This window comes from Ornithinimicrobium cavernae, assembly GCF_003121625.1.
In the GTDB taxonomy this organism is placed as follows: Bacteria; Actinomycetota; Actinomycetes; order Actinomycetales; family Dermatophilaceae; genus Ornithinicoccus; species Ornithinicoccus cavernae.
Window position 1 is genome coordinate 1 of sequence record NZ_QDDJ01000007.1, and the last position, 55,968, is coordinate 55,968.

Sequence of the window (55,968 nt, forward strand, 5' to 3'; positions counted from 1 at the left end):
GCTCCTCTGGGGAGACTGCTTCCTTGTCCAGCAGCAACAACTGCCCATTCGTCGCGGTCAGTTGCGTGGTCGCCGACAGGAGCACCGCGTCGAGCCGACCCGCGGCCGTGGTCAGGGACTCGATCGACCCCAGCAGCGCCTGACCACGGGCCACGACCGAGGGCTGCTCATCGGTCGTCGCCACCGTCGCGCACGCCAGAGCGACATCAGTGAGCGACTCCACCGCCACCTCCTCCAGGCCCAGATCAGCCAGGGCGGCCCGCAGGCGCTCCTGCGGGTCAGTGACCGCTTCGCTTCCGCGGTCCGTGGCCGCGTCGGAGGGGTCGTCCACCGGCAACGCACCCCTGCTGTCAGGAGCCCCAGGGTCCTCCTCCACCGGGATCCTCAGGTCCTGCCAGGACGTGACCCACAACTGGTCGGAGAACCCCTCCGAGCAGGCCAGGCTACGGCCAGCGGCGGGCCGGGCCGAACGGGAGCGCACCACCGGGGGACGGCGCAGGCCTGCCCGCAGCCGCTGCTGCACGATCTTGGTGTCCATCACGTCCCCCTTCCCGCCCCATCGCGGCCCCTATGTCCAACACCCACAGATTAGCACAGGTGTGCGACGCTCGCTAGATGGACACTCCACACCCTGTGGACACCCGCGTGGTCCGAGAAGCCAGGAAGCGAGTGTCCAGGGCGCAGGTCATCAGTCGCACCGTCAGGCTCGCGTCGGGCCGGGCCGGCACGCACGCGTCGCTGCGGCGATCTCCCTCAGCCATGGCATGCCAGAGTGGGCTCATGGAACCCACTGTTCGCCGGCAGTCAGACCCCGAGCGCTTCGAGATCTCCGTCGACGGGACCGTCGCCGGGTTCACCGAGTTCGTCGACCATGACGGCAGCCGGATCTTCTTCCACACCGAGGTGTCCCCAGAGTTCGGCGGCCAGGGCCTCGCGGGGCAGGTGGTGCGGCAGGCTCTGGAGAGCACTCGGGACGAGGGTCTGCGGATCGTCGCGGTGTGCCCCTACGTGAAGAAGTATGTCGAGACGCACCAGGAGTGGGCCGAGCACGTGGACCGCGTCACCCGGGACATGCTCAGGGCGATCCCGCGCCGCTGATCGAGGCGATCCCGCATAGTTGATCCACCGGCTCCGGCGAGTGGCCGGCGCTCACCTGGCGGGTGCGGCACCCGTCAGGGCACCCGTAGCTCCCGCGGCAGCGCCTCGAGCAACCGCAGCCACAGCTCACTGGCTGCCGGAAAGCTCGGCACGGCGTGCCGCAGCACGTGGACGGGCACCCGGCCGACGATCGCGACAGTCCCTGCGTGCACCAGGTCGGCCACCCCGGGTCCGACGAAGGTTGCGCCCAGCAGCAGCCCGGTGGAACGGTCGACCACCAGCCGCGCCCCACCGGACACCTGCTCGCGGAGCAGTGCCGTGCCGGTGACGGCGTCGGCCCCCACATCAGCGACCACGACATCGTGCCCCGCCTCGCGCGCCTCCCGTTCGGTGCGGCCGACCATCGCGACCTGAGGGTCGGTGAAGATCACCTGCGGAACCGGGATGCCCTCGGGCTCGTTCGGCGGGGGCGTGCCCGTCACCGCGGCGGCGATCCGGGCACCGATGACGCGCGCGCGGTACTTGCCCCAGTGGGTCAGCGGAGCCTCTCCGCTGGCGTCGCCGACGACGTGCAGCCACGCAGGCAGCCCCGCACCGTCACCGACGTCCTCCGGCGTCAGGCCGATGGCATCGAGCCCGAGGTCGTCCAGCCGTGGGCGTCGACCCGTGGCCACCAGGACCTCGTCGGCAACGACCGGCCCCTCCGCGGTGGTGAGGGTCACCGGCCCACCGTGCACACGGCCCAGGCCCGTGTCGGCGGCACCGGGTCTCTCCACGGCCACGACCTCGGTGCCCAGCCGCACGTCACAACCCCTGTCGCGCAACGCCTGCAGCACCGTCGTCGAGGCGACCTCCTCCTGCCGGGACAGCAGACGGTCGTCGCGGACCAGGACGGTGACCGCTGAACCGAGCCCCACCATCCAGGTCGCTGCCTCGCACGCCACCACCCCGCCACCGATGACGGCCAGCCGTTCGGGGACCTCGACCACACCGGTCACGTCACGCGACCCCCACGGGCGAGCCTCGGCATACAGGTCGGGGACGGTGGGCGTGCTCCCGGTCGCGATCACGACGGCGTGCCGCGCCCGCAGCCGCTGCACGACCCCGTCGGCAGCGACCTCGACCGTCCGCTCGGCAACCAGCCGACCGTGGCCGCGGATCACGTCGATGCCCTCCGAGTGTGCCCAGTCGACCTGTCCCGCATCGTCATAGCCGGACACCCACTCGTCGCGCCGCTCCAGGGTCCGCGCGACATCGACCGCCGTGGGGGTGACGCCGACTCCCGAGGTGGTCGTGGCTGCGACCTCGACGGGGTGCAGCAGGACCTTGCTCGGGACGCAGGCGTAGTAGGAACACTCGCCGCCGACCAGCTCGGCCTCGACGATCGCGGCGGTGAGCTCGGTGCCCTCGATCGCGTACTGGGCCACGTTCTCCCCGACCGGCCCGCCACCGATGACCACCACGTCGTAGGTCTGCTCCTGGAGTGCCATCTGCCCAGTATGGGGAAGGGGCGCCGGTCATGCTGCTCGATGCCGGTATGCCGCGCGGCCGGCCGAGCGCTGCGGGCGGCGGTCCTCGACTGGCCGGTGAAACAATGCGGCATGGAGAGCCGGTCGGTGCCGCGCCCCGTCCTCCGGGGGCTGACCAGGGCTGCGCTCGTCGTCGGGTTGGTCCTCGTGGTGGTGGTCGCAGTGTTCTGGTCGTTCCAACGTTCCCTGATCTTCCTGCCGGACCGGGCCGCCCCGCCACCGGTTGCCGAGGTGCTGCCCGGGGCACGCGAGGTGACTCTGACGACGGAGGACGGCCTGGACCTGGCGTCCTGGTTCCTGCCTGCCGATCCCCTGGCCGACCGGGACCTGGCGGTCCTCTACGCACCGGGCAACGGCGGCAACCGAGCAGGCAGGGTCGGGATCGCCGAGGAGCTGGCAGCACGGGGGTTCGCGGTGCTGCTCCTGGACTACCGGGGCTACGGAGGGAACCCGGGCAGCCCCTCGGAGGAGGGTCTGGCGGCTGACGCGGAGGCGGCGGTCCAGACCCTGGCGGAGCAGGGTTTCCTCGCGGACCGGACGATCTACCTGGGCGAGTCCCTGGGCAGCGGAGTGGTGGCACGGCTCCAGGCGAGCCACCCACCGGCCGGGATCGTGCTGCGCTCCCCGTACCCCGAGCTGGCCGCCGTCGGGTCGCACCATTATCCGTTCCTACCGGTGCAGCTGTTGCTGCGCGACCGGTTCCCGGTCACGGAACACATGTCCGTGAGCCCCGTCCCGGTGACCGTGATCCGGGGCACGGCCGACTCTGTCGTGCCGACCGGGCTCAGCGCGGAGGTGGCGGACTCCGCGGGGAACCTGGTCGAGGAGGTGGTGCTGGAGGGCGTCGATCACAACGACCCTGAGATGTTCGGCCCGCTGGTCGCTGATGCCGTGGCCCGGCTTGCGGACTCTCTGGCTCCGAGGTAAGTGCGCTCTGCCAGCCGTCACGGGACCTTCCCGGACAGAGGCTGCTGGTGGTCCCGGGCGAAGGCCTCCAGAACCTCCTGCGTGCTCCCGTCGACGTGCAGGAAGTCACGGTCCACCGTCGCGGCGAGCTCGTCGATGGCGACGTGCAGGGTGCTGGCCGACCGCCGGACCTCGGGGGACGTCGAGCGGGCCGCCTCCTGCTCCAGCCGCACCGCCACAGCGATCTGCGCCGGCAGCGCCCGGCTCTGGTCCCGCTCGCGGAAGAAGTAGCTCTCGCCGTAGACCGACATGTCCGTCGCGCAGTCGGCGATGCCCTGGGCGACGGTGTCCAGGGTGCGCGAGGCGATCTCGGGGAGCCCGGTGCGCAGCATCTGGTAGGTCTCCGGGGTGTCGAGCAGGCTCAGCTGGAGCGCCAGACCCCGGCGCGTGCTCAGGGTGGGGTAGACCTGCAGCATCCACGAGATGGCTGAGGTCAGCAGGACGAACCCGGCCAGCGCCTGCAGCGGCACGATCAGCCGCAGGAGGTCGTAGGCCGGCGCGATGTCACCCAGGCCGAGCGTCGAGACATACATCAGCGACACATAGAGCGCGGCGTCGAACCCGGAGGACGCCTCGGCATCCAGGGGCGAGGAGGAGAAGAAGCCCTCGGGCAGGTGGGGCAGGTAGATCAGGGCGAAGCCGACCACGATGAGCAGCGTCCACGTCGAGACCGTGACGAGCAGACCCAGCGGCCCGCCGAGCTCCGTCGTCCGGTCCGGCCGGTGACGGTTCCACACCCGGGTCAGCCGCCACACCCACCGGCACAGGACGTGCGCCAGGAACCCGTACCCGCGGGGGTACCAGACCGTGTGGAAGATGTCACGCAACGCGACGATGGCGAGCACCGCACCGAGGACGTTCAGCAACCACGCCATCCTGACAGCGTGACGCCCGGACCACCTCGCTGCACGTCGAGCCGGGCGGGACCGGACGCGGACCGGGCGCGGTCCGGGCCGGCAACCGTGCGGCATACGCTCGCGGGGTGCTGCGCATCGCCACCGTCAACGTCAACGGCATCCGGGCCGCCCACCGTCGTGGTCTGGGCGACTGGCTGGCCACCCGCAACTGTGACGTCGTCGCCCTGCAGGAGGTCCGCGCGCCGCTCGCCAAGCTGCCGCTGGACGCGTTCGGCGACTACCACGTCGCCTATGAGCCCGGGCAGCTCGCCGGCCGCAACGGGGTGGCGGTCCTCACCCGGCAGCGGCCGCTCGCGGTGCGCACCTGGGACGCCGAGGTGCTGGTGCGCGCGCCCGGCGAGGAGCACCTGCACACGGAGCCCGCGCCGGACCGGGTGCCGCTCGCCCGCGGGCTCGGGCGGCACGCCCACGAGGGCCGGTATCTCGAGGTCGACCTGGCCGAGGCGCCCGTCACGGTCGCCAGCCTCTACCTGCCCAAGGGTGGCCTGCCCGCCCGGCTGCAGGTCCCGAACCGGATGCGGGAGGCGCCCGACGGCGGCGCGCGCTACGAGCGGAAGATGCGCTTCATGGCGGCGTTCGCGCGGCAGCTGTCGAGGACCCGCCGTGCCGCGCTGGCGAACGGTCGTGAGTTCCTGCTGATGGGCGACCTCAACGTGGCGCACACCAGGCTGGACGTGGCCGCCTGGCGGCGCAGCCAGACGTCGGAGGGCTTCCTGCCCGAGGAGCGCGAGTGGATCGACGCCCAGCTCTCACCGCGCACCCTCGTCGACGTGGTCCGCGCGGTGCACCCGGACGCAGAGGGTCCCTACTCCTGGTGGTCCTGGCTGGGACAGGCGTATGCACGTGACGCCGGCTGGCGCATCGACTATCACCTGGCCACCCCTCGGCTGGCACGCACCGTGGTGGCCGCGGAGGTCGACCGGGCGCACCACGGGGTGCGGCTCTCGGACCACGCCCCCGTGGTGGTCGACTATGCCTTCCCAGCCGGTCTGGCCACCAGCAGGTAGTCGCCGGCCAGGTCGTGCCAGGACCGGTCCCAGCAGACGAACACGTCCTGCGTCAGCCGCCCGACCTCGGCCAGGAGCCGCCCGACGTCCCACGCCAGGGGGGTGAAACGGGTGCCGGTGTCGATGTTGGCGACGTTGACGACGAGGTGGCCCTCCGGACCGAGCAGGCCGAGCGACTGCGCGAGGATGCCGCGCAGCTCCTCCAGGTAGCGCGGGTAGGAGGTCTCGGTGCCGGTGTAGCCGGCCAGCGGGTCCTCCGGGTGGTCGTCCGCGGCCATGTAGGGCGGCGAGGTGAGGACGAGGTCGAACGGACCCTCGACGAGAGCTCTGAGCCGCCGGGCATCGCCGCAGACCACCTGCGACCGTGGAGCGACCTCGCCACTCACCGCGCACCGTTCGGCCAGGAGCTCCACGCCGACAGCCGCCCGCCCCATCTCCTCCGCCACCCGCAGCGTCGTCCCGAAGCCGGCGAACGGGTCGAGCACCCGGTCTCCCGGTCGGGTCAGGTCCTCGAGCACGGCGCGCACGAGACCGCGCCCGAAATGCACGTCCTCATCCGCCCGGGGGTCGCGCTCAGCCACCACCTCGTCGTGGCTGACGAACACGTAGGGGCGCAACCGCATCCACGCAGCGTACGGGGCGGCGTCGGACACCGTCGACGCGCCGGAGACTCCTGGCCGGCAGCGGGATCAGCCCGGGCCAGGCTCTCGCTGCCCGGTCTCCCGCTGCCCGGTCTCCCGCTGCCCGGTCTCCCGCTGCCCGGTCTCCCGCTGCCCGGTCCTCACGTGGTCCACGCCCTCCTGGGTCGTCGAGCGGACCTCCTCGGCGGCCTGCCGCGCAGGCTCCCTGAGGTGCTCGCCCATCTCCTGGCCGACCTGCTTGACCTCCTCCTTGCCCTGCTCCATGAGGGGTTGCGCCTTCTCCTGGAGGGAGCGGGCCGCCTCACGCTCCTTCTCCGAGGCCGGCAGGAGCGAGCCGACGAGCCACCCGGCAGCCAGTGCGATCGCGCCGACCGCGAGGGGGTTGCCCCGGGTCTGGTCACGAGCCATCACGGGGATGTCCTGCACGGTCGTGGTCACGTGCCCCGCCTGGTCGGACATGGTGGTGCCGACGTCGTGGGCGGCCTCCTGCACCGTCGAGGCCAGGGCGTGCGCCCCGGTGCCCGCGGTCTGCTTCGTGTCCTCGGCGGCACCCATGAGGCGCTCCTTCCACCGGGACACCGTGCCCCGCACCCTGGCCTTCTGCCGGTCGGCCACGTTGCCCGGCGACACGGTCTCGCCCAGCTCGTTGACGTTGTGGGACAGCTCGCGACGTGTCGACTCGATCTGACGCCGCAGCTGGTCCGGGTCCTGGTGGGTGGTCATCGGGTCTCCTCTTTTCCTTTGAGTGCGTCGGGGATCCTCTTGGCGGTGCTCGTGGTCCGCGGCATCCCCCTGACTTCCTTGAGCCTGCTGCGGCCGAGTGCCGCCAGGACGGCGGCCGCCACGGCCCAGATCAGGGCGACGATCAGCGCCGACCAGCCGAGCCCGGTGCCGTCCCCGATCCACCACCAGAGGGCGAGGGAGAGGAACAACAGGACGAAGTGACCGGCGACGCCGGCACCGCCGAGCAGTCCAGCGCCCTTGCCGGCACGGGTCGTGGACTCACGCAGCTCCGCCTTGGCGAGCTCGGTCTCCTGGCGGATCAGCGTCGACAGGTTCTGCGAGATGTCGGAGACGATCTCCCCGACCGACGACAGGGGCCGGCCCTGGTCCGGGGTGCCCTGGGTCATCGCGGATCATCCCCGTAGACGGGGAACTCGTCGGGGTCGCGGTCGGGCGGTGCCGCCCGCCCGGAACCGGGAGCCGACGGGGCGATCCCACCCACCGGACCGGCTCCGATGCCGGACATCGGGCCCGGGTCGACCGGCCCGGCCCCGACCGGTGGCGCGGGGGTGGGTGACCCCACGCCAGCCGGACCGCCGACGGTCGCTGGCTGCGCGGCATACGGCCCGGGTGTCGGTTCGACGACCCCGGCGTAGCCGGACCGCTGGTCAGCCTCGTCGTCGGCCGTCAGCCCGCGGGTCAGTCGCCCGGCGAGCAGCCCGACGCCGGCGGCGACCGCGATGAACGTGCCGGGCCTGCGCCGGGCAAAACGCCTCACGTCGTCCAGGACGTCGCCCGGGCCGCGCTGCTCCAGCCAGTCGGCCAGACCCTGCGTGCGCTGGGACGCCTCCCGCACCAGACCACTCGCCTGGCTCGAGGAGTCCGTGCCGCCGTCGGCCATCGAGCTGAGCTCCTGGGAGAGCGAGCGCAGCCCCTCGGCGAGCCGCTGCTGCTGAGTGGCCGCCTGGCTGTTGATCTCGGAGGTGGTCTCGTGGAGCAGGTGCCGGGCCTGCTCGCTCACGGTCGAGGCGACGTTGCGCACCTCTTCCTGCGCGGTCTGGGCCACCTGCTCGCCGGACTCCTTGGCCTCGTGGGCGACCTGCTTGCCCTGGTCCGTGGCGCGGTCCGTCGTCTGCGGACCGACCGGTTGGTGGGGATGAGATGTGCCGGAGATTGTCATGGGTACTCCCTCGAGTAGTCCACGAGCACCGCTGACGCGGTCGTCCGAACTGCGTCGGGAGAGCCGAGCGCCGTCGTCGACCGGTGGTGCGGTGTCGTGCGCCGGAGGGTCCCCCGCTCAGCCGCGTGCGGGAGGAGTCGTCTCCGGTCCGTTCCGTGCCCGCTGGCTTGAGGCAGTTGCCAATTTGCCACCCGCTCCCGGCCGTGTCCTGCCGAATCGGTGGGTGCGTCGCCCCCGCGCCCTCACTACGCCGGGCGCACGGCCACCAGGTTCATCACCCGCTGCGAGAGCACCGTCTCGTCGTCCTGGTTGAGCAGCTCGCACCGGGTGACGAGCAGCCCGCGGTCCGGCTTGGACCGCGACAGCCTGGCCTCCAGCGTCTCGGTCCGCAGCCGGAGCGCGTCGCCGGGCCGCACCGGGCGCGGCCAGCGGACCTCATCGACCCCGGGAGACGCCAGCGACCCGCACCGCGTCACGTAGTGGTCGGCGTAGAGCCGCATGAACACGCCCATGGTCTGGATCCCGCTGGCGATGAGGCCGGTGAACGGGCCGGTCGCGGCCCACTGCGGGTCCGTGTGCATGAGCTGGGGGTCGTAGCGGACGGCGAACTCGACGATCTGGTCCTCGGAGAGCGTGATCGTGCCGTACTCGCGCACGTCGCCCACGGTGTAGTCCTCGAACCAGCGGTCGGTGGTCGGTGTCGGGAAGTCCTCCCGCAAGGGCTGGGTGCTGCTCCACGGATCTGTCGTCACCCAGGACATGGTGCCCGACCCGGGTGTCTTCCGCGCGCGCTCGGCCCCTGGGGGCAGGCTACTCAGCCGCGGCTGACGGTGACCGACGCCGGGCGGTCCCCGACGAAGGCCACGGTCACGCGGCCGCCGTCCACCGCATACGCGGCGTGGTCCGAGGACGCCTCAGCCGGCTCACCGAGCAGACCTGTCACGTCCTCGCGCGCCGCCGCAGCGATGTCCAGGCCTGTGATCAGCTCCGCCGGGCGGGGGTACGGGTAGTAGTCACCCTCCCGCTGCGCGAACACCGTGACGGTGTCGAGGGCCCCGTCCCGGAACCTCAGCAGGACCCCCTCCATGATGTTGGCGATGTCGATCCGGACCACACCGTCGTCCCCGGTGACGGGCGCGTCCTCGATGAAGTGCGGGTCCCTGGTCAGGATCGCGAACACCCTGCGGTCCCGGGTCCCGGCACCGAGCGCCGCCACGTGGCTGGTGATCTCACCGCTCAGCTCGACCATGCCGACCAACTCCTCCACTACCCGGTCTCCGGACGCCCATCCTGTCAGCCGTCCACGGGAGGTGAGTGACGGCATACCGGCCGGAGCCAGGGAGGGAGAGTTCCCTGTGGGAAACAAGAACTCCCGGCCAGATGCTCTGACCGGGAGTCTTCTCAATGTGCGCGAGGGGGGAGTTGAACCCCCACGCCCTTTCGGGCACACGGACCTGAACCGTGCGCGTCTGCCTATTCCGCCACTCGCGCGAGTGCCGAGCAAGATTAGCACGCGCTCACGGCAGATCCCGCATCGGTGCGGGCGTCACCAGACGGAACCTGCGCCGCCCCGCGCGCGTTGCCCCCAGCAACGTCCCGAGCAGCGCGCTTGCCGGGCGGAACGAGCTCACCCAAGTACGATCGAAGAGGCCACCGGCCCATCCGGCGCTGCGCGCTGGGCGGGCACCGACAGCGAAGGGAGTGTCATGGGAATCGTCGACCGCGTCGAGCGCGGGCTGGAGCGAGCGATCAAGGCGCCGTTCGCCAAGGTGTTCAAGGCAGAGGTCCAGCCCGTGGAGATCGCCGCGGCGATGCGGGGGGCGATGGACGAGCGGGCGGCCGTCCTCGGACCGGGCCGGACCATGGTGCCCAACGTGTTCACCGTCGAGCTGGCCACCACCGACTTCGAGCGCCTCTCCTCCTACGACACCGCGCTGACCGACGAGCTGGTGGCCGCCGCGGAGGACCACGCCGATGCGCAGCGCTACACCCCGGCGGGCACCGTCGAGGTGCGCCTCATCTCCGACGACGAGCTGGAGACCGGCATCTTCCGTGTCCGCCCGGCCAGCAAGAACTCCCGTCGACAGGGCCAGCGCCCACCGCAGCAGGCACCCCGCCAGCATGGTCGGGACAACCGCGGCGGTATGCCGCCCGGCCAGGTCCGCCCGCCGGCTCGGCAGGGCGGGGGTCCGGAGGACCGCGACGCGGCCTACCGGCCGCAGGGGCAGCCGTCTCAGCGCCCTCCGGCGGCTGCCGGCGGTCCCCGCCAGGCCCCTCCCGGTGTCGGTGCGGCCGCGGCCGTCGCCGCCCGGGCCGGTCAGCGCGACGCCAGCGGTCCGGCATACGCCCCTCCGGGGAGCCGGGGCCCCAGCACCCGGGAGTTCCCCGCCTCGCCCGGCCGGTCCCAGCGACCGGTGAGCGGCCGGGGCCCGCGACCCTGGCTCGACGTCAACGGCCGCGGGCACAGCCTGACCGCCGCCGTCACGGTCCTGGGGCGCGACGCCTCCGCCGACCTGGTGATCGACGACCCGGGCGTCTCCCGGCGCCACGCCGAGATCCGGATCACCCACGACGGGCCGCACCAGCAGGTCATCGTCCGCGACCTCGGCTCGACCAACGGCTCCTATCTCAACGGCGACCAGGTCGGCACCGAGCAGCTCAGTGAGGGCGACCGGCTGACGGTCGGGTCCACCACGCTCATCTTCCACGCGGAAGGCGGGCGATGAGCGAGCTGACCCTCAACATCATCCGGCTGGGGATCCTGGCGCTGCTGTGGGCCTTCGTGTTCAGCGTCGTGGGGGCGTTGCGTGGTGACCTCTACGGCACCCGGGTGCTGACCCGCAGCGGAGGACGCCCCGAGCGCGGGGCGGGCCGGGCACCGAGGGCCGCCCGTCGCGGTCCGCAGACGCTGGCCGTGGTCGCGGGGAGCCTCCGTGGCACGACCGTCCCCCTCAACGAGGCCGGCCTGCTCATCGGGCGCAACCCCGAGTGCTCCCTGGTGCTGACCGACGACTACGCCTCGGGACGCCACCTGCGCCTCTACCTCGGGCCCGACGGCGTCTGGTACGCCGACGACCTGGACTCCACCAACGGCACCTTCATCAACAACCAGCGCATCGGGACCGGCCACCGGCTCGAGGTCGGCACCCAGATCCGGATCGGCCAGACCGTCCTCGAGCTGCAGCGGTAGTCGTCATGTCGGTCGCGCTGCGCTATGCCGCCCGCTCCCACCTGGGCCTGGGCACCAAGAGCCGGAACGAGGACTCGGCGTATGCCGGGCCCGAGCTGCTCGTGCTCTGCGACGGCATGGGCGGTCACGCGGCCGGCGACGTCGCCAGCTCCCTGGTGGTCGGCGAGCTCGTCCACCTGGACGGTGAGAGCCACGGCGCGGACGACATGACCAGCGTCCTCGAGCGGGAGATGATCGGCGCCAACGACCGGCTGGCCGAGGTCGCCGAGGAGTCGCAGGCCACCGAGGGCATGGGCACCACCTGCATCGCGATGATGCGGTCCGGGTCCAAGCTGGCCGTCGCCAACATCGGCGACTCCCGCGCCTACCTGCGCCGCGGCACCCGCATCACCCAGATCACCAAGGACCACTCCTTCGTGCAGCAGCTGCTCGACGAGGGACGGATCTCCGAGGAGGAGGCGCTGCACCACCCGCAGCGCTCCCTGGTGACCCGGGTCTTCACCGGCCGGCCCGACGACCGGCCCGACCTGTCCATGCGTGAGCTGCGCGTGGGGGACCGGCTCCTGCTGACCTCCGACGGCCTCACCGACTATGTCGCCGAGTCCACGGTCGCGGACCTGCTGCGCAGCGACGAGCCCGCGGGCAAGGTCGCTGACCAGCTGATCGCGATCTCCCTGCGCGCCTCGGCCCGTGACAACGTCACGGTCATCGTCGCCGACGTCGTCGAGCCCGGCGAGGGCACCACCGAGCCGCAGGTCGTCGGCGCCGCCAGCGAGCGCCGCGGCACCCAGCTGCTCGCGCCACAGACTCCCGCCGAGAAGGCCGCGGCCCTGTCGCGGACCGTCCACGGCACCGACCCCGGCCCGGAGCTGGCCGAGGAGACCGGCCACGGAGGGCTGGCGACCTGGCTGCGGCGCGGCCTGGTCCGCCTGGCGATCCTGGCGGTGGTCGCGGTCGGCGCGTGGGCGACCTACGACTGGTCCCAGCGCCAGTACTACGTCGGCGAGGCCAACGGCCACGTCACGATCTTCCGCGGTGTCAGCCAGGACCTCGGCCCGCTCGTCCTCTCCGAGCCGGAGGAGGAGACCGACATCGACCTGGAGACCCTGCCCAGCCACTACCGCAACCGGGTGATCAACACCCTCACCGCCGACGACCGCGAGGACGCCGAGTCCATCGTCGCCGAGCTGCGCGGGCTGGCCCTGCCGCGGTGCGAGGACGTGCTGGAGGTCCCTGCCCTGCCGCTGCCCGGGGACGGGTCCCGCACCACCGGCCCGGACGACGCCGGGGCGACGGCCGGCCCCGACGACGCGCAGGCCACCACGGCAGGGCCGGACCGCGCGGGCGCCACCGCGGGTCCCGATGACGCGGCGGTCACCTCCGGCGAACCCGACGACGCTGCCACTACCACCGCCCCGGGCGGGCAGCGGCTCCCGGCCCCCGTGGACTGTGTGCCGTGACCACGATCACCACCTTCCGGCCGCGCACGGGGCGGACGACCGAGCTGATCCTGCTCGTGTTCGCCATCGGCATCGTCATGCTGGCCTACGTCAACGTGGGGCTGGCCGTGCGCGGGGAGGTCCCCGCCAACCTGCTGACGACCGGCGGCATCTTCCTGGCCGTCACGGTCGGGTTCCACCTGGTGCTGCGCTGGCGGGCCAGGTATGCCGACCCGCTCCTTCTGCCCATCGCCACCCTGCTCAACGGGCTGGGTCTGGTGATGATCCTGCGTCTGGACTACGCCGCCGGGCGGGAGATGGGCAGCCTCGTGGCCGGGCGGCAGGTCATGTGGAGCGCGCTGGGCATCATCCTGGCCGCCGTCGTGCTCTTCGTCATCCGCGACCACCGGGTGCTGCGGCGCTACACCTACATCGCGATGGTCGCCGGCTTCGTCCTGCTGCTGATGCCGATGCTGCCGCTGATCGGCCACGAGGAGAACGGCTCGCGGCTGTGGATCCGGATCGCCGGGTTCAGTTTCCAGCCAGGTGAGGTTGCCAAGATCGCGCTCACTGTGTTCTTTGCCGGCTACCTGGTCGCCACGCGCGACGCGCTCTCCCTCGTCGGGCGCCGCTTCCTGGGGCTGCAGCTGCCCCGCGGCCGTGACCTCGGCCCGATCCTGGCCGCCTGGGGACTGTCCATCATGATCCTGGTCGCGCAGCGCGACCTGGGCTCCTCGCTGCTCTTCTTCGGCCTGTTCGTCGCGATGCTCTACGTCGCGACCGAGCGGGTGAGCTGGATCATCATCGGCCTCTCGCTCTTCTGCGCCGGTGCCTACGTGGCCTTCCGGCTGTTCGCCCACGTGCAGACCCGCGTCAACCTCTGGCTCGACCCGTTCGACCCGACGGCCTCCTCCGACCAGGTCGCCAAGGGCCTGATGGGGATGGGTCACGGCGGGCTCTTCGGCACGGGGCTCGGCGAGGGCTTCCCGCACCTGACCTACTTCGCCAACAGCGACTACATCTTCGCCAGCTTCGCCGAGGAGCTCGGGCTGATCGGTGTCTTCGCGATGCTCATGCTCTACGCGCTGCTCGTCGAGCGCGGTCTGCGCACCGCCATCGGCGCCCGCGAGGGCTTCGGCAAGCTCCTCGCGGCGGGCCTGGCGTTCTCGATCGGGCTGCAGATCTTCGTGGTCGTCGGCGGCCTGACCCGGGTGATCCCGTTGACCGGCCTGACCACCCCGTTCCTGTCGGCCGGCGGCTCGTCCCTCATCGCCAACTGGATCATCGTCGCCCTGCTGCTGCGGATCAGCGACCACGCGCGCCGGCCCGTCGCCGAGCGGGTCACCGACGAGGTGCAGCCCGCGGTGGGCGCGACGGCACCGCAACCGGGAGGTGGCCGGTGAACTCCCCCATCCGCAAGCTGGCCGTGGTCGTCTCCCTGATGTTCGCCGCGCTGCTGGTCGCCACGACCTGGATCCAGTTCTTCCAGGCCGAGACCCTGCGCGAGACCGCCGGCAACCGGAGGACCCTGCTGCAGGAGTACGGTCGCGACCGCGGCGCCATCCTGGTCCAGGGCACCCCGATCGCGGAGTCGGAGCCGACAGACAACGACCTGCGGTGGATCCGCACCTACAGCCAGGGTCGGCGCTACGCGCACGTCTCGGGCTACTACTCCTTCACCTACGGCGCCGGGCTCGGGCTGGAGCGCTCCGCCAACGCCCTGCTCGCCGGGTCGGACAGCTCCCTGTTCTACCGCCGCCTGCCCGACCTGCTGACCGGTCGGGAGCCCACCGGCGCCACCCTCGAGCTGACCATCGACCCCACCATCCAGCAGGCCGCGGACGAGGCGCTCGGTGACCGGCGCGGCGCGGTCGTGGCCCTCGACCCCTCCACCGGCGCCATCCTGGCCATGGTCAGCCACCCGACCTACGACCCGAACCGTCTGGCCTCGCACAACCTGAGCGCCGTCCAGGAGTCCTACGAGGAGCTCGCTGCGGACGACTCCCGGCCGATGACCAACCGAGCGATCGCCGGCGACCTCTACCCTCCCGGCTCGGTGTTCAAGCTGGTCGTTGCCGCCACCGCTCTCGAGTCCAACCAGTTCGACCCGGACTCCGAGCTGCCGTCCCCGCTGCGCTACACCCTGCCGGGCACGGAGACGTCCATCCCCAACTTCGGCGGCTCCTCGTGCAGCGGTGGTGACACCACGACGCTGTTCGACTCCGTGCGGGTGTCCTGCAACACCTCGTTCGCGTGGCTCGCCGGTGAGCTCGGCGCCGAGGCCCTCAACGCGCAGGCCGAGGAGTTCGGCTTCGGACAGTCCCTGCAGGTGCCCCTGCCGGTGACCCCGAGCAGCTACCCGGTCGGTGCCGACGACGCCCAGGTCGGCCTCACCGGCATCGGGCAGTATGACGTGCGCGTCACCCCCCTGCAGGTCGCCATGGTGTCCGCGGGCATCGCCAACAACGGACAGGTGATGACCCCCTACCTCATCGAGACCGTGCGCGACAAGGACCTCTCCGAGATCGACACCACCACGGCGCAGGAGTTCAACGACGCGATCAGCGAGTCCACGGCCGAGGAGCTGACCGAGATGATGGTCGCGGTCGTCGAGGACGGGTCGGGCTACCGCGCAGCGGTTCCCGGTGTGCAGGTCGCCGGCAAGACCGGGACCGCGGAGTACGGCTCCAGCGGCGCCGCGCACGCATGGTTCACTGGATTCGCGCCCGCGGACGACCCGCAGATCGCGGTGGCCGTGGTCGTGGAGAGCGCGACCGATGACTGGACCGGTGAGACCGGCGGCGTCGTCGCGGCACCGATCGCCCGGGCCGTCCTGGAGTCAGGAGTGAACCGATGAGCGAGGAGCAGCTGGTCCTCGGAGGACGCTACGAGGTCGGTGAGCTGATCGGCCGCGGCGGGATGGCCGAGGTGCACAAGGGCCACGACCTGCGGCTCGGGCGCACGGTCGCCATCAAGATCCTGCGGACCGACCTGGCGCGCGACACCTCCTTCCTGGCACGGTTCCGCCGGGAGGCGCAGTCGGCGGCCGGGTTGAACCACCCCTCCATCGTCGCCGTCTACGACTCGGGCGAGCAGGAGATGCGCGAGAGCGGCGGCGCCCCGGTGTCAGTGCCCTACATCGTGATGGAGCTGGTCGAGGGCCACACCCTGCGCGAGATCCTCAACACCGAGAAGGTGCTGGACCCAGACGAGGCGGCCCGGGTGACCGCCGCCGTGCTGTCGGCGCTGGCCTACTCGCACGAGCGGGGTCTGGTGCACCGCGACATCAAACCGGCGAACGTCATGGTGACCCGGGGCGGTGCCATCAAGGTGATGGACTTCGGCATCGCCCGCGCGCTGGCGGACACCGCCGCCACGATGACCCAGACCCAGTCGGTGCTGGGCACCGCCCGCTACCTGTCGCCGGAGCAGGCCCAGGGCGAGGACGTCGACGCCCGCTCCGACCTCTACTCCACCGGGTGCCTGCTCTATGAGCTGCTGACCGGCCGCACCCCGTTCATCGGCGACCCGGTGTCGCTGGTCTACCAGCACCTGGGTGAGCAGGCCAAGGCACCGTCCGACTACCAGCACGACCTGTCCGAGGCGCTCGACGCCATCACGCTGCACGCCCTGCGCAAGGGACCCCACGAGCGCTACCAGGACGCCGCGGAGTTCCGCCACGATCTGCTCGCGGCCCGCGCCGGCGACCCGATCAGCCCCGCGGCCCTCGCGTCCCTGGTCGCCGTGTCGGGGTCCGCCGCCGCTCTCGGCGGTGGAGTCGCCTCGAGCGCCGGCTTCGAGACCGAGCCGCACCCGGCACCGGGGATGGTCACCTCCCAGGGCCGGCCAGGGGGGCAACCACCTCCCCGACCGGCACCGATCCTGCCGCTGGACGACCCGGCATACGACGACGGCTATGAGCGCACCGACGAGATCCCGGTGCGCGAGCAACGGCACGCCGGCGGCTGGCTGGTGCTGACCGTGCTCGCGCTCCTGGCCCTGGCCGGCATCGGCTGGGTGGTCTACCAGACCCTGGGCCCCGGTGAGCAGGAGCAGACCGTGATGGTGTCGGTGCCGCACGTCATCGGGCAGACCGAGGCGGACGCCGAGCGCATCATCGAGGACGCCAACCTGCGGCTGGCCGAGCCCCAGCTCGTCTCCGACGCGCAGGCCGCGGGCACGGTCATCGACCAGGACCCGGTCGCGAACCGGCAGGTCGAGGAGTTCAGCGAGGTGACGCTGACCATCTCCAGCGGGCCGGACTCGATCACCGTCCCCAACGTGTCCGGTGCCGACGAGAGCTCGGCGCGCGCGCAGATCGAGGGCGTCGGACTGACCGTCGCGGACGAGGTCGAGGAGGAGGACAACCCGGCCTTCGACAAGGGGATCGTCATCAGCACCGACCCCGAGGCGGGGAACGACCAACCGCGGGATGACCCCGTGACGCTCATCGTGGCCAGCGGCATGACCGAGATGCCCGACGTGGAGGGCAAGGACCAGTTCGACGCGATGGTCGACCTGCAGAAGGCCCGGCTCAACACCAACGTCACCCGGGAGACCGAGGAGCGCAGTGACGTCGAGGAGGGCACCGTCCTGAGCCAGTCCATCGAGGCCGGAACCATCGTCGACTACGACGAGGAGATCACGCTCGTCATCGCGACCGCACCGCCGGAGATCATCACGCAGACCGAGACGGTCACGGCCACGACCACGCCGACGGACGACCCCACCGAGACGGACGACCCGACGGAGACGGACGACCCCACGGAGACCGACGACCCCACGGAGACCGACGACCCGAGCCTGCCCCCCGGCGGGGTCCCCGGGCCGCCGAAGCCCACGGGACCGCCCACGGACAACCCGCCCGACCCACCAGACGAGGGCGCGGCGCCCACGACGCGCCCCTGACCGACCACCCCACCCCCATCCCGACCGGGCGCACCGTGACCCGAGATCCGGGCCCACCGAGCGCACGGCGGACCGCAGACCCGCTCACCGTCGCTCGAGCGGGCCCTCCTCGGTCGGCTCCGGGCGGGGGGTCACCAGCTGGGCGTGCTGGGGGCGGACACCACCGGTGAACGCCGGCAGCTCGAACGTGTCGGCGCCGCTGACCTGGTAGCCGAGGCCGAGGATGTCCGCCCACGCGCGGTAGTTGCTCACGGTGGGGTCATCCTCCAGGGCCTGCAGCAGCGCGTCGCGGTCACCGACCGCGGTGATCGTGTAGGGCGGGGAGTAGACACGGCCCTGGAGGTAGAGCGTGTTGCCGACGCACCGCACGGCGCTGGTGGAGATGATCCGCTGGTCCTGCACCATCATCGCCTCGGCGCCACCAGCCCAGAGGGCGTTGATGACGGCCTGGACGTCCTGCTGGTGGACCACGACGTCGTCGACCGTGTAGCCCTCGGGCAGCGTCTCCAGGGTGTAGCCCGCGTCATCGAGCGCCACCTGGACGCCCGGCCCTTCCACCGCGACGGTCCCCACCGCGGCGGCCAGCTCGTCGGCGGCGGCGTTGGCGGGCAGGCGACCGGTGGCACTCAGCTCGTCGACCTGGGTCTGCAGCTCAGTAGCCTGCTGGGCGAGCTCGGCGACCTGCTCGTTGCGCTCGGTGATCAGCGCCGGGAGGCTCTCCGGCTGCGACTCGGCCGGGTGGTCCTCCGCCAGGGCGGCGGACGTGCCGAACAGCAGCCCCGCCCCCAGAGCCATCACCGGGACGAGGGCACGCCAGGGGCTACGGCCCGTGGTCTCCTGCTCGCTCACTGGTCTACCTTCCTTCTGTCGGTGGGTTCGGATCTCCTGCTGATGCACCCCTGGTCCCCACCGGGCCACCGCCAAGTTCGCTCGACCTTTGAGGTCCACCATGAGTTCTGCGGGGTCCGGTGGCCCAGGACGCCCAGACCGGCTACAGGGCTGTGCGCCGGAGAGCGCCGATCAGTGAGCGACCGGCTGCGGGGTCCCGGGACCACCGGGTGGCTTCCCACTGCTCCAACAGTTAGGAAACCAAGATGAGTGTCACCCCGATCGATGGATCCGCGCGAATCTGCGCAGGCCTGGACTGGGCCAAGGACGACCACGCCGTCTGCATCATCGACGCCGATGGGCAGGTGCTGGACCGGTTCATGGTCACCCACACCGCCGCCGGCCTCAAACACCTGATCGCCCGCCTGCTGAAGGCCGGTGTGCTCGAGATCGGTATCGAACGCGGCGACGGGCCGGTCGTCGAGGCACTGCTCGCCGCAGACCTGGTCGTGCTGGTGATCGCCCCGAACCAGGTCAAGAACCTGCGCTCCCGGTATGGGTCGGCCGGCAACAAGGACGACCGGTTCGACGCCTACGTCCTGGCCGACGTGGTCCGCACCGACCGGCGCCGCCTCACACCGCTGACCCGCTCCACCCCCGGAACCATCGCCATGCGCTCCACCGTGCGCGCGCGTCGGGACCTGGTCGAGCACCGGGTCGCTGCCGCCAACCAGCTGCGGGCGCACCTGCAGATCGTGTTCCCCGGCATCGTGGGCCTGTTCGCCGCGCTGGACTCGGCGATCAGCCTGACCTTCCTGGAACGGTTCACCACCCAAGCAAGAGCCGACTGGCTCACCCCTGCCCGGCTTGGTACCTGGCTGGGCAAGCAGGGCTACCCCGGCAGGGTTGCCCCCGAGGTGCTGCACACCCGGCTGCTGGCCGCGCCGCGTGGCACCACCAGCACCGACGCTCAAGCACACGCCGCGGTCACCCTGGCGTTCGTGGCCACGCTGCGAAGCCTCAACGTCAGATCGAGGTCCTGGCCGACTCGATCGCCGACCAGCTCGAGGTCCACCCCGACGCGCACATCCTGACGTCGCTGCCCCGTGCCGGCACCGTGCGCGCCGCCCGCCTGCTCGCCGAGATCGGCGACGCACGCGGCAGGTTCCCCACCGCCGACTCCCTTGCCTGCTTGGCCGGTGTCGCTCCCTCGACCCGCCAATCCGGCAAGGTCAAGGCCGTCACCTTCCGATGGTCCGCAGACAAGGAACTGCGTGACGCACTGTGTGACTTCGCCGGAGACTCCCGCCACGCCAACCCCTGGGCCGCCGACCTCTATGCCCAGGCCATAGCCCGCGGCCACGACCACCCCCACGCCGTGCGCATCCTCGGACGAGCCTGGGCCAACATCATCTGGCGCTGCTGGCAAGACGGCGTCGCCTACGACCCCAACCGCCACAACGCCCTCCAACGCATCCTCAACAAAACCACCGCCATGGCCTCCTAGAACCCGGAGGGTTGACACAGGGCAACTCATGGCTGCCCCTCGTCGACGTGTTGCCGTTCCAGCCTAACTGCGTGCCCACGTATCCTGTGGGCACAGCGACCGGCTCAACCTCCGGTCGCGGAACCGGGCGGCGGCGAAGTCGCCCTGTCCACCCAGCGAAGGAGTAGTCGCCGTGCCGAAGTCCAAGGGCCGCGCCAACAAGAAGCCCCGTCAGGAGCGACCCGTCGACGTCGCCGCTCCGCCGCAGGTCAACCCGCCGTGGTTCGTGCCGGTGATGTGCGGGCTGATGATCTTCGGTGTGCTGTGGGTGACCACCTTCTACGTCACCAGTGGTGACTGGCCGCTGAAGATCGGCTACTGGAACCTGGTCATCGGCCTCGGCTCGATCATGGCCGGGTTCTTCATGGCCACGAAGTGGCGCTGACGGACAGTTATCCACCAGTTATCCACAGGATGGGGATAACTACACCCGTGTGATTCTCTCCTGTGTGGAGGGAACGGAGCCGGTATGCCGCGGGGCCGGCTGGGTCCGGCCCCTCACCAGTAGTACTGCAGCAGGAGCGCGTTCTCGACGCTCTGGATCCGCCAGAGCGATGCCGCAGCGAGGAGCAGGAGCACTCCGAGGGCTGCCGGCCAGAACCACCGCCGCCGCGCGGCGTTCTCGACAGCGGTCCTGCCCCCGGGGGCGGTCAGGGCCAGGATGAGGGCGAGGACACCACCGGTGACTGCACCCCCGAGGTGGGCCTGCCAGGCGATGTTGGGGAGCACGAAACCGAGCACGGTGTTGATCGCGAGCACCACGACGATGCCGCCGGTCTCCCGGCCGAGGTGCCGGTTGAGCACGAGGGTCGCGGCGAACAGGCCGAACACCGCACCCGAGGCGCCCACCGTGGGCGTGGTCCACCCGGAGGCCTCACCCAACCGCTGGGGCAGCTGCGCCAGCAGCAGGAACCCGACGGACCCGCCGATCGCGCTGATCACGAAGAGCACGAGGAACTTGAGCCGCCCCAGGAGCGGCTCGAGGTACTGCCCGGTGATCCAGAGCGCGAACATGTTGAACAGGATGTGCATGAACCCGCTGGGAGAGTGGGCGAACGCGGCCGTCAGGAAGCGCCACGGCTCGGTCTCGGCCAACAGGGGCACGAACATCAGCTCGAGGGTGACGCGGTCGTCCACCAGCTGGCCGACGTAGACGAGCGCGCAGACCGCGATCAGCGTCATCGTGACGAGCGGCCTCCCGCCCCGCGTCGGCGCACCGAACCGTGAGGTCGGCTGCCGGACCGTCCGGGCCTGGTCCCGCACGCAGTCGACGCACTGGATGCCGACGGCCGCCGGCCGCTGGCACTCCGGGCAGACCGGCCGGCCACAGCGCTGACAGCTGACGTAGGACGTGCGGTCCGGATGGCGGGGACAGACCGGCGGGGCGGGGGCCGTCATCGGAGGGGCCTCACTGGGAGACGGTGACCTTCTCGATCACGACGGGCTCGACGGGCTTGTCGCTGCGGCCGGTCTGGACCGTGGCGATCGCGTCCACCACGGCCTTGCTCTCCGCGTCAGCGACCTCGCCGAAGATGGTGTGCTTGCCCATCAGGTGCGGGGTCGGGCCGACGGTGATGAAGAACTGGGAGCCGTTGGTGCCCTTGCCCATCCGCTTGCCCGCGTTGGCCATCGCCAGGACGTAGGGCTCGTTGAAGTTCTTGTCGGGGTGGATCTCGTCGTCGAAGGTGTAGCCCGGGCCACCGAAACCCTCGCCCAGCGGGCACCCGCCCTGGATCATGAAGCCGGGGATGACCCGGTGGAAGGTCAGGCCGTCGAAGAACGGCTGCGGGTTGGTGCGCCCGGCGTCGTCCTTGTAGTCCTGCTCGCCGGACGCCAGCCCGACGAAGTTCTGGACCGTCTTGGGGGCGTGGTCGGGGAAGAGGGTGATGTTGATGTCACCCTTGGAGGTCTGCAACGTCACGTTCATGTCCACATCCTCGCACGCGGGCGCGCGCAGAACTGCCGCCGTCAGCGTCGGTGCACCACCCGCTGTCCGCAGACGGCGACGGAGGGTTGGGTCGCAGCAACAGGGTCGGACAGCGGATCGCCGTCGACAAGGATGAGGTCGGCGGGCGCGCCAGGCGAGATCCGTCCACCGCTGATCCCGAAGGCGTCAGCGGCACGGGACGTTGCCGCCCTGAGCACCTCGACCGGCGACATTCCGCAGGCATGCAACGCAGCCAGCTCCGCACCCAGACTGGGGTGGGGCATGCCCGGGGAGCCCGCGTCCGTGCCGGCGATGACAGGGACGCCCGCCTCCAGGGCCATCCGGACCGCCTCACCGTGGGCCTGCACCACATCGGCGGCCTTGGCTGCAGCGTAGGCCGGACCGCCACCCTCGGCGAGAGAGCGATAGACCGCAAGGGTCGGGCACAGCACCGTGCCGTTGGCAGCCATCATGGCGGCGGTCTCCTCCGTCAGGTAGACGCCGTGCTCGATGATGTCGATCCCCGCCCCGACCGCGTTGCTGATGCCCTCGGCACCGAGCGCGTGGGCGGCCACCCTGACGCCCCGCCGGTGCGCCTCGCTGGCCATGGCCGTGAGCTCCTCCGGCGTGAGCTCGCTGGCACCGACAACCTCCCCCTCGGCGCGCCCGTAGACGCCACCTGTCGCCGCGGTCTTGACCAGCGCAGCCCCGAGGAAGACCTGCTCGCGCACCCCACGGATGACAGCGTCCACGCCGTCACAGGCATTCACCCAGAACGGGTCATGACCGCCTGTCATCGCAACAGTGCGCCCCGCGGCGAGGATCCGAGGTCCCTCGATGTGTCCCTGGGTCACCGCACGGGAGACGGCGATGGCGATGTCCCAGTTGCTGCCCAGGTCAGCCACCGTGGTGACCCCGCCCAACAGCTGCGCCCGGGCATTGGCGGCAGCGCGGATGGCAGTGACCTGCTCACCGTCCCGCTCCACGATGTCGGCCGGGTCGGAGCCACCGCTCCAGACGAGGTGCACATGACCGTCGATGAGGCCCGGTAGGAGCGTCGAGCCCTCGGCCTCGATCACCTGGTCGTCGGGCATCGGACGTACCGAGCCGGCCGGTTCTACGGAGCGCACCATGCCGTCCGCACACACCACATCGGCGGTGCGCAGGTCGGGGGACTCTCCGTCCCAGGTGCTGGCACGTCGGAGGATGAGAGCCATCACCCAGCGCCGTGTCCGCGATCCATCACGACACTGCCACCCTGCACCACCATCCGCAGGTGCCGCTCCGGCTCCGCGAGTACCGTGGCGTCCTGCAGTGGGTCGCCGTCCACCACCAGGATGTCGCCGATCGCCCCCTCCGCGATGACACCGAGTTCGCCCTCCCGGCCGAGCAGTTGGGCCCCGACAGTCGTCGCGGACCCCAGGATGTCGGCGGCGGGCTGCACCTGGGCACGGATGCGGAACTCCTCGCTCTGGTGCGGCTGCATGCTCCCGAGCAGGTCGGTGCCGAAGGCGATCCGGACGTTTCCCTTTGCTGCCCGGTCCAGGGCATGCAGGCCTGCCTCGAGGACGTCAGAGACCTTGGCCTGGCTGGCCGGGGGCAGTCCGGCAGCCGCCCCGTCGACGTGCAGGCGCTCGTAGGTCACCAGCGTCGGCACCAGGAAGGCCTCGTGCTCCACAAAGAGCCGGACGCTCTCGTCGTCAATCAGGTTGCCGTGCTCGATGCAGCGCACCCCGAGCTCCAGTCCGCGGTTGACCGCGCGAGCGGTGTACGCGTGCCCCGTCACATAGCGGTTGGCGTTGCTGGCCTCCTCGACCGCTGCCCGGACCTCATCCGCGGAGAACTGCAGGGAGTCGACCCGGTCGGTGGGGGAGGCCACGCCACCGGAGAGCATCAGCTTGATGTGGTGCGCCCCCGTGCGTAGCTGGTCGCGGCTGGCGCGACGTACATCGTCCACGCCGTCAACCACCGTGCCGATGTTCGGGCAGCACGTGTGATCACCTACGAGAGCCTGTCTGCCGGGACCTCGTAGGTCGGCGTGGCCTCCGGTCGGGGACAGGGCCTTGCCTCCGAAGTGGACCCTGGGCCCGGCCCACAGCCTCTCCTCGACGGCAGCGGCAATGCCGAAGTCCGCGCCCCCGACATCGCGCACACTCGTGAAGCCGCGGTGCAGCATGCCGCGCAGGATGTTGCTGGTCCTCGCCGCCACGTAGTAGGCGGAGTCCTCCGCCTGACTGCCGAGGTCGGCGCTTCCCGCGGTGACGTGCACATGGGCGTCGATGAGCCCGGGCACCAGGTGCAGTCCCGAGGCATCGAGCACGGTCGCGGATGCCGGGGCGGTCAGGCCGACCCCCACCTCGACGATCCGCCCGTCGACGATCAGGACATCGTTGGGGCGTGCTTCCTGGGCATCCACGTCACACACCGAGCCGTGGCGGAGGAGCAGGGACTGCTGGGTCATGGGCACCTTCCTCGAAGAGACTGACGACATCGTGACAGGACCACGCGCAATCAGCAACAACTGTTGCAGAATGGCGGAGTGAGCGCATCTGAGCAGCTGCCGGAGTGGGTCCGCACTCGACTGGAGGGCCGCACGGCGGGACGTGGGACCGCGAAGGTGCTGCGTGCCCTGGGGACACACCCGCGTCAGATGTCCTTCGCCAGCACGGCCGAGGCGGCAGCCCTCGCGGAGGTGAACGCCGCGACCGTGGTGCGGGCCGCCCAGCTCCTCGGTTACACCGGATGGCCCGCCCTGCGCTCGGAGATCCGTTCCCGCTACCTGTCGGGCCTGTCGGCCTCCGAGGTGCTCACCGAGCACACCTCGAGCAGCGACGGGCCGGCCTGGGCGACACTGCGTCGCGACCTGCACAACCTGCAGGACCTCTCCCTCACCCTCGACGAGAACCAGATCGCGCGCGTGGCGCGAACGATCTTCGATGCCCGCGTCACACTCGTCCTCGGCTCCGGCAGCTTTGCTGCGCCTGGTCTGCAGCTCTCCCACCTGGCACAGACCATCGGCCACGACGTCCGCCTCCATCGGGCGGGAGGCACCACCTTGTTCAACGCCGTGTCCCTGCTCCGCGAGGGTGACTGCCTCGTGGTCTTCCACCTGTGGCGGAGCCCGTGGCAGATCATCAACGCGATGCAGGCCGCAGCTCCGGGCGTGCGGATCGTGCTGGTGAGTGACCAGGCGCGGGAGGATCTCGTGGCACTTGCCGACGAGCTGGTGCCGGTGCCGAGCGAGGGAGCCAGCATGTTCCCGTCTCTGGTGGCATCCACCACCATCGTTCAGGCGACCATCGCCGCCCTGGTGGCCATCGACCGCTCTGCAGCCATGGCTGCGAGCGATCGCGCGGAGCGCCTCTGGACCCGGTATGGGGTGTTTCCCGAACAGGATGCAGGTTTGCAATGACTATTGCACTTATGTGAACTTCGCGATTCGATGGACCCCAGCCGGTTCTGCTCCGGCCAGAGAGAACACCCACTGACGGAGGTCCGGATGCAAACCGTTCACGTGACGATCCTGGTGCTCTACCTACTGCTGATGGTCGGCATCGGCGCCTGGTTCAGCCGGTCCCGGGTGGTGTCCACCGCCGACGACTACGTCTTTGCCGGACGGAATCTGCCACGACCGGTGATGATCGGCACCCTGCTGGCCACCTGGGTAGGTTCGGGCACGATCATCGGTGGAGCAAGCTTTGCCTACACCTACGGACCGCTGGCGTCGATCTTCTTCCTGGCGGGGACGCCGGTCGGGATCGTGGTCCTCTATTACCTCGCCAAGCGGATCCGTCGGCACTCGACCTTCACCGTGCCCGAACTGCTCGAGCGCCGCTACGGCCTCAGCGTCCGCATCATCGCGGCTCTGATCACCCTGCTCGCCTACACCGGCATCACGGCCTACCAGTTCACCGGCGGCGGCTACATCATCAGTGTCATCACGCCGCTCTCACCGGAGGCCGGCGCGATCGTCGTCGCGATCCTCGTGACATTCCTCGCCTTCGGCGGGGGTCTCAAGTCGGTCGCGTGGAGTGACTTTGTCTCGGCCCTGGTCATCGTGGTGAGCCTGGTTGCGGCGCTGCCACTGATCCTGGGTTGGGAGATCGGCGGCATGAGCGAGTTCTGGAGCGGTATGCCGCAGGCGCATCGCAGCCTCAGCGGCGGACTGACGCCGATCCAGCTGCTGGGCTACTTCCTGCCGCTGTTCCTGCTGATCCTGGCGGACCAGAACATGTACCAGCGTCTGGGCGCCTCTCGCGACGAGGCCGAGGCCCGCAGGTCAACGGCGGGCTTCTTCTTCTCCAGCTTCCTGGTCACGGTGCCTGTGGCGCTCCTCGGCTCGGCCGCAATCATCCTGATGCCGGACATCACCCCGGACACCGCCATCCTGTCCCTGGCGAGTGAGGGCTACCTCCCGACGGTTCTCGGCGGGCTGCTCCTCGCCGGAGCCCTGGCGTTCATCATCACCACCGGCTCCTCGTTCCAGCTGTCCGGCGCCGGCAACATCGTCTACGACGTGGCGCAGCGGATGCTCGGCGTGCAGATGGATGACCGCAAACGCCTGTGGGTGCACCGCCTGTCGGTGCTCGGGATCGGGTTGGTGGCCTATGTGCTGGGGCGCTTCTTCCCGACCGTTCTGGAGCTGCAGCTCTACTCCTACACGGTCTACGGTGTCGCGATCGCCCCACCGGTGCTGGCCATCTTCCTGTGGCGACGCGCCAGCACCGCAGGGGTGCTGACCTCGATGGTCCTCGGCGTGGTGGTCACCATCACCTGGGAGCAGCTCGGGCAGCCGGGCGGGGTGAACTCGGTCCTCGTCTCGCTTCCCGTGGCGCTTGTCGCTCTGGTGCTCGTGAGCCTGGCCGTTCCGGGCGCCGGGCCACGTTCCCTGGACGACGACCCGACGAGCGAGGCCACGGGTGCCGCTCTCAAGGAGCACTGACATGGATCTGGACCTCACGGCATACCGTGCCCTCAGTTTCGATGTCTATGGAACCCTGATCGACTGGGAGATAGGCATCGCCGCCGTCCTCAACCCTTGGGCCAGCGAAGTGGGCCTCGACCTGGAGGACGAGTTCCTGCTGAGCGCCTACGCCACTCAGGAGGCCGCAGTCGAGCGGGAGCAGCCGGCTTCCCTCTACCCCGAGGTGCTGGCCGAGGCCTTCCGGCGCACTGGCCGCAAGCTCGGCCGGCCGGTCAGCGGCAGCTGGGCCCGGCGACTCGGTGACTCCGTAGCTGCATGGCCCGCGTTCCCCGACTCAGCGGACGCACTGGCGGAGCTCGCCCGGCACTACCAACTGATCGTCCTGTCGAACGTGCACCGCGACGGCTTCCGAGCGAGCAACCAGCACCTCCGAGCCACGCTCTCCGCGATCATCACCGCCGAGGACGTCGGTGCCTACAAGCCGGCCGACAACCATTTCCTGGCTCTTGAGCGTGCGCTGCCCGATCTCTCCGTCGACAGGAGCCAACTGCTCCACGTGGCGCAGAGCCTCTTCCACGATCATGTCCCGGCTCAGCGCCACGGGCTGGACTCGGTGTGGATCAACCGTCGTCACGACAGACCGGGGTGGGGCGCCACGCCAGAACCCGCCGAGGAGTTCGGCTATCTCGCCGAGTTCCCCTCGATGGCGGCGTTCGCGGAGGAGGTGCGGGTCGCGTTCGGGACGAGCGGTCGGTCCGGTGGCTCACGGCCCTAGCCAGTTGGCGCACGGTCCACTCCCGCAGCCGGGCTCCTGCCCGGGGTGGAGTCTGGCCGGGACACAGTGCAGGATGGAACCAACGCACGACAACCAGAGGAGGACTTTGTGTTCCAGCGCAAGAGCAAGCCTGAGCAGGTCCGCGAATCGGCCGAAGCCGCCCGGGAGAAGGCGGCAGCAGGGGTGGGGTCCGTGGCGGGCGCTGTGGCGACGGCTTTCAGGGACGCGTTCGACGAGAAGGTCGCTCCGAAGGTAGGCCCCGCGGCGGAGACCGCCCGGGAGCGCAGTGCCGAGCTCGCGCACCAGGCGAGGGAGCGTGCCAGCCACGCCCGCGACCGTGCGGTGAGCAACCTGGATCACCAGATCGACGTGGCCGTCCCCAAGGGCCAGGAGGCGATCGCCGGGGTGGCGCCGAAGGTCGACCACGCCCGCGACGTCATCGTCGATGACCTGCTGCCCAAGCTCTCCGAGCTGCTCGGCAACGTGCAGGCGAGCAAGAACGAGGTGCTCTCCCGTCAGGACGCCCCGATCGCCATGGTGACCGGAGCTCCCCGGAAGAAGAAGCGCAAGGGCGGCGCCCTCCTGTTCTTCGGCCTGGCGGCCGCTGCCGGTGCCGCGGTGGCCTACTACCTGAACTCGCAGAAGAAGCCGCCGACCGACCCGTGGGCCACGGACCGTCCCGTGGGCGGAGCACCTGGCGTGGACTCCCAGGTCCGTGCGACGCTGGCCGACCGGGACACCGCGACCTCAGGCAGCTCGACCGGGACCACGACCTCGGCGGGCACCGGCCTGGGAGCCGCCGGCGCCGCGGGAGCGGCCGGCACCACGGGCTCCGACACCCCGATCGGTGACAGCCTGGCCAGCCGGTCTGCTGGCGACACCGACGGCGGCGCCGGCTCGACGCGGATGCTCGAGGGCGACGAGATCGACCAGCTCGCCGCGGAGTCACCCGTCACGGCTGACGACGAGATCCCCGGCACCCGCGACACCGGGACCTCCGGCTTCGGCACCGACTTCGGTGCGGACAGCACCGCGGGAGCCACGGACGCGGTCGAGGAAGCCAATGACTCGACCGACCGGAAGACCGACCTGCCCTGACAGCGTCGGACGCACCGGGAGCGTGGGCGGCAGTCACCAGTGACTGCCGCCCACGCCTGTGTCCGGACCCTCACTCTCGGGCTGCCCGACCCCCGACCCGCCGTCCGCGAGACCCCTCCGGCACCACCTGTCACGGAAAGATTCAGGGGTCACCCGCGTGGCGCCATACGGAAGCCTGATCGACACCTAGCCTGAGGTCTCAAGGTGTGCCCTTGTCGGGAGGAGGGGGTCAGGTGACGGCCCAGGCGAACGAGCCAGAGTCCCCGGCCGCCGCGCCCACGGCCCGGACCTACGAGCCCCAGCGACCACAGAACCGGTCCACCGGTCACCAGCGGTCGACCACGCACACCGACCTGCTGGAGCGCGCACCCCTCCCGCAGATCGACGACACAGCACCCCCCGAGCGGCGTCGCGGGCCCCGCGGACCACGCGAGACGAACCCGCGCCCCGGCCACATCCACGGCCTCGACGGCCTCCGTGCCCTGGCCGTCCTCGGCGTCCTGGTCTTCCACTTCACCCCGACCGTGCTGCCCGGCGGCTTCCTCGGGGTCGACGTGTTCTTCGTCCTGTCCGGCTTCCTGATCACCACGCTGCTGCTGCGCGAGATCACGACCAGGGGCCGGGTCAACCTGCTGAGCTTCTGGGTGCGTCGGGCCCGGCGGCTGATCCCTGCCCTGGTCACGGTGGTCGTGGTGAGCATCGCCGCCGCGCGCCTCGTCGGCGGCGACCTGTTGGTCAACATCGGTCGCCAGACCCTGGGCGCGATGACCTTCAGCACCAACTGGGTCGAGGTCGCCGCGGGCGCCAGCTACTTCCACAGCACGTCCCCGCTCCTCTTCGTCAACTTCTGGTCGCTGGCGGTGGAGGAGCAGTTCTATCTCCTGTGGCCGCTCACGCTGGTCATCCTCCTGGCGGTCACCCGCACGGCCCGGCACCGGATCGGCTTCGCGGTCGCCCTGGCGCTGGTGTCGGCGCTGCTCATGGCGGTCCGCTACGACCCGCAGCTGGACTCGACCCGCGTCTACTACGGCACCGACACGCACCTGTTCGGCCTCATGCTCGGGGTCGGTCTCGCCTTCGCCTGGGCGGCGCCGCACCGGGCCGGGCTGACCACGGCCACGTGGCGGCGCTGGCGTCCCTGGGCAGTAAGCGGTGCACTCCTCGTGCTCGTCGGCCTGATGAAGCTGCTCACGGACGGCAACCCCTGGACCTTCCGCGGTGGCATCCTGCTGGCCTGCCTCGCGACGGTCGTCCTGATCGCCGGCCTGCTGGAGTCACCGAGCCTGTGGCGTCGCCTCATGCAGCTGCCGCCGCTGGCCTACCTGGGGGAGCGCTCCTACGGCATCTATCTCTGGCACTGGCCGGTCCTGATGATCGTGGCCACCCTCTTCCCGTATGCCGAGGGCACCACGCGCGGCAAGGTCACCCTGGGTGCCGCGCTCGTCCTGACCCTGGTGCTGAGCGAGCTGAGCCACCGGTTCATCGAGACGCCGATCCGCCGGCACGGGTTCCGCGCGACCCTCGCCAGGGCCCGTGAGACGGTGCGCGGTGCCGGCCGCGGCGAGCTGCCCCAGATCGCGGCGGTCACGGTCGGGGTGCTGGTCCTGCTCGCCGGGGTCGCGATCGCCACCGCCCCCGACAAGTCCGAGACGCAACGGGCCATCGAGGCCGCGGAGGGTGACCTCAACAGCCCGGGCACCGACGCCGTCGCCCGCCGGTCAGCCATGAGCGGGACGCTGGTCGGGACACCCGCACCGCCTGCTGCCAGCGGCGCGGAGGGCTCGGGCACCGGTGGTGCCCAGGGCAGCGACAGCGGGGAGGGCACGTCCGAGGACGCTGCGACCGGCGGTGACTCGGCAGCTGACGGGTTCGCCGACGCCCTCGGGGGCGGCAAGGACCCGGCGACCGGGGGTGACCCGAAGGGGGAGGACGCGGGGAGTGAGGACGGCGCGGGTCCCGGCGAGGAGGCCGATGGCACCGGCGCAGGGGCAGCAGCCACGCCTCCCGAGGGCTGGTTCGTGGACGACGACGGGCTGATGGTCCCGCACAGCAACACGATCACCGCGATCGGTGACTCGCTGGTGGTCACCAGCGCGGACGGTCTGAAGTGGCGCTTCCCGGACATGAACTTCTCCGCCAAGTCCAACCGGCAGTGGAAGGACGCCAACCCGGTGCTCGAGTCCGCGCTCGCCGAGGGCCTCGTGCGGGACAACGTCATCGTGCACTTCGGCACCAACGCCGGCGTCAACGAGGACCAGCTGCGGGCCTTCCTGGACCAGCTCGGGCCGGACCGCAAGGTCGTTGTCATGAACCTCTACGGCTCCAGCACCTTCGTCCCCGGCTCCAACGCCACCATCGACAAGGTCGTGCAGGACTACCCCAACGCGGTGGTCGGTGACTGGCAGGGGACGATCGAGAGGCAGCCGAAGGTGCTGCAGTCCGACCGGATCCACCCGGACCTGGAGGGCATGCACGTCTACGCCGAGGTCGTCGCCCGGGCGTTCGACGAGCTCGCGCGCCGCTGACGGCGCGAGCCGTCAGAGACGTGCGTGCCGGTTGACGTCCTTGTAGAGCAGGTAGCGGAACCGTCCCGGCCCGCCGGCGTAGCAGGCCTGTGGGCAGAACGCGCGCAGCCACATGAAGTCGCCGGCCTGGACCTCGATCCAGTCGCGGTTGAGGAGGTAGACGGCCTTGCCCTCGAGCACATAGAGACCGTGCTCCATGACGTGGGTCTCGGGGAACGGGATGGACCCGCCGGGTTGGAAGGTCACGATGTTGACGTGCATGTCGTGGCGCACGTCGAGCGGGTCGACGAACCGCTGGGTCGCCCACGCGTCGGTGCCCGGCATCGTCTGGAGCGCGACATCGACCTCGTGGGTGACGAGCGACTCTGGCGTGTCGACCCCCTCGACCGCCTCGTAGGCCTTGCGGACCCAGTGGAACGTCGCCGTCGCGTCCGTGCCGTTGCGCAGGGACCATTCCACGCCCGGGGGGAGGTAGGCGTAGCTCCCGGGACGCAGCTGGTGGGTGACCCCGGAGATCGTCAGCGTCGGCGCACCGTCGACGACGAACAGCACCGCCTCGGCGCGCGGGTCGTCGTCGGGCCGCTCGCTCCCGCCGCCGGCACCGACCTCGACGATGTACTGGCTGAAGGTCTCCGCGAAGCCGGACAGCGGTCGGGCCAGCACCCACGCCCTGGTGCGGTCCCAGTGCGGCAGGAGGCTGGTCACGATGTCGCGCATCGTGCCACGGGGCAGGACGGCGTAGGCCTCGGTGAAGACCGCCCGGTCGTGGGTGAGCTCGTCCTGCCCGGGCAGCCCGCCGCGGGGCACGTAGTAGGTCATGCCTCTCCTCTCCTGAGCAACCGGCCACCGGGCTGGGTCCCGTCGGCAGGGACGCCGCGCACCCAGGTCCGGCGCACCGTGCCGGTCAGGATACGACCGGCATACGCGGTGTCGGGGTTGCGGTGGTGGAGCTTCGCGGGGTCGACGGTGAAGGTCTCGTCCGGCGCGAACACGCACAGATCGGCGTCGGCACCGACAGCCAGCCGCCCCTTGCGCCGGAGCCCGACGAGGTCGGCCGGCCCCTGGCACATCCAGCGGACGACGTCGACGAGCCCGTGCCCCCTCCGCCGTGCCCCGGTCCAGACGGCCGAGAGCCCGAGCTGCACCGAGGCGATGCCACCCCAGGCGTCGCCGAAGTCACCGGTGTCCAGGCGCTTGAGGGCCGACGTGCACGGCGAGTGGTCGGAGACCACGACGTCGATCGTGCCCTCGTTGAGGCCGGCCCACAGCAGGTCCCGGTTGGTGGAGTCGCGGATCGGTGGACAGCACTTGAACTCCGTGCGGCCGTCGGCGACGTCCTCGGCGGACAGGGTCAGGTAGTGCGGACAGGTCTCCACCGTGAGACGGACGCCGCGGTCACGGGCCGCACGGATCACGGGGAGCGCCTCGGCCGTCGACAGGTGGACGATGTGCACCCGCGCGCCGGTCTCCTCGGCGGCGGCGACCAGCCGCTCGATCGCGACCAGCTCGGCACGCGCGGGGCGGGAGGCGACGAAGTCGGCATAGGCGCGACTGTGCAGCGGCGCCGGGTCGATCTCACCCTCGTCCTCGGCGTGGACGAGGAGCAGGCCGTCGAGCCCGGCCAGCTCAGCGAGGGCCGCCCGCAGCCCGGCGTCGTCGAGGTGGGGGAACTCCGGGACCCCGGAGGGGAGCAGGAAGCCCTTGAACCCGAGCACCCCCGCCTCATGGAGCCGGCGCAGCTCCGGGACGTTGCCGGGCACCGCCCCACCCCAGAAGCCCACGTCGACGTGGACGCGGCCCTCCGCCGCCTCCTGCTTGGCCCGCAGTCCGCTGAGGGTCGTGGTGGGCGGGACCGCGTTGAGCGGCATGTCGACGATGGTGGTCACCCCGCCGGCCGCGGCGGCCCGGGTGGCCGACTCGAAGCCCTCCCACTCGGTGCGGCCGGGCTCGTTGACGTGGACGTGGGTGTCGACCAGCCCCGGGAGCAGCACCTCGTCCTCCGCGAGCACGACGTCGGGCGCGTGGCCGGGCGGCAGGACGGCGTCCAGGGTGGCGATCCGACCATCGCGTATGCCGAGGGTCACCGGCCGCTCCGCACCGTCCAGCACCGCTCGGGCGGCCCGGACGACGAGGTCGTGAGGCTCAGCTGCCACGGTAGGTCGAGTAGCCGAACGGGCTGAGCAGCAGCGGGACGTGGTGGTGCTCGTCGGCGGCGATCCGGAAGGCGACGACGACCTCGGGATAGAACGGCCCGTCGACCTCGAACCGCAGCCGGTAGCTCCCTGTGGGCAGCTCGCCACCGAGGGAGCCGACCCGCCCGTCACCGTCGGTCACCCCGTCAGCGAGCGCGGTGCCGTCCGCGTCGAGCAGCGTGACGGGGACCCCGGTGGCCGGGCGGCCGGCGGCGGTGTCGAGGACGTGGGTGCTCAGGGTCGCCATCAGGCCAGTATCTCCCTGGCGCGCAGCAGCGCGATCTGCACGAACTGCTCGACGGTCTCCGCTCGTTCCTGCTCGTCGGTGTGGCCGAGCCTGCGGCGCAGCTCGGCGAGGACCTCGGGTCCGTCCCGGCCGGCCGCCCGGATGAGGAACACCCGCCCGAACCGCTCCTCATAGGCCTCGTTGCCCTCGCGCAGCTGACGGGCCAGCTCCGGGTCGGTGCGGTCCACGCCGGCCTGCTCCCGCTCGGAGTGGACGACCTCGTGCCGGGCGGCGGCAGCACGTTCGCCGATGCGGGGGTGACGGGCCAGGGCTGCGGCGAGCTCGTCGTCGGTGAGGGTGGCCGCCGCGGTCCGCATGGCGGCCTCCAGACCGGACCACGCGTCATACGGCCTCCCGGACACCACCACCTCGGCCCACCGGGCGACGTCCAGGCAGGACAGGACACGGGCGCGCGCCGTGTCCTCGGTCATCGCGTTGAAGGCCCGCGGGGTGCTCTGCGCGGCTGGATCCGTCATGCCAGGGTCCTCACTCCTCGTCCCGGACCACGGTCGCCTCGATCAGGCCGTAGGGACGGTCAGCGGCGATGAAGACCTCTCCGTCGTTGGTGACGCCGAAGGGCGAGAGGTCGACGAGCAGGTGGTGCTTGTTGGGGGCGGCGAAGGTGATCTCCGCGATGCGGGGCTGCCGCTCCAGGACCGCGCGGCCCATGGCCCACAGCGTCTCCTGCAGGGCCCGGCTGTAGGTGGTGGCGAAGGTCTCGAGCAGCGTGGCACGCACCTCGTCGTGGGCCGCGTTCCAGTCGACGTCGTGGTCCGCCCAGCGCCAGGACGCGGTGAGCGAGGTGGCGAGGACCCGGTCGTCGGTCTCCGGGAGGGTCGTGTAGTCGTCCTTCAGGAAGCCGCGGAACTCCGAGCCCGTGGACTTCAGCACCACGAGGTCGGTCAGTCCGGAAGCGACCGTGGCGCTGTCGCGCGTGAGGTCCACCTCGGTCGTGCGCACGTCGCCGCCGCGCCGCACGAACGCGTGGTCGTGACCGGGGGATCCGTTGCCGCCGACGGCGATCCGGTCCCAGGCATACTCCTCGACCCGGACCTGGCACCCCGTGGCGGCCGGGGTGGCCTCCAGGAGCCGCCGTGCCAGGGCGAGCCCGTAGTCCTCGATCGAGGTGACCCCGTGCTCCTTGGCGTAGGCGAAGGCGGTGTTCTTCTGGCTGTCGGTCGGCAGCACGGCCGACTGGTCACCCACGACGTGGGCGGCCTCGAAGTCGCCGCGCAGCGACGTGGTGACGTTGAGGTCGTGGATCTCGTGCCGCGCGGTGTCGCGCACGATGCGCACGACCCGGCTCTCCGCCTTGCCGTAACGGTTGGGTCCCAGGCTGATGCCCATGCTCATGCTCCTCCCACAGGACGTCGGGCCATCGCCCACAACGTCTCGGTCGACAGCCCGGTGGCCCCGACCACCTCGGCCCGGTCAAGCGCACCACAGTCGATCCCGCGCACGACGAAGTCGGAGAGCGCGCGTGCGGTGGCCGGTTCGTCCAGGATCGAGGAGTCCTCGCGACCCACGTACGTGCGCAGCCGCTCGGCCGCGGAGCCGAAGCCGTCCCGGAAGAAGCCGTAGGTGGCGGCGTAGCGCGTCGCCAGCTGGGCCGGGTGCAGGTCCCAGCCCTGGTAGAAGCCTCGCTCCAGCGACCGCCGGACCAGGCGCAGGTGCTCGCGCCACCCCGGGACGAGCTGGTCACCCACCGGGAGCTTGTTGGTCGAGCCGTCGGAGAGTCGCACACCGGTGCCGGCCGCGGCCATCTGCATCACGGCCTTGGCGTGGTCGGCCGCCGGGTGGTCGAGGGCCTGCTGTCCCGCGGCGATCCCGCAGGCAGCGCTGTAGTCGTAGGTGCCGTAGTGGAAGGCGGTCAGCCGGCCCCGCGCGGCGCTGACCATCGGCGCGAGCAGCACCCGGCCGTCCGGGCCGAGCACCGACTGGGGCGTCTCGACCTGGACCTCGAAGTGCAGCCGGCCCTCGAAGTGTCGCTCGATGTGCTCACCCGCGAGGGCCATCGCCTCCACCTGCTCGATCGCGGTGACCTTGGGCAGGGTGATCACGAAGCCGTCGGGGACCCGGCCGAGCGAGTCCAGGAACCGCAGCAGGGTCCGGACACTGCGCCGGCGCGTCGCGGGCTCGAAGCTGCGGATCCGGATGCCGGTGAACGGCGGAGCGCCCTGTTCGAGGAGCACGGCCAGGGCCCGGCCCGCGGTCTCGGCCGTCGCGTCCTCCTCGTCGTCGGCGTGGTCGCCGTAGCCGTCCTCGAAGTCGATCCGCAGGTCCTCGATCGGCTCGGTGCGCAGCTTGGCGAGCACCCGCGCCATCAGGTCCTCGTCGTCGCCGATGACGTCCAGGAACTCCCCGGTGTGGTCCACGACGACCTGCTCTGCCGCGGCCCCCAGCTCCTCGACCGCCCGCTCGTGGAACCGGTCGGCCGGGAGGTAGAGGGTGTGGACGGGCTGGCGCCCCGCCCGCTCACCCGGGTAGTGCCGTGTCAGCGCGGCGTCGGCGTCGGCGAGCAGCTCGTCCAGCTCGGCGGTGAGCAGGCCCAGGTGGTCCATGCCAGGACTCTAGTGCTCTCTGGCCGGTGTCGGCTGGGGCGACCTGCATCCTCGCCTGGGGTGGAAGGCCCGTCAGCGCGTCGGGCAGGCGCCGACGCTCTCGCGGTCGAGGAACGTGGTCGGGACCACCGTGCGCGTCCCCGAAGGTGCCGCGGGGTGGCCGTTGCCGAGCTGCGCGAAGAGTCGGTCGGCGGCAGCACGGCCCATCTCGTAGGAGGACTGCACGACGACCGAGACACGCGGGCGGACCAGGGTCGTCCACTCCAGGTCGTCAAAGCCCAGCAAGGACACCTCGCCTGGCACAGCGATCCCGCGCTCAGACAGGACCGCGAACGTGCTCTTGGTCAGGTAGCTGTCAGCCGTGAACAGCGCGGTCGGCCGATCAGGGAGCTCGAGCATCTCCACCACGGCAGGTGCCCGTGACTCCGGCTCGTCCTGCGGGACGAACGAGATCAGCTCGCGCGCGATCGGGAGGCCCGCTGTCGTCATCGCCCGCAGGTACCCGCGCACGCGGTCGAGGGACGGCCGCGAGGGACCGCTGACACTCGCCCGCTGCGCACCGATCCGCAGCACCGGTGGCTCCTCCGGCTGCGCAGACGAGAGGAATCCGATCCGGCGGTGTCCGCGCCCGATGAGGTGGTTGACCGCATCGACGGTCGCGTGCTCATTGTCCGCGACGATGCTGTCGACGCCGGCGTTGCTCAGGTGTCGATCGAGAGACACCACGGGAAGGCCGTCGTCGACGGCAACGACGATGTGGTCGTGCTGGCGCACCGAGACCGGCGTGATGATGATGCCGTCGACCTTGTGCGCCGCCAGCACCTTCGTTGCCGCCTGCTCCTGCGTGAGCTGGTCGTCGGTGTTGATCACGATCACCTGGGAGCCCTTGTCCAGGGCGACGTCGCAGATGCCGCGCATCGCGTTGGAGAAGAACGGGTCGGAGATGTCAGCGCACACGAAGCCGATGGTGTCCGATCGCCCGCTGCGCATCGTTCGTGCGATGCGGTCCGCCTCGTAACCGAGGTCACTGGCCGCGCCGAGAACCCTCTCGCGCACCTCTTCGCTGGCGTAGCCGTATCCGCCGAGTACGCGCGACACCGTAGCCCGCGAGACCCCCGCGCGCGCCGCGACGTCGTTGATCGTTGGCTGCGACCTCTTGGAGCGCCTGACTCCCTCAGCCTCGCTCGACATCTGAAACCCCGCTCACGCAATGAGAAGCAAGCCTATAGGTCGACAATGCTGCCGACCTTCCGTGCGCAGGCCAGGTCGTAGGCGCACGAGGCCAGTGTCGCGTCCTGGATGCCGAGGCCGTTGCTGTGGAACACCACCACCTGCGCCTCGTCGGTTCGCCCGGCACGGGCACCGCTGAGCACGTCTCCCAGCGCGACCACGTCCTGCTCTGCGAGCACGCCGGCGCGGACCGCCTCCATGACCGGGCCCGTGCCCCCGAGTGCGCGCTCTGGCAGATCCACGGCCGTGACGTCGGCACGCCCCGAGCAGGCCACGTCGATCTCGCGGCGGTCGGGCTCGTACGAGCCCATGGTCACGATGGTCGTGCCCGCGTGCACCCATTCCCCTGGCACGACGGGGTCTCGGCTCAGGGTGCAGGTGGCGATCACACGACTGCTCTCACACAGCGCGCGTGGCGAATCGGCGATCTCGACCGGCAGGTCCGCCAACCGCGGGTCCAGGTGCCCGGGCCCGCCCTCGTCGAGACGTGGGCTCCAGATCACAAACCGTTCGACGTCCAACACCTCACTGGCGAGCAACAGGAACTCCGTCGCCTGCACACCCGACCCCAGGACGCCGACGGTGCTGGTGTCGCCCGCGAGCGCACGCGTCGCCGACACCAGTCCCGCAGAGGTGCGCAGCGTGGTGATGGTGTTGCCGTTCAGCAGTGCCCTGGTCTCACCGGTCCCGGCGTCGTGCACCGAGACGGTTGCGTGCACGGTCGGCAGCCCGGTGTCACGGTTGCCCGGAACCTGTGTGCCGGTCTTGAACACCACACCCGTCGCACCATCGGCGACCGCACTGTGCACGAACGCAAAGGCATCGTCAGCAAAGGTCGCATAGTGCGTCTGCCCCGCGCGTACGCGACCCGGCTCGACGGCCAGCCGGAAGGCTCGATCGGCCGCGTCGACCACGTCGTGGCCGCTCAGCAGCGTTCGCAGGACGGCGTCGCTCAGCACGCGCACGCTCACGTCACTGCACCCGGGCCAGGAAGGAACGCGTGCGCTGCTCCGCTGGAGAACCGAAGAGCTCTTCCGGCGTGCCGGACTCGACGCAACAACCTTCGTCCATGAACACCACCTGGTCGGCCACCTCGCGCGCGAAGGCCATCTCGTGCGTCACGACGACCATCGTCATGCCGTCCGTCGCGAGGTCACGCATCACGTCGAGCACATCACCCACCAGCTCCGGATCCAGCGCGGACGTCGGCTCGTCGAACAGCATCAGGTCCGGCTTCATCGCCAGCGAGCGCGCGATCGCGACCCGTTGCTGCTGCCCCCCGGAGAGTTGCTCGGGGTAGGCCTCCGCCTTCTCCGCAAGACCCACCTTCGCCAGCAGCGCCATAGCCTCCTCGCGCGCCTGGTCGCGGTCGGTCCCGTTGACCACGATCGGCCCCTCGGTGACGTTTTCGATCACCTGCTTGTGGGGAAACAGGTGGAAACCCTGGAACACCATCCCCATCCGGCGTCGCTGCACCGCGAGCTGCGCCGGCTTCATCTCGTGCAGCGCATCGCCCTTCCACCGGTATCCCACCGGCTGACCGTCCAGATAGACATAGCCACCGTCTGGCACCTCGAGCCAGTTGATACAGCGCAGCAGGGTGCTCTTGCCCGAGCCTGATGGCCCGATCACACACTGCACCTGCCCGCAGTACACGTCGAGTGAGACGTCGCGGAGCACGTGGTTGTGCCCGAAGTGCTTGTTCACCTTGTCGACCCGCAGCAGGGGCATGACGGGGGTCTCGGTCGCCTGCCTGTGCGGTTGCGTCATGGTCTCCATGTCCTCACGCCCTTCCCATCGGCACGAAGCGCAGCCGCTTGGTCGTCGGAACTGCCGTCCCCGTGGTCCGCTTCGCCTTCAGCCGGCGCTCCAGCTGCTGCTGACCGAGGGTGAGTAGCGTGCAGAGCACGAGATACCAGATCGTTGCCACCAGCAGCAGAGGAATCGTCTGGTAGTTCCGCGAGTAGATCATCTGCGCGCTGTACAAGAGGTCCGGTGTCGCCAGCACACTGACCAGTGACGTGAACTTCAGCATCGAGATCAGATCATTACCGATCGGAGGTATGACAATCCGCAGTGCCTGCGGCAGGACGATGCGGCGCAGCACCTGCGACTGCGACATCCCCACCACGAGGCCCGCCTCCGTCTGACCCTTCGAGACGGCCTGGATCCCGGCACGGATCATTTCTGCGGCGTACGCACTCTCGGTCAGGGCCAGGCCCAGGATCGCAGCCGAGAAGGAGGTGATGACGGTGTTGGTGTCCCAGGACGCAAATGTCGGGCCGAAGGGGATGCCGATCGACAGGACCGGGATGAGCGTCGCGAGGTTGAACCAGAACACCAGCTGCACCAGGGGCGGCACCCCCCGGAAGAACCACAGCCACAGCCAGCTCACGGTGCGGAACAACGGGTTCGCTGACAGGCGCATGATGGCGATCACGACGCCGAGCACCAGGCCGATCACCATCGCGAGCACGGTCAGCTCGATCGTGGTGAGCAGGCCCGACAGGATCTCGGTGTCAAACAGGTAGCTCGCGACGACGGACCACCTCATGTTCTCGTTGGTGACGAGGAGATGGATGAACGAGGCGATGAGCAGCACGAGGACCGCGCCGCCGATCCACCACCAGGGGTGACGGCGCGCCACCGGCCGCACGCCCTCTGCACTACGGAATACCAGGGAGTCCCCTGCCGTCCGACGACTGATCACAGTCATGTTGGCCTCCTCCTGGACGTTCTCAGCCCGTGGGGTTGTCTTCGGTGATGAGCACGGCCTCGTTCAGGTCGCCGGGGCTCGAGACGCCCCACTCCTCACGGATCTCCAGATACGTCCCGTCGTCGATCAACGACTGCAACGCAGCCTCGACAGCCGGTCCGAGCTCGCTGCCCTGCGGCACTCCGAGTCCGTTGTAGACCGCGTTGATGAGCAGGTCCGAGACATCAAGCTGGCCGGTCTGACTGGCCGCGTAACGCAACTTGCCGGAGCCTGCGGCGACCAGCTCGACCCGGCCCGACGTGACGGCGAGCTCGGCCGATGGCTGGTCCTTGAACTGCTGGATGTCCATCGGACTGTCCGAGCACTCCTTCGGGTTCGCCTCGGTGAGGTACTCGTACTCCCAGGCACCCGTCAGGACGGCCACGGACTTGCCGCACGCATCTGCCAACTCGGTGATGTCCTGGTCGGTGCCTGCCTTCCAGCCGAACGCCGTCCCCTCCTTCTGGAGCGGAACGAAGTCGAGCGACTTCAGGCGCTCCGGGGTGACGCCGAGCGAGGCGACGGCGAGGTCATAGCGCTCATTGGTCAGGCCCGGGATGATCGCGTCGAAACTGGAGGGGTGGTAGGTGAACTCAACGCCCATTCTCGCCGAGATCGCCTTGGCGAGGTCGACGCTCCACCCCTTCACCTCACCGTTCTCGACGTACTCCTCAGGTGCCCAGTCACCGAACACGGCAACCTCGACGCCCGCTTCCCGGAACTCGTCAGGCACGAGCTGCGCGACCTCCTCGCCCTTGGAGACATCCGGGGTTGGATGGGCCTCCGCGCTGGGGGTCTCCTCGTTGGAGCATCCGGCCACGGCGAACGTGGCGCAGGCGGCGAGCAGAACGGTGGACGTGCGTACACGGCTCACAGTGGTGCGGATCATGTCATTCCTTCAGGGGTGTGGTGAGTTGTTGCGGTCGAGTCCCCGAGAGCGCCAACGGATAACCGAAGGCGCCGAGCCTGGTACAGACGGAGGCCGCCTCCTCGGCCGCGCGCCGCAGCGTCTCAGCCGTGGGCAGGTCGGCCCAGAGACCAGCCAGGACGTTGGCGATGTACGCGTCTCCGGCCCCGAGCGTGTCGACGGTGTCGACCGGTATCGCCGGCTGCACCACGAGATCGTCCCCGTCGTACAGCATCGCGCCCGCCGAACCCCGGGTCGCCAGTGCCACCCGGACGCCGGACTCGTCGCACGCCCAGTGGAGGAGGTCCTCGGTGGCCGGCACCGTCAGGTGCGAGGCAGAGAAGAAGGCGTAGGTGACGTGCGGGATGACGAGCCGTGCATAGTCGTCGCCGGCGTGCGCGTCGAAGTCGAAGGACAGTGGCACCCGGTCGGCGATGTCAGCCAGCTGCTGATCCAGCCCCGCCGCGTAGCTGGAGTGCGCGACGTCGTGCTCAGCAATGAAGTCGAGGTCGGCATCGTCGAGGGCGAAGGGCGCAACCCCTCGGTCGTAGGCGCCGAAGCTGCGCTCGCCATCACGGTGCAGGACCGTCGCGTAACCGGTGGGTCCGTCGAGAACACGCAAGCGTGTGGCGTCGACGCCCTCGGCGTCGAGTGCGTCGCGCAGCTGTGCACCGCGCTCATCGCGCCCGATCGCACCGATGTAGGAGCTCTTGGCGCCCGTCCGGGCGGCATGCACAGCGACGTTCACGCAGTTGCCGCCCGGGAACATCTGACCTGCGGCCGGGTAGCAGTCCGTGATGTTGTCGCCGACAGCCACGAGCCTCATCAGTACTCGACCCGCCACATGTAGCGGCGGTCGGTCAGCGCACGACCGGAGAAGGCCTCGAAGTGCTGCGCGAGCCGCGCCGTCACACAGCTGGCCATGACGAAGGCGCCGATGATCCCGCGGTAGGAGTCGGGAACGCCGGGGAGGCTCAGCGCGGCGACGTCGATGACGTAGTTGCGGTGGTTGTAGGTCTCCAGGAACCGGAGCGTGCGTTCCCCCATCGGGCGGGTGGCGTCGTCGCCGAGGAACAGGATGGTCGGCACGTTCCCGTCGACCACCTCGAAGGCCCCGTGCAGGAACTCCCCGGAGCCGGTCGCCACGGCGTGTTTCACCTGCATCTCCTGCAGGTAGCACGCGGCGAACGTCTCCGCCGCCCCCTGGATCGGACCCGACCCGAGCACGTACACCACCGGCTCGTCCACACACGCTGCCGCGATGTCGCGGAGGTGATCGTTCAGCTCCTGCACCGAGGTCTCGAAGGCTCTGGCTGCGCCGCGGAACGCCTCGATCGCGTCGTCGTAGTCGTCCGCCGCGTCCTGCGCCTTGAGGAGCACGTACGCGATGAGGCCCTGCAGGATCTGTTTTGCCTCGACCCCCTCGTGCAGGACGATGTCATCGGCCTCCTGCGCCACGATGCTCTCGGGATCCGTGGTGACGAGCAGGACGGGGGCACCGGCATCCCTGGCGAACCTGACCGCACGCGCGGTCTCCTTGGTCCCGCCGTTGGTGCTGCTCGCGATCACGATCGAGTCCGCGCCGAGGGCGGCCGGGTTGCGGTGCATGAACTCGTCGGCGTTCAGGGCGACATACGGGATGGGCGACCGCTCGAGGAGGTAGCGCATCGCGCCGAACATGAAGAGCGAGCCGCCACACCCGACGAGGTAGATCGCTCGCGTGGTGGGCTTGAGCGCCTTGTCGACGAAGTCGGTGACCTGGCGTTCGAGCTCTGGTGTCGCGGCCGCGTCGATCTTCTCGCGAAAACGCTCGGGCAGGCTCCCGAGCGGGCGGACGGGCTGGCGTTGGGTCATGATGCCTCTCTGTTGTGAGATCGTTCTCATATGACTGAGGAGTGTGCGCCCTGTCACAACCCCCTGTCAAGGGTTTCGCAGAAATAGCCCGTTCACAGTGAGACTGCCGTGGGACTCCGATCTGTGGCAGGCTCGACCCGTGAACATCGTCTTCGTGGAGCCGCACTTCCCACGCAACCAACGCGAGTTCGTGCGGGCCCTGGCCGAGGCAGGAGCCAACGTGCTCGGGGTCGGGGAGACACCGGCGGAGTACCTCGACGACGAGCTGAAGTCCTGGATGAAGCACTACGAGCAGGTCGGCTCGGTCACCGACGTGGAGGCGATGACGGAGGTCGTCCGCAGGCTGCAGGGCATGGTCTGGGTCGACCGGCTCGAGGCGACGATCGAGGCCCACACGATGCCGGCGGCCCAGGTGCGGGAGGCGACCGGCATCCCGGGCACCTCCGTGCACACCACCTGGTTGTGCCGTGACAAGCCGTCGATGAAGGAGGCGCTGCGCCGTGTCGGGGTGCCGACCGCCGCCTCGACCGCCGCGTCCAGCCTCGACGAGGTGCGGGACTTCGCCGAGCGCGTGGGTTACCCGCTGATCCTCAAGCCGCGTGATGGCGCGGGAGCGGCGGGCACCAGCAAGGTCGAGGACGACTCGCAGCTGGAGGCTGCGCTGGCGCGGTTCGGACCGGGCACCACGTCGATCGCCGTGGAAGAGTTCATCGAGGGCCACGAGGGCTTCTACGACACGATCTGCGTCGACGGCAGGCCCCAGGTCGACTTCGCCTGCCACTACTTCCCCGGCGTGCTCGAGGCGATGCGGACCCGCTGGATCTCGCCGGTCTACGTGACCACCAACCGGATCGAGGGCGGTGGCCTCTACGACGAGATCCGCGAGATGGGCCAGAAGGTCATCACCGCCCTCGGGATCGGCACGTCGGCCACCCACATGGAGTGGTTCCACGGGCCCAAGGGCCTGAAGTTCAGCGAGATCGGTGCCCGGCCACCGGGCGTGGGGTGCTACGACCTCTACTCCGCGGCCAACGACATGGACACCTACCGCGCCTGGGCCGACGCGATCGTGCACGGGCAGGTGTTCGCCCGGCCCAGCCGCAGCCACTCCGCAGCGATCATCGCGCTGCGCCCCGACCGCGACGGCACGATCACCGGCTACTCCGGCCTGGAGGACGTCGAGAACCGGCTCGGCCGCTGGATCATCGACGCCCACCTGCCCCAGCCCGGCACCCCGACCCAGCCGGTCGAGGCCGGCTACATGGCCAACGCCTACATCCGGATGCGGCACCCGGACTACGACGTGCTGCGCTCCATGCTGGACAACGTGGGCCAGGTCGTCCAGGTCCATGCGGGCTGAGGACCGGCCCGGGACCCCTCACGCGTCGATCACCCTGCTGGGTCCCCAGCGCACGCCGCGCGTCGACGCGGTGCTCAGGTCCCTGCGGCTGCACGGTGCGCGGACGGCCATCATCAACGCCGGCTGGCAGGAGCGGGAGCCCGAGGACGAGCTGCTCGTCAGCCTCACCGGCGGCAACGCCCTCAACCTGCGCCTGTGGCACCGGATGCAGGAGGTCTGGGACGCCGACCCCGAGTTCGACGCGGCCGACCGGCAGCGACGGATGGTCCTCGAGGAGATGCAGGACCTCTATGTCATCGCGCTGGACCACGTCATCTCGGCACTGCGCACCATGCGCGACCGCGTGCCCCGCTCGCCGGAGGTCCAGCAGCTCGCGCTCGCGGACGCCGAGCAGATCATGCGCCAGATCGACCAACGACACCTGGAGCGGGTCAACGAGGTGCACGCCGACTTCTGGGGCCGGTGGCCCCCGCACGAGCGCCGCCCCGTCGAGGTGCTGCGCCAGCAGATCAGCTCCGAGCTGGCCGACGTCGAGGTCGTCCTCGTCCCCGGTGGCCACGTCGGGGTGCTGGTGGGCGCCCTGCACCTGTTCAACATCGCGCCGCAGCTGCGGGTGCCGATCGTCGCCTGGGGTGCCGGTGCCATGGCCCTCACCGACCGCGTCGTGCTCTTCCACGACCGGGCCGCGCACGGGCCCTCGGTCAGCGAGGTCTTCACCTCCGGGCTCGGTCTGGTGCGCGACACGGTCGCGCTGCCCGCGGCGCGCGAGCGCCTGGAGGTGAGCAACCTGTTCCGGATGGGGGTCCTGGCCCGACGCTTCTCGCCCGCGCGGTGCCTGTTGCTCGACGAGCGGGCGAGAGTCGACATACCGCCCGGTTCGGGGCTGCCCGACGACGCACCGGTGCTCGCCGACGACGGCACGCCGACGCTGCTGGAGCGGGTCCGGTGAGCGTGTCACTCCCGGCGCAGCCGATGCGCGGGACGACCCGCCGCCGGCTGGCGATCAACCAGTTCCGGGAGCAGGAGCACCGGGACGAGGCGGCCGTCGACGCCTTCCTGCGGGGCCGCCAGGTGCCGATCATCGAGGGTGCCAAGTGCACCTTCCTCTTCCGCGGGCACGCCGACGAGGTGCACCTGCTGCACCGCATCGTCAACCAGCCGCAGCGGGTGCCGCTGCGCCGCGTCGAGGGCACCAGCCTCTGGTACGTCATCATCGAGCTGCCGTTCGGCTCGCGGGTGGAGTACCAGCTCGAGCTGACCCGTGACGGCCACACCGTGCAGGGGAACGACCCGCTCAACCCCCTCGTCGCCCACAGCCCGGTGGGGTCGTCCTCGGTGTGCCAGGCCGTCGGCTACCAGACCCCGGAGTGGACCCAGCACGACCCGGAGGCCCGCCCGGGCGAGCTGCACGACCTGCACCTGCCATCCAAGGCGCTCAGGCGGGAGACCACCCACCGGCTCTACCTGCCGGCACGGTTCCGCCGGAGCAGCACCTACCCCCTGCTCGTCGTGCACGACGGCGACGACTACCTCAACTACGCCTCGATGAAGACCGTCCTGGACAACCTGATCCACCACCTGGACATGGCCGAGACGATCGTGGTCTTCGCCAACCCCGGTGACCGGACCCGCGAGTACGCCAACTACGCGCCGCACGCCCGGCACCTGGTCGCCGAGCTCGTCCCGCACCTGGAGGAGCACTACCCGGTGATGCGACGGCCGGACGGGCGGGCCCTGATGGGTGCCAGCTTCGGTGCCGTCGCCTCGATGAGCGTGGCGTTCCGCAACCCCGAGCTGTTCGGCTCGCTGCTGCTGCAGTCCGGCTCGTTCGTCTTCACCGACATCGGCAACGACCACGGGGGCGGGCCCGCCTTCGACCCCGTCGTGAAGTTCATGAACCGCTACCGCGCCCGGCCACGCAAGATCGCTGACCGGCTCTTCGTGTCGTGCGGAGTCTACGAGCCGCTGATCGTGCCGAACCGCTCGATGGTGCCGGTGTGGGAGAGCACAGGGAGTACCGTGCGGTACGTCGAGGCACGGGACGGGCACAGCTGGGAGAACTGGCGCGACCGGCTCCGCGACGGTCTGTCCTGGATCTACCCAGGCCCCCAAAAGTTCGTTTACGAATAAGGCACAGAAAGAGGCAACGTGGACGACCACACCCAGCCCACGGCATACCTGCTCGTGGACGGAGAGAACATCGACGCGACCCTGGGCACCTCGATCCTGGGACGTCGTCCCGAGTCCTACGAGCGGCCCCGCTGGGACCGGCTGCTCCAGTTCACCCGCGAGAAGTGGGGAGGCTCACCGCGGGGGCTCTTCTTCCTCAACGCCTCGAGCGGCATGCCGATGTCGTTCATCCAGGCCCTCAAGGCCATCGGCTACGTGCCGGTGCCCCTGTCCGGCCCCTCGGACGAGAAGATCGTCGACATCGCGATCCAGCGGACCCTGCAGGCCATGGCCGACCGCGACGGTGACGTCATGCTGGTCAGCCACGACGGGGACTTCCTGGAGGACATCGAGCCGCTGCTGGGCACCGAGCGGCGCGTCGGCGTCGTCGCGTTCGCGGAGTTCCGCAACGGCGGGTTCACCCAACTGCTCGAGCAGGGCCTGGAGGCCTACGACCTGGAGTATGACGTGCGCGCCTTCACCGCGCCGCTGCCCCGGCTGCGGGTCATCCCGATCGAGGAGTTCGACCCGACCGCGTTCCTCTAGGCCGCCGGTATGCCGGACAGTCGCCCCGGTCCTTCCCCTCGCGTTGTCTACCGGCCGGGTGAGGAGGGGGTCAACGCCTACCGGTTCCTGACCTCGATCGTGCTGCCGCGACCCATCGCGTGGGTCTCGAGCGTGGGCACGGACGGGGTCGGCAACCTCGCGCCGCACTCGTTCTTCTCGGTCGCCTCGGCGGTCCCGCCGGTGGTCACCTTCACGTCGGTGGGGCGCAAGGACACCCTCGCCAACGTGGTGGCCACCGGCGAGTTCGTCGTCAACGTGGTCAGTGCCGCCCAGCTCGAGGAGTGCAACGCGACCAGTGCCGAGGTGGGCCCGTCCGTCGACGAGGCCGCCCTGCTGGGCATCGCGATGGAACCGAGTGCCGTGGTCCGGCCCGGCCGGGTCGCCGGGTCCCCCGCCTCGATCGAGTGCACGCTGCACTCCACGGTCGACGTCGGCGACAGCGTCCTGGTGCTGGGTCTGGTGCAGGCCATCACGGTGCACGAGCGCGTGCTGCGCGCGGGCCGGGTGGAGGCTCGGGAGCTGGATCCGCTCAGCCGGCTGGGCGGCCACCAGTGGGGCCGCCTCGGCGAGATCCACGACATCCGCCGGCCGCGACCCGAGGACGTCCTGCCCGGGTAGGGCACGAGGACCGCTGGAGCCAGCACGCGACCGGTAGGCGTCGGGGGTCGACATGTGAACACCGACGTTCTATAGTCGAACGCAACGCTATCGGGGCGACAGAGAGGTTGCGCGCATGTACTACCGGTCGATGGGTGAGTTCCCGGCCTCGCGGCACGTCACGTTCCAGACGAGTGAGGGTCGGGAGACCTTCGAGGAGTTCATCGGCGAGGAGGGCTTCTCCGGGACCGCCTCGCACCTGTACCACGTGGGCATCCCGGCCAACCTGGTCGATTCGCGGACGTGGGACCTGGGCGACGTGTCCCTGCAGCCGAACGCCTCGCTGCGTCCGCGGCACTTCCGGCTGCCCGAGCTGTTCCCGTCGGGCACCGAGCAGGGCAAGGACGTGGTCCGCCACCGCCGCCTGGTGCTGGGCAACGCCGACGTGCGGATCAGCTATGTCGTCGCGGACACCACGTCGCCGCTCTACAGCAACGGCATCGGCGACGAGGTCATCTACATCGAGAGCGGCGTCGCCGACATCGAGAGCGTGTTCGGCACGGTCCGCGTGGGTCAGGGCGACAACGTGGTCATCCCGCGAGTGACGATCCACCGCTGGGTGCCGGTCGACGTGGACACGAACGGACCCCTGAAGGCCTACTGCGTGGAGGGCACGGGACACATCGAGATCCCGGCCAAGTACCTGACCCGGTTCGGCCAGTTCGTGGAGGGCGCACCCCTGACGGAGCGCAACATGCGCGGGCCGGTCGGTCCGCTGCTCGCCCCGACCGACGTGGCCGACCAGGACACCGAGGTCTACGTCAAGCACGGCAGCGGTGCCGACGTGCACGGCTCGGTGGTCGTCTACGACCACCACCCGTTCGACGTCGTCGGTTGGGACGGCTACCTCTACCCCTACGCCTTCAACTACCGCGACTTCTCGCCGGTGACCGGCAAGATCCTGCAGCCGCCGCCGACCTACCAGATCCTCCAGGGCCACAACTTCGTCGTGTGCAACTTCGTGCCGCGGATGCTGGAGTACGGGCAGGGGGCGATCACGGTGCCGTACTACCACTCCAACGTCGACGCGGACGAGGTGATGTTCTACTACGCCGGGGAGACCGCCGCCCGCAAGGGCACCGGGATCGGCAACGCCTCGGTGTCGCTGCACCCGGCGGCCTACACCCACGGCCCGACCCGCCAGGCCTACCTCAACTCCGTCGGCGCCGACGAGAGCAAGGAGATGGCGTTCATGGTCGACACGATGAACACCCTCCAGATCGGCGAGGGCGCCCTGGCCTGCGACGACGACAAGTACCCCTGGACCTGGGCCGGGCGCCGGACTCCTCACCCCGAGGGCTGACATGGCGGCAGCCGACAGCTCCCAGACCCTCAGTCGCGGTCTGGACGTGCTCAAGTACCTCGCCGCCTCGAGCGAACCGCGCACCCCCACCCAGGTCGCCACCGACCTGGGACTGAACCGCACGGTCGTCTACCGCCTGGTGGGCACCCTGGTCGAGCACGGTCTGGTGCGCCGAACGGGCGAGGGTGCACTCTCGGTCGGACTCGGTGTGCTCAGCCTCACCGAGAACTTCTATCCGTCGCTGCGCGAGGCCAGTCAGCCGGTTCTCGAGCGGCTCGCGGAGGACCTCCGTGCCACCGCGCACCTGGCGGTGGCGGACGGGGCGGACTCGGTCGCGGTCTGCGTCGTCGAGCCCCGCTCGACCGACTTCCACCTCGCCTACCGCCCGGGCACCCGCCACCCGCTCGACAGGGGAGCCCTGGGTGAGGCGCTCCAGGCAGCGATGGCCGGCGAGCGCGGCGTCTTCATCAGCCACGGACAGCTGACCCCGGGGGCGACCGGTGTCGTGGCCGCGGTCCCGGGGCTGCCCGGCCTGCCCGCCGCGATCGGGGTCGTCACCCTCAGTGACCACGACTGGTCACCCTTCCCCGACCGCGTCGCCGACGCGGTCGACCAGCTCACCGCGGCGCTCGCGCCGCACGCTCCGGAGGCCACCGCATGACCGTCATCGACACCGCAGCAGTCACCGCCCTCTACGCCCGCCAGAGCCACGCGATCGATGAGGGTGACGCAGGCGGCTGGGCGGCGACGTTCACCACCGACGGCAGCTTCAGCTCCCCGACGTTCGGTGATCCCGTCGTCGGCACGGCAGCGTTGACCCGGTTCGCCGAAGGCGTCTACACCGACCTGCAGAAGGAGGGGATCCGGCAGCGGCACTGGCTGAACAGCATCCACGTGGATGCCGCCACGCAGACCGCCCGGGCCTACCTGATGATCGTGCGCATCGACGCCGACGGGGCCCCGTCCCTGATGCGGCACGTCGTGATCAGCGACGAGCTCGCGGACGCGTCCGGTGAGCTGCTGGTCCGCGCACGACAGGTCCGACGGGACCCCTGACCACGGTTCAGGCCGACCGCCCGGCGTGCTCGAGACCGTCCAGGCCGGCGATGCGCCCCAGGGTGAGCGAGTTCGCGATGGCGTTGCCGCCGCCGACGTAGCGGTTGCCCAGCACCCCTCCTCCGGCTTCCCCCGCGGCATACAGGCCGGCGACCACGTCACCACGGACGTCGAGCACACGCGCGCGTGAGTCGATCCGCAGACCGGTGTGGGTGCAGACCAGCTCGCCGGGCACCAGCAGCGCCGCGTAGAACGGTGGTGTCCCCAGCTCGGTCAGCGGTGTGGCGACGCCCTTCGCCGCGAGTGTGAGATGGCGCTGGAACTCGGGGTCCAGGCCGTGTGGCAGGGTCTGGTTCCACCGCTCGACCGTGCGCACAAAGGTGCTCCCGGGCACGCCGATCGCCGCGGCGAGCGCAGCGAGGTCGTCCGCGCGGTGCGTCCGGCCGGCCTCCGCCTCCTCGTGCACACGCTCGGGCGTCCAGTCCAGGAAGCCCTCCGGCAACGACAGGCGGGCGGCCTCGTCGAAGACCATCCAGCACGGCCCCTCCTGGTCGGCGAGGATGCCCGCGGACACGGCATAGGAGACGTCCTCGTCCATGAACCGCTGGCCGGTCGAGTTGACGTTGATCCGGGAGAGGGGCGGGAAGCCGGAGTCCCAGTGGTGGTGACGCTGCAGGTAGGCCGTGACGAGGAGCAGGCCCCACCCCTGACCCGTGAGGCCGGCACCGACCTGCTCGGCCAGGCGCAGGTGGTCGCCGCGGCTGCCGGCGCCGGCCACCACGAACAGGTGCTCACCCGCCGCACGGGCGGCCGGGAAGTAGCGGTCCACCAGGTCCCGGTCGTGCGCGAAGCCACCGGAGGCGACCACCACGGCCCCGGCCCTGGCCTCCTCCCCGCCGACCCGCACGCCGCACACGCGGCCGCCCTCGACGACCAGACCGTCCACCCGGGCACCGAGCGCCAGCTCGGCGCCGTGCGTGCGCATCGTGCGCTCCAGCAGCTCGACGACGGCAAACCCTTCACCTGCTGGCGTGTGCCCCCTCCAGACGTCCTCGACCCCGGCATGACCCAACCCCGGCATGTGCGCGTTCGTGGAGCGCTGGGCAGGGACCTCCAGGCCCAGGTCCATCATCCAGTGCAGCGTCGGGGCGGTCGCCTCGCAGAAGGTCCGGATCAGGCCCGGTTGGAGCCGCCACTGGTTGAGGTCCATGTAGTGCTGGAAGAAGCGGTCAGGGGAGTCCTCCACGCCGAGGGCCTCCTGGACCCTCGTGCCCGCCGCGGTGAACATCCCCGCGGCCAGTGACATCGAGCCGCCCACGGCGTCCTCGGCCTCGAGGACCAGCACACGGCCACCGCGCTCGGCGGCGGACGCCGCAGCGCTGAGACCGGCGCCGCCCGCGCCGACCACGATGAGGTCCCACTCGTCTCCGGACACTGCTCACTCCTCGTCACGCCGCCAGTGAATGTATGCAACCTACTGCTCGGGTCACAGTCTGGCAACGATGTGTCCTGGGGCTTGACGAAAGCATCGGCACCATGTTGTATACAACTTAGGTCTCTCCCCTGACGTGAACCCGTGGAGACCACGACCGTCCGCACCGCGGCCCGGTCGCTCAGCATTCAGCACACCCAATCAAAGGAGATGGTGATGCGAGGTCGATTGGTGGTCGCTCTGGCGGCCGCAGGAAGCATGTTGCTCGCGGCGTGCGGCAGCGACTCGGGCGGCGATGACAACGGCGCGACGGCGGGCGGCGGCGACGCCTCCGAGAGCTACACCCTCGCCTGGATCAACCCCCTGAGCGGCGCCTCCGCGGCGTTCGGCGAGGCCTCTCGTGGCGGGGTCGAGCTGGCCCTCGAGGACATCAAGGAGGCCGGCGGCATCAATGGTGCCGAGCTCGAGGTGCTCTTCGAGGACAACGAGCTCCAGCCCGAGGCCTCGATCACTGCCTACCAGCGCACCATGGGCAAGGACCCGGTGGCCGTGATGACCGCGGGGAGCTCGGTCGTGCTCGCCCTGGCGCCGCTGGCCGAGCAGGACGAGATCATGCTCGCCAACATCGGTGCCCAGTCCCCTGCCCTGATCTCGCCAGACGTCCCGATGGTCTACAACTTCATCCCGACCTCGGCGGCCGAGGCGAGTCGGCTCGCGACCCGCCTGACCGAGGACGAGGGCATCACCAAGGTGGCGATCCTGTCGGTCGACAACGACTACGGCAAGGACACGGCCGAGGCGTTCATCGCCGCGCTCGAGGGTGCCGGCGGCACCGTGTCGGCGCACGAGATCCACGAGCTGGGCGGCACCGACATGCGCACCCAGCTCACCAAGATCAAGTCCACCGATGCCGAGGCGCTCGTCTTCATCTCCAACGTCGGCGAGGTCGGGCACAGCGTCGCGCAGGCCGAGGAGCTCGGCATCGACCTGCCGCGCTACGGCTTCACCTACGCCCTGTCCCCGGACAACTTCGAGATCGCCGGCGACGCGATGAACGGGATGAAGGGCATCGCGGTGTCCTTCATCGGCGACGACGAGGCGGCGAACGCCTGGGCAGAGCGCTACGAGCAGGCCTACGGCACCTGGCCGAACGTGACCGCCGCCGTCTCCTACGACGGGACGATGATCCTGGCGGAGGGCCTGCGCGAGGTCGGCAACGACCGCGCCGCCCTCATCGACTACGTCGCCAACGTCAAGGACCACGAGGGCGTGCTGGGCACGACCACCATGACCCCGGAGCGGCAGTCGGACTTCCCCCTCAACGAGTTCGAGATCAGCGACGGCGAGATCGGCGTCTGGGAGTGAGCACTCCGTGGCCCGGTGGTGGCCCTGACCACCGCCGGGTCACGGGCTATCCCCGCGACGACACGCACGACACGAAAGGGCAGAGGGGACCGTGCTGACTGACCTGCTGCTGACGGGCCTCCTGGACGGGGCCAGGATCGGCGTGGCCGCCCTCGGCTTCGCGCTGATCTTCTACACGACCAAGGAACTCCACTTCGCCTACGGCGCGATCCTGGCCGCGTGCGGCTACCTCTACTACTCCCTCGTCGTCGACCAGGGCCTGCCGCTGCTGCTCGCCGCGCCGCTGGCCCTGGCGTTCGGGGCGGTCGTGGGCGCGGTGATCCAGCGTTGGCTCTACCGCCGGCTCAACGACCACCTCGCCGTGCTGCTGTTCTCCTTCGGCATGGCGATCATCCTCGAGAACGTCCTGCACATCATGTTCGGGCCGACCGACAAGGTGCTGCCGGCCGGGGCGCTGACCAGGACCGTCTCGGTCGCCGGCACCCCGTTGCGGGTCATCGACCTGGTCACCGTGGCCGTCTTCCTCGTCGTGTGGGCCGGTCTGTGGCACATGCTCGAGCGACAGCAGATCGGCCTGGCCATCCGCGCGGTGATGCGGGACTCCACCATGAGCGACCTGGTCGGGATCCGCACGGGGCGCATCAAGGTCCTCGCGTATGCCCTGGGCTCGGCCATCGGTGCGGTCGCCGGGCTCATCGCGGTCACGCGCAGCGGCGTGCGCCCCGGCTCCGGGTTCGACGTCATGCTCTTCGCCTTCATCGCCACCCTTCTCGGGGCGGGCAAGCTCACCAACGTCGCCGCCTGGTCCCTGGCGCTGGGCCTGTTCATGGGACTCGTGGCCTGGCCGTTCCCGACCGAGCTGCAGACCCTCTTCGCCTTCTTCGCGATGCTCATCTACCTGGTCGTCCGCAGTCTCGACGTGCGGAGCCTGCGCCGGCCCAGACTCCGGCGGGCCGAGGACCGGACGGGGGTCTCCGCATGAGCTACCTGCTGACCCTGGTCACCTTCTTCTCCATCGGGATCATCCTGGCGATGTCCCTCAACCTGCTCATGGGCTTCACCGGTCAGGTGTCCATGGCCCACGGCGGCTTCATGGGTATCGGCGCCTACACGGCTGCCTGGTTCGCGATCAACGCCGAGGTCAACATGGTCTGGGCGATGCTCCTCGCTGCCGCGGCCGCGGCCCTCATCGGGTGGCTCTTCGCGCTCGCCACGGTGCGGATCAGTGGTGATGAGTTCATCCTCGCCTCGTTCGCCCTGCAGATGGTGATCATCGAGGCGATCAGTCGGTGGACCGACGTGACGCGGGGCACCTACGGCCTCTCCGGTGTGCCCAAGCCCGAGCTGTTCGGCGAACCGATGCGCACGATCGAGCAGTATGCCGTGTTCACCGTGGTCGTGACGCTCATCTGTGCGGTGGTCATGATGCGCATGGCCGGCTCGACCTTCGGCCTGGTCCTCCGCGGGGTCCGGGAGAGCGTCCCCAGCATGCAGGCACTGGGACGCAACACGGTCCGGGTGAAGATCCTGGTCATGGTGATCGCGTCGGCCTTCGCCGGCATCGCCGGCACCCTGCAGGCCTCGATGGTGACCTTCATCCACCCGGACAGCTTCACCATCATGCTGTCGATCATCATCGTGGCCTACCTGCTCGTGGGGGGCCTCGGCAACATGTGGGGCGCGGCCCTCGGCGCGGTCCTGCTGCTGTCGATCCCGGAGCTCATCGCCACCAGCGACGTCATCCCCAGCAACCTGCTCGGGCCCATGGAGCGTGTGATCTACGGCGTGGTGCTCATGGCGTTCGTCTGGTTCCGCCCCAAGGGCATCATCGCGGAGCGCCCGGTGCTGAGGGTCGGACGCATGCTGCGGCGCGGCACGGTCACCGCACCCACCCGTCCTGGCTCACCCGCCTCCGCGACCACCCCCGACGCCCCGGGAGCGACCCGATGACCACCATGCTCGACGTCGCGAACGCCTCGGTCAGCTTCGGCGGCCTGCGCGCCCTCAAGGACGTCTCGATCAGCGCCGAGGAGGGCCAGGTCACCGCCCTGATCGGCCCGAACGGCGCCGGCAAGAGCACCCTGCTCGGCGCAGTGTCCGGCTTCACCCGCCTCGACGAGGGGAGGGTCACCTTCCGGGGGCAGGACATCACCGGCATGCGGCCGCACCAGGGTGTCGGCCTCGGCCTGGCGCGGACCTTCCAGGACCTGGAGGTCATGCAGCGGCTGACCGTCGCCGAGAACGTGCTGCTCGGGTTCCCCGACCAGCCGGCGGAACGGCTCAGCCGGCTCCTGCTCACCCCCTGGGTCGCCAACCGGCACCACCGGGCGACCGTGCAGAAGACCGTGGACCTGCTCGATCACGTCGGGCTGCTCGACCGGGCCGACACGCTCGCCTCCGACCTGTCCTACGGCGAGCAGAAGCTGCTGGTCGTGGCGCGTCTCCTGGCAACCGGGGCGGACATGCTCATGCTGGACGAGCCCGGAGCGGGTCTCCCCGACGTCAACCTGCACCAGATCGGGTCGGTCCTGCGCGAGGCGGTGGCGGGCGGCCGCACCGTCCTGCTGGTCGACCACAACATGGACCTGATCATGAACTACGCCGACCGGGTCACCGTGCTCCACCACGGGCAGGTCATCGCCACCGGCACACCTGCGCAGATCCAGGCCAACCAGGCGGTGATCGACGTCTACTTCTCCCGGAGCCACACCGCGCAGGACCCGGTCGACGAGCCACTGACCCCGTCACAGAAGGGAGCCCCCGATGCGTCTTGAGCTCACCGACGTGCGCGCGGGGTACGGACGCCGAGAGGTCCTCTTCGGCATCTCCATGACCGTCGAGCCCGGCTCGATCACCGTCATGCTCGGCACCAACGGTGCCGGCAAGTCGACCACGCTGAAGACCATCATGGGCGCCATCCGACCGACGGCCGGGTCGGTCACGTATGACGGTCGGAACACCGCCCGTGGCGAGGTCGCCGACAACGTCGCGCACGGCATGGCCGCCGTCCCCGAGGCGGGCGGCGTCTTCCGCGACTTCACCGTCCGGGACAA

General features: G+C 70.3%; 58 protein-coding genes and 1 tRNA gene (1 of these 59 only partly in view). 30 read left to right on the forward strand and 29 right to left on the reverse strand.

The genetic code is table 11. The annotated features are described in order from the left end of the window. Positions 1-538 (reverse strand): hypothetical protein (locus tag DA085_RS09010; protein WP_154402145.1); only part of this gene is annotated, 538 nt, incomplete at its 3' end. Positions 539-780: 242 nt separating this feature from the next. On the opposite strand from DA085_RS09010, the gene DA085_RS09015 reads away from it, so the two are divergent. Next, positions 781-1,098, forward strand: a complete 318-nt coding sequence (locus DA085_RS09015) for a GNAT family N-acetyltransferase (protein WP_109472860.1) — start codon at positions 781-783, stop codon at positions 1,096-1,098. A 74-nt stretch (positions 1,099-1,172) separates the two neighbouring features. On the opposite strand, the gene DA085_RS09020 is transcribed toward DA085_RS09015, so the two are convergent. Then, complete coding sequence (locus DA085_RS09020; protein ID WP_109472641.1) at positions 1,173-2,588, reverse strand: dihydrolipoyl dehydrogenase family protein; 1,416 nt, start codon at positions 2,586-2,588, stop codon at positions 1,173-1,175. 39 nt (positions 2,589-2,627) lie between these two features. On the opposite strand from DA085_RS09020, the gene DA085_RS09025 reads away from it, so the two are divergent. Next, positions 2,628-3,554: an alpha/beta hydrolase gene (locus DA085_RS09025; RefSeq protein WP_237565404.1), complete on the forward strand. Its 927-nt coding sequence runs from the start codon at positions 2,628-2,630 to the stop codon at positions 3,552-3,554. Between the two features lie 17 nt (positions 3,555-3,571). On the opposite strand, the gene DA085_RS09030 is transcribed toward DA085_RS09025, so the two are convergent. Further along, a complete protein-coding gene (locus DA085_RS09030; protein ID WP_161958462.1) occupies positions 3,572-4,468 on the reverse strand; it encodes an ion channel in 897 nt (298 codons plus the stop codon). 107 nt (positions 4,469-4,575) lie between these two features. On the opposite strand from DA085_RS09030, the gene DA085_RS09035 reads away from it, so the two are divergent. Then, entirely contained in the window at positions 4,576-5,517 is a 942-nt protein-coding gene (locus DA085_RS09035; protein WP_109472644.1) for an exodeoxyribonuclease III, read from the forward strand. Here DA085_RS09035 and DA085_RS09040 read toward each other — a convergent pair. From DA085_RS09040 to DA085_RS09070, 7 genes are all read right to left on the reverse strand, one after another. Further along, a complete protein-coding gene (locus DA085_RS09040; RefSeq protein WP_154402146.1) occupies positions 5,481-6,140 on the reverse strand; it encodes a TRM11 family SAM-dependent methyltransferase in 660 nt (219 codons plus the stop codon). The genes DA085_RS09035 and DA085_RS09040 overlap by 37 nt on opposite strands. Before the next feature lie 66 nt (positions 6,141-6,206). Further along, positions 6,207-6,881 carry a DUF3618 domain-containing protein gene (locus DA085_RS09045; RefSeq protein WP_109472646.1) on the reverse strand — a complete coding sequence of 225 codons (675 nt, stop codon included), beginning with the start codon at positions 6,879-6,881 and terminating at the stop codon, positions 6,207-6,209. Next, the gene (locus tag DA085_RS09050; RefSeq protein WP_109472647.1) at positions 6,878-7,288 is read right to left on the reverse strand and encodes a phage holin family protein; all 411 of its coding nucleotides are present in this window, start codon (positions 7,286-7,288) and stop codon (positions 6,878-6,880) included. The genes DA085_RS09045 and DA085_RS09050 overlap by 4 nt, the downstream gene beginning before the upstream one ends. Next, positions 7,285-8,061, reverse strand: a complete 777-nt coding sequence (locus tag DA085_RS09055; protein ID WP_109472648.1) for a hypothetical protein — start codon at positions 8,059-8,061, stop codon at positions 7,285-7,287. Before DA085_RS09055 ends, DA085_RS09050 begins: the two co-directional genes overlap by 4 nt. A 245-nt stretch (positions 8,062-8,306) precedes the next feature. Further along, complete coding sequence (locus DA085_RS09060; protein ID WP_237565405.1) at positions 8,307-8,813, reverse strand: MaoC family dehydratase; 507 nt, start codon at positions 8,811-8,813, stop codon at positions 8,307-8,309. Positions 8,814-8,875: 62 nt separating this feature from the next. After that, entirely contained in the window at positions 8,876-9,310 is a 435-nt protein-coding gene (locus tag DA085_RS09065) for a hypothetical protein (RefSeq protein ID WP_154402147.1), read from the reverse strand. Positions 9,311-9,468: 158 nt separating this feature from the next. Next, positions 9,469-9,552 (reverse strand) — tRNA-Leu (locus DA085_RS09070). 215 nt (positions 9,553-9,767) lie between these two features. Here DA085_RS09070 and DA085_RS09075 point away from each other — a divergent pair. From DA085_RS09075 to pknB, 6 genes are read left to right on the forward strand one after another with little or no spacing between them, the layout of a single operon-like run. Next, the gene (locus tag DA085_RS09075) at positions 9,768-10,787 is read left to right on the forward strand and encodes an FhaA domain-containing protein (RefSeq protein ID WP_109472651.1); all 1,020 of its coding nucleotides are present in this window, start codon (positions 9,768-9,770) and stop codon (positions 10,785-10,787) included. After that, positions 10,784-11,251, forward strand: coding sequence for an FHA domain-containing protein FhaB/FipA (locus DA085_RS09080; RefSeq protein ID WP_109472652.1), 468 nt, complete (start codon positions 10,784-10,786; stop codon positions 11,249-11,251). Before DA085_RS09075 ends, DA085_RS09080 begins: the two co-directional genes overlap by 4 nt. A 5-nt stretch (positions 11,252-11,256) precedes the next feature. After that, the gene (locus DA085_RS09085) at positions 11,257-12,711 is read left to right on the forward strand and encodes a PP2C family protein-serine/threonine phosphatase (protein ID WP_109472653.1); all 1,455 of its coding nucleotides are present in this window, start codon (positions 11,257-11,259) and stop codon (positions 12,709-12,711) included. Continuing rightward, positions 12,708-14,093 (forward strand): FtsW/RodA/SpoVE family cell cycle protein, encoded by a 1,386-nt coding sequence (locus DA085_RS09090; protein ID WP_109472654.1) that lies wholly within the window; start codon positions 12,708-12,710, stop codon positions 14,091-14,093. The genes DA085_RS09085 and DA085_RS09090 overlap by 4 nt, the downstream gene beginning before the upstream one ends. Beyond that, positions 14,090-15,547, forward strand: a complete 1,458-nt coding sequence (locus DA085_RS09095; RefSeq protein WP_109472655.1) for a peptidoglycan D,D-transpeptidase FtsI family protein — start codon at positions 14,090-14,092, stop codon at positions 15,545-15,547. Before DA085_RS09090 ends, DA085_RS09095 begins: the two co-directional genes overlap by 4 nt. Beyond that, the gene (gene pknB, locus DA085_RS09100) at positions 15,544-17,598 is read left to right on the forward strand and encodes a Stk1 family PASTA domain-containing Ser/Thr kinase (RefSeq protein ID WP_109472656.1); all 2,055 of its coding nucleotides are present in this window, start codon (positions 15,544-15,546) and stop codon (positions 17,596-17,598) included. Before DA085_RS09095 ends, pknB begins: the two co-directional genes overlap by 4 nt. Positions 17,599-17,682: 84 nt before the next feature. Here pknB and DA085_RS09105 read toward each other — a convergent pair whose 3' ends face one another. After that, positions 17,683-18,447: a DUF881 domain-containing protein gene (locus DA085_RS09105; protein WP_237565406.1), complete on the reverse strand. Its 765-nt coding sequence runs from the start codon at positions 18,445-18,447 to the stop codon at positions 17,683-17,685. 245 nt (positions 18,448-18,692) lie between these two features. On the opposite strand from DA085_RS09105, the gene DA085_RS09110 reads away from it, so the two are divergent. The 3 genes from DA085_RS09110 to DA085_RS09115 all read left to right on the forward strand — a co-directional run bounded on the left by DA085_RS09110 (position 18,693) and on the right by DA085_RS09115 (position 20,357). After that, positions 18,693-19,520, forward strand: coding sequence for an IS110 family transposase (locus DA085_RS09110; RefSeq protein WP_237565407.1), 828 nt, complete (start codon positions 18,693-18,695; stop codon positions 19,518-19,520). A gap of 23 nt (positions 19,521-19,543) precedes the next feature. Next, complete coding sequence (locus tag DA085_RS21585; RefSeq protein WP_237565408.1) at positions 19,544-19,933, forward strand: IS110 family transposase; 390 nt, start codon at positions 19,544-19,546, stop codon at positions 19,931-19,933. A 172-nt stretch (positions 19,934-20,105) separates the two neighbouring features. Further along, positions 20,106-20,357 (forward strand): cell division protein CrgA, encoded by a 252-nt coding sequence (locus DA085_RS09115; RefSeq protein ID WP_109472657.1) that lies wholly within the window; start codon positions 20,106-20,108, stop codon positions 20,355-20,357. 113 nt (positions 20,358-20,470) lie between these two features. On the opposite strand, the gene DA085_RS09120 is transcribed toward DA085_RS09115, so the two are convergent. The 4 genes from DA085_RS09120 to DA085_RS09135 are packed head-to-tail and all read right to left on the reverse strand — an operon-like array spanning position 20,471 to position 24,360. Continuing rightward, positions 20,471-21,370, reverse strand: a complete 900-nt coding sequence (locus tag DA085_RS09120; protein ID WP_109472658.1) for a rhomboid family intramembrane serine protease — start codon at positions 21,368-21,370, stop codon at positions 20,471-20,473. 10 nt (positions 21,371-21,380) lie between these two features. Further along, the gene (locus tag DA085_RS09125; protein WP_109472659.1) at positions 21,381-21,899 is read right to left on the reverse strand and encodes a peptidylprolyl isomerase; all 519 of its coding nucleotides are present in this window, start codon (positions 21,897-21,899) and stop codon (positions 21,381-21,383) included. Between the two features lie 41 nt (positions 21,900-21,940). Next, complete coding sequence (locus DA085_RS09130; protein WP_109472660.1) at positions 21,941-23,116, reverse strand: metal-dependent hydrolase family protein; 1,176 nt, start codon at positions 23,114-23,116, stop codon at positions 21,941-21,943. Next, positions 23,116-24,360 (reverse strand): metal-dependent hydrolase family protein, encoded by a 1,245-nt coding sequence (locus tag DA085_RS09135; protein ID WP_109472661.1) that lies wholly within the window; start codon positions 24,358-24,360, stop codon positions 23,116-23,118. Before DA085_RS09135 ends, DA085_RS09130 begins: the two co-directional genes overlap by 1 nt. A 78-nt stretch (positions 24,361-24,438) precedes the next feature. On the opposite strand from DA085_RS09135, the gene DA085_RS09140 reads away from it, so the two are divergent. The 5 genes from DA085_RS09140 (at position 24,439) to DA085_RS09160 (ending at position 31,221) form a co-directional block, all read left to right on the forward strand. Further along, positions 24,439-25,311 carry a MurR/RpiR family transcriptional regulator gene (locus tag DA085_RS09140; protein WP_202619167.1) on the forward strand — a complete coding sequence of 291 codons (873 nt, stop codon included), beginning with the start codon at positions 24,439-24,441 and terminating at the stop codon, positions 25,309-25,311. Between the two features lie 87 nt (positions 25,312-25,398). Then, complete coding sequence (locus DA085_RS09145; protein ID WP_109472663.1) at positions 25,399-26,841, forward strand: sodium:solute symporter family protein; 1,443 nt, start codon at positions 25,399-25,401, stop codon at positions 26,839-26,841. A gap of 1 nt (position 26,842) precedes the next feature. Next, entirely contained in the window at positions 26,843-27,598 is a 756-nt protein-coding gene (locus DA085_RS09150; RefSeq protein ID WP_202619168.1) for an HAD-IA family hydrolase, read from the forward strand. A 108-nt stretch (positions 27,599-27,706) separates the two neighbouring features. Continuing rightward, positions 27,707-28,696, forward strand: coding sequence for a hypothetical protein (locus DA085_RS09155; protein ID WP_109472664.1), 990 nt, complete (start codon positions 27,707-27,709; stop codon positions 28,694-28,696). 233 nt (positions 28,697-28,929) lie between these two features. Continuing rightward, positions 28,930-31,221, forward strand: a complete 2,292-nt coding sequence (locus DA085_RS09160) for an acyltransferase family protein (protein ID WP_154402148.1) — start codon at positions 28,930-28,932, stop codon at positions 31,219-31,221. A 12-nt stretch (positions 31,222-31,233) separates the two neighbouring features. Here DA085_RS09160 and DA085_RS09165 read toward each other — a convergent pair whose 3' ends face one another. The 13 genes from DA085_RS09165 to DA085_RS09225 form a co-directional block, all read right to left on the reverse strand. Further along, positions 31,234-32,040 carry a bifunctional allantoicase/(S)-ureidoglycine aminohydrolase gene (locus DA085_RS09165; protein ID WP_109472666.1) on the reverse strand — a complete coding sequence of 269 codons (807 nt, stop codon included), beginning with the start codon at positions 32,038-32,040 and terminating at the stop codon, positions 31,234-31,236. After that, positions 32,037-33,374 carry an allantoinase AllB gene (gene allB, locus DA085_RS09170; RefSeq protein WP_109472667.1) on the reverse strand — a complete coding sequence of 446 codons (1,338 nt, stop codon included), beginning with the start codon at positions 33,372-33,374 and terminating at the stop codon, positions 32,037-32,039. The genes DA085_RS09165 and allB overlap by 4 nt, the downstream gene beginning before the upstream one ends. Further along, positions 33,364-33,660 (reverse strand): hydroxyisourate hydrolase, encoded by a 297-nt coding sequence (uraH, locus tag DA085_RS09175; RefSeq protein WP_109472668.1) that lies wholly within the window; start codon positions 33,658-33,660, stop codon positions 33,364-33,366. The genes allB and uraH overlap by 11 nt, the downstream gene beginning before the upstream one ends. Next, a complete protein-coding gene (gene uraD, locus DA085_RS09180) occupies positions 33,660-34,175 on the reverse strand; it encodes a 2-oxo-4-hydroxy-4-carboxy-5-ureidoimidazoline decarboxylase (protein ID WP_237565409.1) in 516 nt (171 codons plus the stop codon). The genes uraH and uraD overlap by 1 nt, the downstream gene beginning before the upstream one ends. Positions 34,176-34,185: 10 nt before the next feature. Beyond that, the gene (pucL, locus tag DA085_RS09185; RefSeq protein WP_202619169.1) at positions 34,186-35,052 is read right to left on the reverse strand and encodes a factor-independent urate hydroxylase; all 867 of its coding nucleotides are present in this window, start codon (positions 35,050-35,052) and stop codon (positions 34,186-34,188) included. Continuing rightward, complete coding sequence (locus DA085_RS09190) at positions 35,049-36,260, reverse strand: DUF6986 family protein (protein ID WP_109472670.1); 1,212 nt, start codon at positions 36,258-36,260, stop codon at positions 35,049-35,051. Before DA085_RS09190 ends, pucL begins: the two co-directional genes overlap by 4 nt. A 72-nt stretch (positions 36,261-36,332) precedes the next feature. Then, a complete protein-coding gene (locus tag DA085_RS09195; RefSeq protein ID WP_109472671.1) occupies positions 36,333-37,451 on the reverse strand; it encodes a LacI family DNA-binding transcriptional regulator in 1,119 nt (372 codons plus the stop codon). 32 nt (positions 37,452-37,483) lie between these two features. After that, complete coding sequence (locus tag DA085_RS09200; protein ID WP_109472672.1) at positions 37,484-38,461, reverse strand: ornithine cyclodeaminase family protein; 978 nt, start codon at positions 38,459-38,461, stop codon at positions 37,484-37,486. Position 38,462: 1 nt separating this feature from the next. Continuing rightward, complete coding sequence (locus DA085_RS09205) at positions 38,463-39,269, reverse strand: amino acid ABC transporter ATP-binding protein (RefSeq protein ID WP_337189772.1); 807 nt, start codon at positions 39,267-39,269, stop codon at positions 38,463-38,465. A gap of 4 nt (positions 39,270-39,273) precedes the next feature. Further along, a complete protein-coding gene (locus tag DA085_RS09210) occupies positions 39,274-40,206 on the reverse strand; it encodes an amino acid ABC transporter permease (protein WP_109472673.1) in 933 nt (310 codons plus the stop codon). A 22-nt stretch (positions 40,207-40,228) separates the two neighbouring features. Then, the gene (locus DA085_RS09215) at positions 40,229-41,134 is read right to left on the reverse strand and encodes a transporter substrate-binding domain-containing protein (RefSeq protein ID WP_109472674.1); all 906 of its coding nucleotides are present in this window, start codon (positions 41,132-41,134) and stop codon (positions 40,229-40,231) included. A 1-nt stretch (position 41,135) separates the two neighbouring features. Next, positions 41,136-41,978 carry a PfkB family carbohydrate kinase gene (locus DA085_RS09220; protein ID WP_109472675.1) on the reverse strand — a complete coding sequence of 281 codons (843 nt, stop codon included), beginning with the start codon at positions 41,976-41,978 and terminating at the stop codon, positions 41,136-41,138. Next, complete coding sequence (locus tag DA085_RS09225; RefSeq protein ID WP_161958463.1) at positions 41,978-43,006, reverse strand: SIS domain-containing protein; 1,029 nt, start codon at positions 43,004-43,006, stop codon at positions 41,978-41,980. The genes DA085_RS09220 and DA085_RS09225 overlap by 1 nt, the downstream gene beginning before the upstream one ends. Before the next feature lie 139 nt (positions 43,007-43,145). Here DA085_RS09225 and DA085_RS09230 point away from each other — a divergent pair, with 139 nt between their 5' ends. The 8 genes from DA085_RS09230 (at position 43,146) to DA085_RS09265 (ending at position 50,118) form a co-directional block, all read left to right on the forward strand. Further along, positions 43,146-44,366: an ATP-grasp domain-containing protein gene (locus tag DA085_RS09230; protein WP_109472677.1), complete on the forward strand. Its 1,221-nt coding sequence runs from the start codon at positions 43,146-43,148 to the stop codon at positions 44,364-44,366. After that, entirely contained in the window at positions 44,356-45,315 is a 960-nt protein-coding gene (locus tag DA085_RS09235) for a hypothetical protein (protein WP_109472678.1), read from the forward strand. Before DA085_RS09230 ends, DA085_RS09235 begins: the two co-directional genes overlap by 11 nt. Then, a complete protein-coding gene (locus tag DA085_RS09240) occupies positions 45,312-46,496 on the forward strand; it encodes an alpha/beta hydrolase (protein ID WP_237565411.1) in 1,185 nt (394 codons plus the stop codon). Before DA085_RS09235 ends, DA085_RS09240 begins: the two co-directional genes overlap by 4 nt. 18 nt (positions 46,497-46,514) lie before the next feature. Continuing rightward, positions 46,515-47,081: an NYN domain-containing protein gene (locus DA085_RS09245; protein WP_109472679.1), complete on the forward strand. Its 567-nt coding sequence runs from the start codon at positions 46,515-46,517 to the stop codon at positions 47,079-47,081. Positions 47,082-47,090: 9 nt separating this feature from the next. Continuing rightward, positions 47,091-47,720, forward strand: a complete 630-nt coding sequence (locus DA085_RS09250) for a flavin reductase family protein (RefSeq protein ID WP_109472680.1) — start codon at positions 47,091-47,093, stop codon at positions 47,718-47,720. A gap of 115 nt (positions 47,721-47,835) precedes the next feature. Then, on the forward strand, positions 47,836-49,062 hold the full coding sequence (locus DA085_RS09255; protein WP_109472681.1) for a homogentisate 1,2-dioxygenase: 1,227 nt from the start codon (positions 47,836-47,838) through the stop codon (positions 49,060-49,062). A 1-nt stretch (position 49,063) separates the two neighbouring features. Further along, entirely contained in the window at positions 49,064-49,723 is a 660-nt protein-coding gene (locus tag DA085_RS09260) for an IclR family transcriptional regulator (protein ID WP_109472682.1), read from the forward strand. Next, positions 49,720-50,118, forward strand: coding sequence for a nuclear transport factor 2 family protein (locus DA085_RS09265; RefSeq protein WP_109472683.1), 399 nt, complete (start codon positions 49,720-49,722; stop codon positions 50,116-50,118). The genes DA085_RS09260 and DA085_RS09265 overlap by 4 nt, the downstream gene beginning before the upstream one ends. Before the next feature lie 7 nt (positions 50,119-50,125). On the opposite strand, the gene DA085_RS09270 is transcribed toward DA085_RS09265, so the two are convergent. Then, entirely contained in the window at positions 50,126-51,553 is a 1,428-nt protein-coding gene (locus DA085_RS09270; RefSeq protein WP_109472684.1) for an FAD-dependent oxidoreductase, read from the reverse strand. Between the two features lie 213 nt (positions 51,554-51,766). Here DA085_RS09270 and DA085_RS09275 point away from each other — a divergent pair, with 213 nt between their 5' ends. The 5 genes from DA085_RS09275 to DA085_RS09295 form a co-directional block, all read left to right on the forward strand. Then, positions 51,767-52,915, forward strand: a complete 1,149-nt coding sequence (locus DA085_RS09275) for an ABC transporter substrate-binding protein (protein ID WP_161958464.1) — start codon at positions 51,767-51,769, stop codon at positions 52,913-52,915. 91 nt (positions 52,916-53,006) lie between these two features. Then, positions 53,007-53,897 (forward strand): branched-chain amino acid ABC transporter permease, encoded by an 891-nt coding sequence (locus DA085_RS09280; protein WP_109472686.1) that lies wholly within the window; start codon positions 53,007-53,009, stop codon positions 53,895-53,897. Beyond that, positions 53,894-54,865, forward strand: coding sequence for a branched-chain amino acid ABC transporter permease (locus DA085_RS09285; protein WP_109472687.1), 972 nt, complete (start codon positions 53,894-53,896; stop codon positions 54,863-54,865). The genes DA085_RS09280 and DA085_RS09285 overlap by 4 nt, the downstream gene beginning before the upstream one ends. Further along, the gene (locus DA085_RS09290) at positions 54,862-55,689 is read left to right on the forward strand and encodes an ABC transporter ATP-binding protein (RefSeq protein WP_109472688.1); all 828 of its coding nucleotides are present in this window, start codon (positions 54,862-54,864) and stop codon (positions 55,687-55,689) included. The genes DA085_RS09285 and DA085_RS09290 overlap by 4 nt, the downstream gene beginning before the upstream one ends. Beyond that, positions 55,679-55,968, forward strand: the start of a protein-coding gene (locus DA085_RS09295) for an ABC transporter ATP-binding protein (protein WP_109472689.1). Its footprint extends 421 nt past the window's final position; only the first 290 of its 711 coding nucleotides appear in the window; its start codon is at positions 55,679-55,681; the stop codon falls past the right edge of the window. Before DA085_RS09290 ends, DA085_RS09295 begins: the two co-directional genes overlap by 11 nt.

Excerpts from the sequence above, each read along its gene's own strand:
- DA085_RS09015 (WP_109472860.1), top strand. The coding sequence starts at position 781 with ATGGAACCCACTGTTCGCCGGCAGTCAGACCCCGAGCGCTTCGAGATC.
- DA085_RS09020 (WP_109472641.1), bottom strand. The coding sequence starts at position 2,588 with ATGGCACTCCAGGAGCAGACCTACGACGTGGTGGTCATCGGTGGCGGG.
- DA085_RS09025 (WP_237565404.1), top strand. The coding sequence starts at position 2,628 with ATGCCGGTATGCCGCGCGGCCGGCCGAGCGCTGCGGGCGGCGGTCCTC.
- DA085_RS09030 (WP_161958462.1), bottom strand. The coding sequence starts at position 4,468 with ATGGCGTGGTTGCTGAACGTCCTCGGTGCGGTGCTCGCCATCGTCGCG.
- DA085_RS09040 (WP_154402146.1), bottom strand. The coding sequence starts at position 6,140 with ATGCGGTTGCGCCCCTACGTGTTCGTCAGCCACGACGAGGTGGTGGCT.
- DA085_RS09045 (WP_109472646.1), bottom strand. The coding sequence starts at position 6,881 with ATGACCACCCACCAGGACCCGGACCAGCTGCGGCGTCAGATCGAGTCG.
- DA085_RS09050 (WP_109472647.1), bottom strand. The coding sequence starts at position 7,288 with ATGACCCAGGGCACCCCGGACCAGGGCCGGCCCCTGTCGTCGGTCGGG.
- DA085_RS09055 (WP_109472648.1), bottom strand. The coding sequence starts at position 8,061 with ATGACAATCTCCGGCACATCTCATCCCCACCAACCGGTCGGTCCGCAG.
- DA085_RS09065 (WP_154402147.1), bottom strand. The coding sequence starts at position 9,310 with ATGGTCGAGCTGAGCGGTGAGATCACCAGCCACGTGGCGGCGCTCGGT.
- DA085_RS09075 (WP_109472651.1), top strand. The coding sequence starts at position 9,768 with ATGGGAATCGTCGACCGCGTCGAGCGCGGGCTGGAGCGAGCGATCAAG.
- DA085_RS09080 (WP_109472652.1), top strand. The coding sequence starts at position 10,784 with ATGAGCGAGCTGACCCTCAACATCATCCGGCTGGGGATCCTGGCGCTG.
- DA085_RS09085 (WP_109472653.1), top strand. The coding sequence starts at position 11,257 with ATGTCGGTCGCGCTGCGCTATGCCGCCCGCTCCCACCTGGGCCTGGGC.
- pknB (WP_109472656.1), top strand. The coding sequence starts at position 15,544 with ATGAGCGAGGAGCAGCTGGTCCTCGGAGGACGCTACGAGGTCGGTGAG.
- DA085_RS09110 (WP_237565407.1), top strand. The coding sequence starts at position 18,693 with ATGAGTGTCACCCCGATCGATGGATCCGCGCGAATCTGCGCAGGCCTG.
- DA085_RS09120 (WP_109472658.1), bottom strand. The coding sequence starts at position 21,370 with ATGACGGCCCCCGCCCCGCCGGTCTGTCCCCGCCATCCGGACCGCACG.
- DA085_RS09125 (WP_109472659.1), bottom strand. The coding sequence starts at position 21,899 with ATGAACGTGACGTTGCAGACCTCCAAGGGTGACATCAACATCACCCTC.
- DA085_RS09130 (WP_109472660.1), bottom strand. The coding sequence starts at position 23,116 with ATGGCTCTCATCCTCCGACGTGCCAGCACCTGGGACGGAGAGTCCCCC.
- DA085_RS09135 (WP_109472661.1), bottom strand. The coding sequence starts at position 24,360 with ATGACCCAGCAGTCCCTGCTCCTCCGCCACGGCTCGGTGTGTGACGTG.
- DA085_RS09145 (WP_109472663.1), top strand. The coding sequence starts at position 25,399 with ATGCAAACCGTTCACGTGACGATCCTGGTGCTCTACCTACTGCTGATG.
- DA085_RS09150 (WP_202619168.1), top strand. The coding sequence starts at position 26,843 with ATGGATCTGGACCTCACGGCATACCGTGCCCTCAGTTTCGATGTCTAT.
- DA085_RS09165 (WP_109472666.1), bottom strand. The coding sequence starts at position 32,040 with ATGACCTACTACGTGCCCCGCGGCGGGCTGCCCGGGCAGGACGAGCTC.
- uraH (WP_109472668.1), bottom strand. The coding sequence starts at position 33,660 with ATGGCGACCCTGAGCACCCACGTCCTCGACACCGCCGCCGGCCGCCCG.
- uraD (WP_237565409.1), bottom strand. The coding sequence starts at position 34,175 with ATGACGGATCCAGCCGCGCAGAGCACCCCGCGGGCCTTCAACGCGATG.
- pucL (WP_202619169.1), bottom strand. The coding sequence starts at position 35,052 with ATGAGCATGGGCATCAGCCTGGGACCCAACCGTTACGGCAAGGCGGAG.
- DA085_RS09190 (WP_109472670.1), bottom strand. The coding sequence starts at position 36,260 with ATGGACCACCTGGGCCTGCTCACCGCCGAGCTGGACGAGCTGCTCGCC.
- DA085_RS09195 (WP_109472671.1), bottom strand. The coding sequence starts at position 37,451 with ATGTCGAGCGAGGCTGAGGGAGTCAGGCGCTCCAAGAGGTCGCAGCCA.
- DA085_RS09205 (WP_337189772.1), bottom strand. The coding sequence starts at position 39,269 with ATGGAGACCATGACGCAACCGCACAGGCAGGCGACCGAGACCCCCGTC.
- DA085_RS09210 (WP_109472673.1), bottom strand. The coding sequence starts at position 40,206 with ATGACTGTGATCAGTCGTCGGACGGCAGGGGACTCCCTGGTATTCCGT.
- DA085_RS09215 (WP_109472674.1), bottom strand. The coding sequence starts at position 41,134 with ATGATCCGCACCACTGTGAGCCGTGTACGCACGTCCACCGTTCTGCTC.
- DA085_RS09220 (WP_109472675.1), bottom strand. The coding sequence starts at position 41,978 with ATGAGGCTCGTGGCTGTCGGCGACAACATCACGGACTGCTACCCGGCC.
- DA085_RS09225 (WP_161958463.1), bottom strand. The coding sequence starts at position 43,006 with ATGACCCAACGCCAGCCCGTCCGCCCGCTCGGGAGCCTGCCCGAGCGT.
- DA085_RS09235 (WP_109472678.1), top strand. The coding sequence starts at position 44,356 with ATGCGGGCTGAGGACCGGCCCGGGACCCCTCACGCGTCGATCACCCTG.
- DA085_RS09250 (WP_109472680.1), top strand. The coding sequence starts at position 47,091 with ATGCCGGACAGTCGCCCCGGTCCTTCCCCTCGCGTTGTCTACCGGCCG.
- DA085_RS09255 (WP_109472681.1), top strand. The coding sequence starts at position 47,836 with ATGTACTACCGGTCGATGGGTGAGTTCCCGGCCTCGCGGCACGTCACG.
- DA085_RS09260 (WP_109472682.1), top strand. The coding sequence starts at position 49,064 with ATGGCGGCAGCCGACAGCTCCCAGACCCTCAGTCGCGGTCTGGACGTG.
- DA085_RS09265 (WP_109472683.1), top strand. The coding sequence starts at position 49,720 with ATGACCGTCATCGACACCGCAGCAGTCACCGCCCTCTACGCCCGCCAG.
- DA085_RS09275 (WP_161958464.1), top strand. The coding sequence starts at position 51,767 with ATGCGAGGTCGATTGGTGGTCGCTCTGGCGGCCGCAGGAAGCATGTTG.
- DA085_RS09285 (WP_109472687.1), top strand. The coding sequence starts at position 53,894 with ATGAGCTACCTGCTGACCCTGGTCACCTTCTTCTCCATCGGGATCATC.
- DA085_RS09290 (WP_109472688.1), top strand. The coding sequence starts at position 54,862 with ATGACCACCATGCTCGACGTCGCGAACGCCTCGGTCAGCTTCGGCGGC.